The 56,182-nt window shown below is 70.4% G+C and carries 55 protein-coding genes (1 of these 55 running past the window's edge); 16 read left to right on the top strand and 39 right to left on the bottom strand.

Annotated elements, in window-relative coordinates; all coding sequences use genetic code 11:
• The 20 genes from SSMG_RS12100 to SSMG_RS12005 form a co-directional block, all read right to left on the bottom strand.
• A protein-coding gene (locus tag SSMG_RS12100; RefSeq protein ID WP_009076062.1) for a transglycosylase SLT domain-containing protein crosses the window boundary here: on the bottom strand, positions 1-29 show its start. 754 nt of this gene lie to the left of the window's left edge; only the first 29 of its 783 coding nucleotides appear in the window; its start codon is at positions 27-29; its stop codon lies beyond the left edge, outside the window.
• A 36-nt stretch (positions 30-65) separates the two neighbouring features.
• Positions 66-887 (bottom strand): ESX secretion-associated protein EspG, encoded by an 822-nt coding sequence (locus SSMG_RS12095; protein WP_037717003.1) that lies wholly within the window; start codon positions 885-887, stop codon positions 66-68.
• Between the two features lie 2 nt (positions 888-889).
• On the bottom strand, positions 890-2,092 hold the full coding sequence (locus tag SSMG_RS12090; RefSeq protein ID WP_009076058.1) for a WXG100 family type VII secretion target: 1,203 nt from the start codon (positions 2,090-2,092) through the stop codon (positions 890-892).
• Complete coding sequence (locus SSMG_RS12085) at positions 2,089-2,583, bottom strand: hypothetical protein (protein WP_009076057.1); 495 nt, start codon at positions 2,581-2,583, stop codon at positions 2,089-2,091. The genes SSMG_RS12090 and SSMG_RS12085 overlap by 4 nt, the downstream gene beginning before the upstream one ends.
• 195 nt (positions 2,584-2,778) lie before the next feature.
• On the bottom strand, positions 2,779-3,354 hold the full coding sequence (locus SSMG_RS12080) for a dihydrofolate reductase family protein (RefSeq protein WP_009076055.1): 576 nt from the start codon (positions 3,352-3,354) through the stop codon (positions 2,779-2,781).
• A 98-nt stretch (positions 3,355-3,452) separates the two neighbouring features.
• On the bottom strand, positions 3,453-4,571 hold the full coding sequence (locus SSMG_RS12075) for an FAD-dependent monooxygenase (protein ID WP_009076054.1): 1,119 nt from the start codon (positions 4,569-4,571) through the stop codon (positions 3,453-3,455).
• Positions 4,572-4,585: 14 nt separating this feature from the next.
• Positions 4,586-5,479, bottom strand: a complete 894-nt coding sequence (locus SSMG_RS12070) for an MBL fold metallo-hydrolase (protein WP_199785883.1) — start codon at positions 5,477-5,479, stop codon at positions 4,586-4,588.
• Positions 5,476-6,858, bottom strand: a complete 1,383-nt coding sequence (locus SSMG_RS12065) for an MFS transporter (protein WP_009076050.1) — start codon at positions 6,856-6,858, stop codon at positions 5,476-5,478. The genes SSMG_RS12070 and SSMG_RS12065 overlap by 4 nt, the downstream gene beginning before the upstream one ends.
• 137 nt (positions 6,859-6,995) lie before the next feature.
• On the bottom strand, positions 6,996-7,568 hold the full coding sequence (locus tag SSMG_RS12060; protein WP_009076048.1) for a dienelactone hydrolase family protein: 573 nt from the start codon (positions 7,566-7,568) through the stop codon (positions 6,996-6,998).
• 12 nt (positions 7,569-7,580) lie between these two features.
• The gene (locus SSMG_RS12055; RefSeq protein WP_037713431.1) at positions 7,581-9,206 is read right to left on the bottom strand and encodes a thiamine pyrophosphate-binding protein; all 1,626 of its coding nucleotides are present in this window, start codon (positions 9,204-9,206) and stop codon (positions 7,581-7,583) included.
• Between the two features lie 13 nt (positions 9,207-9,219).
• A complete protein-coding gene (locus SSMG_RS12050) occupies positions 9,220-10,008 on the bottom strand; it encodes an SDR family oxidoreductase (protein WP_009076046.1) in 789 nt (262 codons plus the stop codon).
• An 11-nt stretch (positions 10,009-10,019) separates the two neighbouring features.
• Positions 10,020-10,760, bottom strand: a complete 741-nt coding sequence (locus SSMG_RS12045) for a 3-oxoacyl-ACP reductase family protein (protein ID WP_009076045.1) — start codon at positions 10,758-10,760, stop codon at positions 10,020-10,022.
• On the bottom strand, positions 10,757-11,542 hold the full coding sequence (locus SSMG_RS12040; protein ID WP_037717000.1) for an alpha/beta fold hydrolase: 786 nt from the start codon (positions 11,540-11,542) through the stop codon (positions 10,757-10,759). Before SSMG_RS12040 ends, SSMG_RS12045 begins: the two co-directional genes overlap by 4 nt.
• Positions 11,542-12,321 carry an aspartate dehydrogenase domain-containing protein gene (locus SSMG_RS12035; RefSeq protein WP_234392816.1) on the bottom strand — a complete coding sequence of 260 codons (780 nt, stop codon included), beginning with the start codon at positions 12,319-12,321 and terminating at the stop codon, positions 11,542-11,544. The genes SSMG_RS12040 and SSMG_RS12035 overlap by 1 nt, the downstream gene beginning before the upstream one ends.
• Positions 12,318-13,244: a VOC family protein gene (locus tag SSMG_RS12030; protein ID WP_009076042.1), complete on the bottom strand. Its 927-nt coding sequence runs from the start codon at positions 13,242-13,244 to the stop codon at positions 12,318-12,320. Before SSMG_RS12030 ends, SSMG_RS12035 begins: the two co-directional genes overlap by 4 nt.
• 16 nt (positions 13,245-13,260) lie before the next feature.
• Positions 13,261-14,319 carry a Rieske 2Fe-2S domain-containing protein gene (locus tag SSMG_RS12025; protein ID WP_037713426.1) on the bottom strand — a complete coding sequence of 353 codons (1,059 nt, stop codon included), beginning with the start codon at positions 14,317-14,319 and terminating at the stop codon, positions 13,261-13,263.
• Positions 14,319-14,540, bottom strand: a complete 222-nt coding sequence (locus SSMG_RS12020) for a recombinase-like helix-turn-helix domain-containing protein (RefSeq protein ID WP_009076039.1) — start codon at positions 14,538-14,540, stop codon at positions 14,319-14,321. The genes SSMG_RS12025 and SSMG_RS12020 overlap by 1 nt, the downstream gene beginning before the upstream one ends.
• A 23-nt stretch (positions 14,541-14,563) precedes the next feature.
• The gene (locus SSMG_RS12015) at positions 14,564-14,818 is read right to left on the bottom strand and encodes a hypothetical protein (RefSeq protein WP_037713424.1); all 255 of its coding nucleotides are present in this window, start codon (positions 14,816-14,818) and stop codon (positions 14,564-14,566) included.
• A gap of 26 nt (positions 14,819-14,844) precedes the next feature.
• Positions 14,845-15,783: a PDR/VanB family oxidoreductase gene (locus SSMG_RS12010; protein ID WP_009076035.1), complete on the bottom strand. Its 939-nt coding sequence runs from the start codon at positions 15,781-15,783 to the stop codon at positions 14,845-14,847.
• A gap of 11 nt (positions 15,784-15,794) precedes the next feature.
• Positions 15,795-16,313 carry a cupin domain-containing protein gene (locus tag SSMG_RS12005; protein ID WP_009076033.1) on the bottom strand — a complete coding sequence of 173 codons (519 nt, stop codon included), beginning with the start codon at positions 16,311-16,313 and terminating at the stop codon, positions 15,795-15,797.
• 291 nt (positions 16,314-16,604) lie between these two features.
• On the opposite strand from SSMG_RS12005, the gene SSMG_RS12000 reads away from it, so the two are divergent.
• Positions 16,605-18,089 carry an aldehyde dehydrogenase family protein gene (locus SSMG_RS12000; RefSeq protein ID WP_009076032.1) on the top strand — a complete coding sequence of 495 codons (1,485 nt, stop codon included), beginning with the start codon at positions 16,605-16,607 and terminating at the stop codon, positions 18,087-18,089.
• 180 nt (positions 18,090-18,269) lie between these two features.
• On the opposite strand, the gene SSMG_RS11995 is transcribed toward SSMG_RS12000, so the two are convergent.
• Positions 18,270-18,788, bottom strand: a complete 519-nt coding sequence (locus SSMG_RS11995) for a MarR family winged helix-turn-helix transcriptional regulator (protein ID WP_009076030.1) — start codon at positions 18,786-18,788, stop codon at positions 18,270-18,272.
• Positions 18,789-18,862: 74 nt separating this feature from the next.
• Between SSMG_RS11995 and SSMG_RS11990 the strand changes: the two genes are divergently transcribed.
• On the top strand, positions 18,863-19,303 hold the full coding sequence (locus tag SSMG_RS11990; protein WP_009076028.1) for a VOC family protein: 441 nt from the start codon (positions 18,863-18,865) through the stop codon (positions 19,301-19,303).
• A gap of 8 nt (positions 19,304-19,311) precedes the next feature.
• On the opposite strand, the gene SSMG_RS11985 is transcribed toward SSMG_RS11990, so the two are convergent.
• The 5 genes from SSMG_RS11985 to SSMG_RS11965 are packed head-to-tail and all read right to left on the bottom strand — an operon-like array spanning position 19,312 to position 23,074.
• Positions 19,312-19,947, bottom strand: a complete 636-nt coding sequence (locus SSMG_RS11985; protein WP_009076027.1) for a cupredoxin family copper-binding protein — start codon at positions 19,945-19,947, stop codon at positions 19,312-19,314.
• Positions 19,944-20,447 (bottom strand): hypothetical protein, encoded by a 504-nt coding sequence (locus tag SSMG_RS46810; RefSeq protein WP_009076026.1) that lies wholly within the window; start codon positions 20,445-20,447, stop codon positions 19,944-19,946. The genes SSMG_RS11985 and SSMG_RS46810 overlap by 4 nt, the downstream gene beginning before the upstream one ends.
• A 60-nt stretch (positions 20,448-20,507) precedes the next feature.
• Entirely contained in the window at positions 20,508-21,512 is a 1,005-nt protein-coding gene (locus SSMG_RS11975) for a plastocyanin/azurin family copper-binding protein (protein WP_009076025.1), read from the bottom strand.
• Positions 21,513-21,537: 25 nt separating this feature from the next.
• Positions 21,538-22,452, bottom strand: coding sequence for a copper resistance D family protein (locus tag SSMG_RS11970; RefSeq protein WP_009076022.1), 915 nt, complete (start codon positions 22,450-22,452; stop codon positions 21,538-21,540).
• A 4-nt stretch (positions 22,453-22,456) separates the two neighbouring features.
• Entirely contained in the window at positions 22,457-23,074 is a 618-nt protein-coding gene (locus SSMG_RS11965) for a hypothetical protein (protein WP_199785880.1), read from the bottom strand.
• Positions 23,075-23,329: 255 nt separating this feature from the next.
• Between SSMG_RS11965 and SSMG_RS11960 the strand changes: the two genes are divergently transcribed.
• Positions 23,330-23,926, top strand: a complete 597-nt coding sequence (locus SSMG_RS11960) for a copper resistance CopC family protein (protein WP_009076018.1) — start codon at positions 23,330-23,332, stop codon at positions 23,924-23,926.
• A gap of 160 nt (positions 23,927-24,086) precedes the next feature.
• A complete protein-coding gene (locus SSMG_RS11955) occupies positions 24,087-24,935 on the top strand; it encodes a formate/nitrite transporter family protein (protein ID WP_009076016.1) in 849 nt (282 codons plus the stop codon).
• 48 nt (positions 24,936-24,983) lie between these two features.
• Here the strand turns inward: SSMG_RS11955 and SSMG_RS11950 are convergent, their stop codons facing one another.
• Both SSMG_RS11950 and SSMG_RS11945 read right to left on the bottom strand, forming a co-directional pair.
• The gene (locus SSMG_RS11950) at positions 24,984-26,105 is read right to left on the bottom strand and encodes a S1 family peptidase (protein ID WP_009076014.1); all 1,122 of its coding nucleotides are present in this window, start codon (positions 26,103-26,105) and stop codon (positions 24,984-24,986) included.
• Positions 26,106-26,342: 237 nt separating this feature from the next.
• The gene (locus tag SSMG_RS11945) at positions 26,343-27,008 is read right to left on the bottom strand and encodes an HAD family hydrolase (RefSeq protein ID WP_009076012.1); all 666 of its coding nucleotides are present in this window, start codon (positions 27,006-27,008) and stop codon (positions 26,343-26,345) included.
• Between the two features lie 238 nt (positions 27,009-27,246).
• On the opposite strand from SSMG_RS11945, the gene SSMG_RS11940 reads away from it, so the two are divergent.
• A complete protein-coding gene (locus tag SSMG_RS11940; RefSeq protein WP_158688008.1) occupies positions 27,247-27,756 on the top strand; it encodes a hypothetical protein in 510 nt (169 codons plus the stop codon).
• A 537-nt stretch (positions 27,757-28,293) separates the two neighbouring features.
• Positions 28,294-29,778 (top strand): hypothetical protein, encoded by a 1,485-nt coding sequence (locus SSMG_RS11935; RefSeq protein WP_037713422.1) that lies wholly within the window; start codon positions 28,294-28,296, stop codon positions 29,776-29,778.
• A gap of 150 nt (positions 29,779-29,928) precedes the next feature.
• Here the strand turns inward: SSMG_RS11935 and SSMG_RS42310 are convergent, their stop codons facing one another.
• Positions 29,929-30,891 carry a BTAD domain-containing putative transcriptional regulator gene (locus tag SSMG_RS42310; RefSeq protein ID WP_050788155.1) on the bottom strand — a complete coding sequence of 321 codons (963 nt, stop codon included), beginning with the start codon at positions 30,889-30,891 and terminating at the stop codon, positions 29,929-29,931.
• Positions 30,892-31,481: 590 nt separating this feature from the next.
• Between SSMG_RS42310 and lanKC the strand changes: the two genes are divergently transcribed.
• From lanKC to SSMG_RS11895, 8 genes are all read left to right on the top strand, one after another.
• Positions 31,482-33,272 (top strand): class III lanthionine synthetase LanKC, encoded by a 1,791-nt coding sequence (gene lanKC, locus SSMG_RS11920; protein WP_009076005.1) that lies wholly within the window; start codon positions 31,482-31,484, stop codon positions 33,270-33,272.
• Entirely contained in the window at positions 33,166-34,065 is a 900-nt protein-coding gene (locus SSMG_RS46805; protein WP_286156949.1) for a hypothetical protein, read from the top strand. Before lanKC ends, SSMG_RS46805 begins: the two co-directional genes overlap by 107 nt.
• A gap of 4 nt (positions 34,066-34,069) precedes the next feature.
• Positions 34,070-34,198 (top strand): SapB/AmfS family lanthipeptide, encoded by a 129-nt coding sequence (locus tag SSMG_RS44295; RefSeq protein WP_086024887.1) that lies wholly within the window; start codon positions 34,070-34,072, stop codon positions 34,196-34,198.
• A gap of 66 nt (positions 34,199-34,264) precedes the next feature.
• Positions 34,265-36,199 (top strand): prolyl oligopeptidase family protein, encoded by a 1,935-nt coding sequence (locus SSMG_RS11915; protein WP_009076002.1) that lies wholly within the window; start codon positions 34,265-34,267, stop codon positions 36,197-36,199.
• Positions 36,196-37,842 (top strand): ABC transporter ATP-binding protein, encoded by a 1,647-nt coding sequence (locus SSMG_RS11910; RefSeq protein ID WP_009076000.1) that lies wholly within the window; start codon positions 36,196-36,198, stop codon positions 37,840-37,842. The genes SSMG_RS11915 and SSMG_RS11910 overlap by 4 nt, the downstream gene beginning before the upstream one ends.
• Positions 37,839-39,533, top strand: coding sequence for an ABC transporter ATP-binding protein (locus SSMG_RS11905; protein ID WP_009075999.1), 1,695 nt, complete (start codon positions 37,839-37,841; stop codon positions 39,531-39,533). The genes SSMG_RS11910 and SSMG_RS11905 overlap by 4 nt, the downstream gene beginning before the upstream one ends.
• The gene (locus SSMG_RS11900; RefSeq protein ID WP_009075996.1) at positions 39,530-41,440 is read left to right on the top strand and encodes a primary-amine oxidase; all 1,911 of its coding nucleotides are present in this window, start codon (positions 39,530-39,532) and stop codon (positions 41,438-41,440) included. Before SSMG_RS11905 ends, SSMG_RS11900 begins: the two co-directional genes overlap by 4 nt.
• A gap of 234 nt (positions 41,441-41,674) precedes the next feature.
• The gene (locus tag SSMG_RS11895) at positions 41,675-42,280 is read left to right on the top strand and encodes a TetR/AcrR family transcriptional regulator (protein ID WP_009075994.1); all 606 of its coding nucleotides are present in this window, start codon (positions 41,675-41,677) and stop codon (positions 42,278-42,280) included.
• A gap of 198 nt (positions 42,281-42,478) precedes the next feature.
• Here the strand turns inward: SSMG_RS11895 and SSMG_RS11890 are convergent, their stop codons facing one another.
• The gene (locus SSMG_RS11890; RefSeq protein WP_009075990.1) at positions 42,479-43,501 is read right to left on the bottom strand and encodes a YafY family protein; all 1,023 of its coding nucleotides are present in this window, start codon (positions 43,499-43,501) and stop codon (positions 42,479-42,481) included.
• Between the two features lie 79 nt (positions 43,502-43,580).
• Here SSMG_RS11890 and SSMG_RS11885 point away from each other — a divergent pair, with 79 nt between their 5' ends.
• Positions 43,581-44,024 carry a nucleoside deaminase gene (locus SSMG_RS11885; protein ID WP_009075989.1) on the top strand — a complete coding sequence of 148 codons (444 nt, stop codon included), beginning with the start codon at positions 43,581-43,583 and terminating at the stop codon, positions 44,022-44,024.
• A 1-nt stretch (position 44,025) separates the two neighbouring features.
• On the opposite strand, the gene SSMG_RS11880 is transcribed toward SSMG_RS11885, so the two are convergent.
• A complete protein-coding gene (locus tag SSMG_RS11880; protein ID WP_009075986.1) occupies positions 44,026-44,679 on the bottom strand; it encodes an NIPSNAP family protein in 654 nt (217 codons plus the stop codon).
• 314 nt (positions 44,680-44,993) lie between these two features.
• Between SSMG_RS11880 and SSMG_RS11875 the strand changes: the two genes are divergently transcribed.
• Positions 44,994-45,965, top strand: coding sequence for a chitinase (locus tag SSMG_RS11875; protein ID WP_050788154.1), 972 nt, complete (start codon positions 44,994-44,996; stop codon positions 45,963-45,965).
• 524 nt (positions 45,966-46,489) lie between these two features.
• Here SSMG_RS11875 and SSMG_RS11870 read toward each other — a convergent pair.
• The 8 genes from SSMG_RS11870 to SSMG_RS11835 form a co-directional block, all read right to left on the bottom strand.
• Positions 46,490-46,759: a hypothetical protein gene (locus tag SSMG_RS11870; RefSeq protein ID WP_009075983.1), complete on the bottom strand. Its 270-nt coding sequence runs from the start codon at positions 46,757-46,759 to the stop codon at positions 46,490-46,492.
• A gap of 102 nt (positions 46,760-46,861) precedes the next feature.
• Positions 46,862-47,467 carry a TetR/AcrR family transcriptional regulator gene (locus SSMG_RS11865; RefSeq protein ID WP_037713415.1) on the bottom strand — a complete coding sequence of 202 codons (606 nt, stop codon included), beginning with the start codon at positions 47,465-47,467 and terminating at the stop codon, positions 46,862-46,864.
• Between the two features lie 139 nt (positions 47,468-47,606).
• On the bottom strand, positions 47,607-48,773 hold the full coding sequence (locus SSMG_RS11860; RefSeq protein WP_009075978.1) for an acyl-CoA dehydrogenase family protein: 1,167 nt from the start codon (positions 48,771-48,773) through the stop codon (positions 47,607-47,609).
• Positions 48,770-50,722, bottom strand: a complete 1,953-nt coding sequence (locus tag SSMG_RS11855) for a biotin carboxylase N-terminal domain-containing protein (RefSeq protein WP_009075976.1) — start codon at positions 50,720-50,722, stop codon at positions 48,770-48,772. Before SSMG_RS11855 ends, SSMG_RS11860 begins: the two co-directional genes overlap by 4 nt.
• Positions 50,723-50,727: 5 nt before the next feature.
• Positions 50,728-52,329, bottom strand: a complete 1,602-nt coding sequence (locus tag SSMG_RS11850; protein WP_009075974.1) for an acyl-CoA carboxylase subunit beta — start codon at positions 52,327-52,329, stop codon at positions 50,728-50,730.
• Complete coding sequence (locus tag SSMG_RS11845) at positions 52,326-53,477, bottom strand: acyl-CoA dehydrogenase family protein (protein ID WP_009075972.1); 1,152 nt, start codon at positions 53,475-53,477, stop codon at positions 52,326-52,328. Before SSMG_RS11845 ends, SSMG_RS11850 begins: the two co-directional genes overlap by 4 nt.
• Positions 53,474-55,168 (bottom strand): acyclic terpene utilization AtuA family protein, encoded by a 1,695-nt coding sequence (locus tag SSMG_RS11840; RefSeq protein ID WP_009075970.1) that lies wholly within the window; start codon positions 55,166-55,168, stop codon positions 53,474-53,476. The genes SSMG_RS11845 and SSMG_RS11840 overlap by 4 nt, the downstream gene beginning before the upstream one ends.
• On the bottom strand, positions 55,165-55,956 hold the full coding sequence (locus tag SSMG_RS11835) for a TIGR03084 family metal-binding protein (protein ID WP_037713410.1): 792 nt from the start codon (positions 55,954-55,956) through the stop codon (positions 55,165-55,167). The genes SSMG_RS11840 and SSMG_RS11835 overlap by 4 nt, the downstream gene beginning before the upstream one ends.
• Positions 55,957-56,182: the final 226 nt, after the last annotated feature.

Genomic DNA, 56,182 nt, shown 5'->3' with positions numbered 1-56,182 from the left:
GCGATCTCCTCGGCCGACAACTTGCTCATTTCCTGCCCCCTTCAGCAGGGCGCTTCGCCGCTGCCCTAAGTGAGACGGAACCCTTCGGCTTCAGGTTCCCGAGTCCCCCGAACGGACGACACCCCGCGTCCGAGTTCCTGCATCCGGTCCGCGAGCCAAGCGTGGTCCGCGGGCGCGACCGTCACCCATTTCGTGCCCGCGGACTCCCGCACGACCGCGCCGTACCGCCCGGCTTCCGTGTCGTACCAAGCGACCACCGGCGAACGGCCGCCCGGACCGTTCACCGCGAACTGTCCATACGCGACCCGCGGCGTGGCGACGAGCGTCGAGAGCGCGCGCAGGTCGCGACCGGAGAGACCGGCCCGGCCGAGCACCCGCTCGAACGCGCCGTGCCCGTGGTCCGCAAACGCTTGCATCGCCTCGGAAAACGCCTCGCGCGGCAACCGCACCGCGTTGCCCGGCCCGGGTTCCGCGGGACCGACGACGCCAGCGGCCAGCTGCGGAACGTCGTCCGGCAGGCACGGCCGCAGCGCGAGTTCGCCCGCGTCGAGAACGGCCAGCACGCCCAGTTTGCGCCCCGCCGCGGCCAGCGCGCGCAGCGGCGGATCGCGGAACACCAGCAGGTCGACCGAAAACACCGGCTGCGCCAGCACCGCGAAGACCTGGCCGAGCCGCGGGTGCAGTTCGTCCTCGTCGTCGAGCAGCCCGGCCGCGGCGAGGCTTTCCGCGACCTGCGCTCCGAGCCGGTCGCGTTCGTCCATCGTGGCCCCGTGCGAGGGCACGTCCAGCGGATACGGCGGGGCACCGAGGTCGAACTCCGACCACAGCAGATCGAATTCCAGGTGCGAGAGCGCGATCCCGTCGACTCCGGGAAGGTGTCTGGCCACCGTCACTCGCCCAGCACGGGCGGGTACGCGTCCGGCAGGTCCTCGAGGAAGTCGAAGGAACTGCCCTTGGTGTAACGATTCTGGTGGTCCTCGGAGCCTTCGCCGTGCTGCCCCGCCATCGGCGGGAAGAAACCGCCGGACATCGGACTCCCGCCGCGCGCGCCCGCCGCGGCACCGGCCGCTCCGGCCGCCGCGCCGCCCGGCCCGGTCGCCCCGCCGAGCATCCCGCCGGACAGCGAACCCGGCAACGAGCCAGGAAGCGCACCGCCGCTGCCAGCTCCGTTGCCGCCGAGCGCACCGACCGAACCGCTCCCGAACGCACCGGCGGAACCCGGCGTCCCGCCGAACGGCCCGCCCGCGAACGCCCCGGCGCCGCCCGGAACGACCGACGACGCGGTGGTCGCGTCGCCGCTGCCCGCCATCTCCGAACCGCCCGAACGCCGTCGCCCGCCGTCAACGCCGCCGCGGCCGCCGCTTCCGTCGCCGCCCGCGGAATCGATGTTCGTCGTCTTCGGCGCGCCGGTGAAGTGCGGCAGTTTGTCGTGCACGCCCTTGCTCGACGTCTCGTAGCTTTCCATCACGCGAACGGCCTCGGCCTTGGCCTGCGACGCGGCACGTTTGGCCGGCAGATGGTCGTCAAGCAGCTGATCGACCATCACCGCGCCGCTGGGGCCGCTGGCCGCGTTGAGGTCGTAACCGTCGCGGAACTGGTTCTCCGCCGCGTAGAAGACCGGTTCCGGCATCTTGTGCTTCGCCGTCTCGACCGCGCTCGTGTAGTGGTCGAGCTTGTCGCCGACCGCGCGCATCGTCTCGCTCGCGCCCGCGCCCCAGGACGTCAGCTTCGAAGCCGACTGCGCCGCGTTCCCGGCCGCGCCGCCGCGCCAGGACAGCAGCAGCTTCTGCACCGTCTTGTGCACCGCGGAGGTCGCCGAATCGACGTCGTACGCGAGCTTGCCCCACTGGTGCGCGGTCGCGCCCATCGCGACCGGGTCCGCGGTCATGATCATGTCGTAGAGCGTGGTGTGCGCCCAGGCGTTCCAGTTGATCTTGCCGAAGGACTCGTCCTTCAGGTTGGCCCGCTGGGCGAGCTTGGTGCGCCGCAGGATCCGGCGCTGCGCGGCGGTGGGCGGATGGTCCTCGCTCCACAGCCGGTGCTTGCGGTGCTTCTCGTACGGCAGCCGTTCGTAGCCCGGTGTCCGGCTCATGCCGGCGTCCCTCCCCCGTCGTCCGCCCGGCGGCCGACCGCGTCGAGCGAATCCTTGGCGTCGCTTTCCTGCTGGACGTGCCCCGCGCCGGCCCGGCGGATCGCCTCGCGCAAGGACGACAGCTCGTCGAGGTACTGCTGCAGGATCGCTTGCGCGCCGCCGTCAGCGGAACCGCGGACGCCGAACGCCTTCCGCAGGTGCGCGGCGACCGGGCTGGTGCCGTCCTTGAGCGGATGCGTGAGCTGCTTGGCCTGCTCGAGGCAGGCGGTCAGCTCCTGCTGGCGCTGCTCCAGTTCGGCGTCGGCTGCCGCGATCTCGGCCGCGTCCAGCTCCATGACGCCGGTGTCGGCGACGATCTCGGCGGTGCCCGCCCCGGACGGGCCCCGCACGGAATCCGCCGTTTCCGGCCGCCCGGACCGGTGCGTCTCCTTGGCCTGTTCCTTGTGCAGCGCACGGACGTCTGCCCAGTCCGAAACCCGGTGCGAACTCACCCCAGTCCACCTCCCAGCGGGCGTCCTCGACGGACGCGCGCACCAGTATGTCAGCCGGCCGGACCGCGGGCACCCGGTCCGGGAAAGTCGGCGATGAGACGGTGCTGGCGAGGTCGCGGTTCCGCGGGGTCGCCCGGACGGCGGAGGCTGACCGGATGCGCCGACGCACCTCGGCCAGCACCGCCCCCGCGACGATCAGCGGACGAACTCGAAGATCTGCTTCTGGATCCCGTTCGAGTAGCTTTCGCTCTCGATCAGCTTCAGCGGCTGCTTGTCCTTGTCGGTCTCGCTGAACAGCCGCTTCCCGGCGCCCAGCAGAACCGGGAAGACCAGCAGGTGCAGCCGGTCGACCAGGCCGGCGTCGGCGAGGTTCCGGACCAGCGTCGCGCTGCCGTTGACGATGATCGGGCCGCCCTCGGTCTCCTTCAGGGCGGCGACGTCGTCGAGCGAGCGGAGAATGGTCGTCTCGCCCCAGTTCGGCACGAGGTCCTCGTCGCGCAGGGTGGTCGACACGACGTACTTCGGCATCGCGTTGTAGCGCGGGAACTCCTCGGTCATGCCCGGCCACACCGGCGAGAACGCCTCGTAGCTGACGCGGCCGAGCAGCAGCGCGGTCGCCTCCTCCTGCTCGGCGCCCTTGAGCGCGTACGCGGCGGGGTCGAACTCGATGTCCTGGAACGTCCAGCCGGCGTTGCGGTAACCGGGCTCGCCGCCGGGGGCTTCGACGACGCCGTCGAGGGACACGAACTCGGTGACGATGAGGGTGCGCATGGTTCAGCTCCTGATTCGGGATGGTGCCTGTTCACCTACGCGTCGAACGGCACCGTCCCGATCAGACACGCCACCCGGAATCTTGAGTGTGACCTGAGTCATACCGGAGTGTGCCAGGCGTCGTACCCGTAGATCGCGTCCGCGGCGGCCGAACTCGTCCCGCTCTGCTTGAGCCAGCTGTTGCCCCGCGAGGCCAGCTGCACCTCGCGCGTGCGGTCCAGCCGGGCCGCCTGGTACGCCTTCAGCGCGACCTCGACGTTCGGGTACTCCGCCAGCGCCCGCGCCAGCACCACGCTGTCCTCAATGGCCATTCCCGCGCCTTGCGCCATGAACGGCATCATCGGATGGCACGCGTCGCCCAGTAGCGTCACCGGGCCGGACGACCAGGTCGGCAGCGGATCGCGGACGTACAGCGCCGATTGCAGCACCGAATCGCACGCGTCCAGCAAGGCGCGCGCCTCGGGGTGGAAGCCGCGGTACGCCTCGCGGAGTTCGTCGACGTCCCCGGGGGTGGTCCAGGATTCGTGCCGCCACTGGCTTTGCCGCGTCGTGGCGAAGACGAACACGTCCGCACCCCGGTTGAGCGGGAAAGTCACCAACTGCGTGTCCGGATCGGGACCCCACCACTTGGTGAAGCAGTCCAGGTTCGGCACGTCCACCGAACCCGCGGGCAGCACCGCGCGGTACGCGACCACGCCGGTGAACTCCGGGTGTTCCGCGCCGAACAACGCGGTGCGGACAGCGGAGTGGATGCCGTCGGCGCCGATCACGACGTCCGCGGAAACATTGGTCCCGCTGAAGTCCAGCGAGACTGAGTCCGTTGTGGACAGTCCGGTCAGCTTGTGTCCCAAGTGGACGACGTCGTCGGGCAGTGCGCGTTCCAGGGCGGCCAGCAGATCCGCGCGGTGCATCGTGAGCTGCGGCGAACCGTAGCGGCGCTCGGCCTCGTCGCCCATCGGCAGGCGCGAGGTTTCCTCGCCGGTGTCCCAGGTGCGGCTGATCCGGTACTTCGGCCGCGCCGCGGTTTCGCGCAGTTCGTCGCCGACGCCGAGGCCGTCGAGGGCGCGGACGGCGTTGGGCGTCAGGTTGATGTCCGCGCCGACGCGGCCGAATCCGGCCGCCTGTTCGTGCACGACCGGCGAGAACCCGGCCTTCCGCAGGGCGGCCGCGGCGGCGAGGCCGCCGATCCCGCCGCCGACGATGGCGATTTCCGGCACAGCGAAAGCTCCTTCTAGACAGTGAGGTCGAGCAGATCGTGGCCCACGACGACCGGGCCGGAGTAGTGCGGACGGACCCGCCGGAGCCAGCCCTCGTCGTCGAGGCGCGCGGGGTCGGCCGGGCCGAGATGCGACAGCGCGACCCGCTTAGCCCCGGCCGCCGCGGCGACCCGGCCGACGTCCGCGGGCGAGGTGTGCGAGGCCGACAGGAAATCGAGCAGTTTCGGCGGATAGCCGATGCTGCGGTAGAAATCGGGCTCCATCGCTTCGTGCACCAGCAAATCGGCACCCGCGGCCAGCTCGCCGACCGCGTCGCTGCGGGCGGTGTCGCCGGAGAAGGCGACCACGCCGTGTTCGGTCTCGAACCGGTAGCCCAGCGCCAGATGCAGCGGCGGATGCGGGACGGCCCGAGCGGTCACCCGCACCCGATCGTCCTCGTGCACCACGGTTTCCCCGGCCACCGAGACGTCGGCAGCGTGGATCAGGCCGGCCAGCCGCGGCCGGTCGCTGGTCCGCTGCCGCACCGCGACGTCCTGGCCGAACGCGGCGAGGTTCCCCGCGATCAGCCCCGCCGTGCCCGCGGCGGGCGGCCCGGGATCGGTCGGGTCCGGGCCGGGGCCGTAGACCCGCACCGGATCGACGACGCCCTGGTTGGCCGGGCCCCAGCCGAGCAGGAAGAGCGTGAACAGCTCGGCGACGTGGTCGGAATGCAGATGCGTCACGAACACCGCGGCCAGATCGCGCAGGGAGAGCCCGGCGGAGACGTACTTGCCGAGCGTCCCGTAGCCCGCGTCGACCAGGTAGACGCGGCCGCCGACCACCACCGCGTTCGCGCAGCCCTGCCGGCCCGGCGCCGGGTACGGCCCGGCCGCCGTGCCGAGCAGGATCACGCGCAGCGCGTCCGTCACGGCGAAACCTCTTCGAGCGTGCGGCCCTTCGTCTCCTCGGCGAAGAACCCGGCGACCAGCGCGCCGACGAAGCAGATCCCGCCGAGCACCAGGAACACCGACGCGAGCCCGCTGCCGCCCGCGTACAGCGCGCCGACCAGGATCGGGCCGAGGATCAGGCCGAACCGGTTCAGCACCCCGCCGAGGCTGACGCCCAGCGCGCGGCTGCGGGTCGGGTACAGCTCCGGCGTGTACAGGTACAGGCAGACGTTCACCGCGAAGTTGAACATCGCCGCGAGCGACGACCACACCAGCAGCTGCAACGGGGTCCCGGCGCCGAGCGCGCCCAGCACGACCAGCATCGCGGTCGTCCCGCCCAAGCCCGCGGCCAGCACGAACCGGCGGCCGAGCTTGTCCACGACCAGCGCGGCGATCAGGCAGCCGACGAGACCGGCGACCGACGTGGCGGTGCTGTACCAGAGCGCTTGGCCGATCGAGAGGTGGAACGAGCCCTTGTACAGCGTCGGCAGCCACGAGGTGATGCCGTAGTTCGCGAGGTAGCCGACGAACCAGATCGTCCACACCATCAGCGTGCGCCGCCGGTAGCGGCCGGCGAACAGGTCGCGCAGCGAACCGCGCTTGGCGGGTGCCGTCGCCGGCGCCGCAGCGGCCACCGCGGGCGGCGGAAGCGGACGGCCCAGGGATTCCTCGACCCGGCGCTCGATCAGCGCCATCGTCGCTTCGGCCTTCTCCGTGTGCCCGTGCGCCGCGAGCCAGCGCGGCGATTCCGGGATCCGCAGCTGCAGCAGCACCGCGGCGAGACCCGGGATCGCGGCCAGCGCGAACAGCGGACGCCAGCCCCAGTGCGGGATGACCCAGGCCGCGACCAGCGCACCGACCGCGAGACCGGCCGGGAAGACGATCTCGTACATCAACACGAAACGGCCGCGACGGCGAGCCCGGCTGATCTCCGCGATGTACGCGGCCGCAGTCGGCACTTCACCGCCGATCGCGAGGCCCTGCACGAAGCGCAAAATCAGGAACGGCAGCAGCGCGGTGCACAACGTCATCGCCAAGCTGCACAAGGCCGTGACCGCGACGCACAGCGTGATCACCTTGACGCGGCCGATCCGGTCGGCGGCCCAGCCGGACGCCAGCGCGCCGAGCAGCATGCCGATCGAGCCGATGGTCAGCGTCGCGGTGCTGGACGCGGTCGTCATGTGCCATTCGCGGCCGATGACCGGCAGGGTGTAGGCGATCAGCAGCTGGTCGAACGCCTCGAAGAACGTGACGATGCCGATGATCAGGCGGATCGAGACCTGCCAGCGCGACATCGGGAGCCGTTCCAGCCGGGCGGCGATGTCCCGCTGGGTCACCTCGGGGGTGGCGGCGATACTCATGGGCCCTCCTCGGAGCCGGAGCGTGCAATCGATCGTAGGGGGTTTCGGGCGCGATGCCAGGAACTCGAGGCGGCGCTGTGGGCGGCTGTTGTCCGTGAGGGGAACCCTGAGGGACTCTGAGTCCGTCAGGGTTCCCCTCACGGACTCGAGGCGGCGTCCAGGAACCGGACCAGGTCGTCCGAGGCGGACGGTCCGGCGGGCAGCACGAGCCGATCGGGCGCATGCGGGTCGAATTCGGGCGCGCCGGGCCACGGTGGCGGCTCGGGTCCGAGAGCGGCGGCGAGGTCCACCGCCGCCAGTTCGGCGAGGTGGGCGGCGGCGCCGAAACCGGCGGCGGCCACGCGGTGGCGCGGCATTCCCAGCCGGGCGCCGAGGTAGTCGAGCGCGCCGGCGAGGTCGGCTTCGAGGTCGGAAAGCGCGAGCGCGGCGAAGGCGGCGTCCGCTTTGTCCGGACCGAAGGTGTGGCCGCCGGTCTCGTAGTAGAACAGCGGCGCGACCGTGACGTATCCGCAGCTCGCGAGCGTGCGGCAGCAGTTTTCGACGGGTTCGTCGAGCCCGGCGGCGCCGTGCAGCACGAGCACCGCGCCGCGCACGCGGCCGGCAGGATGCCGCACCAGCAGCGGCGCGGACGTCCGCACCACCCGGCGGCGGCGGTTCGCGGGCCCGTGCCCGTGATGGTGGACTTCGGCAGCTTCGATGGTGCCTCCCACGTCTGGTCTCCCTCAGCTCTCCGGAACCGGCACCGGCGGCACGAACGGCCGCGGCGTGGCGGGCAAAGCGGTCACGTCCACCTCGATCACGAACGGCCCCTGCTGGGCCACCGCTTTAGCCAGCGCGTCGGCGAACTGGCCCGGCTTCGACACCAGCGCGTGCGGCAGGTCCAGCGACTGCGCCATGCGCGCGAAATCCGGCGTGTACAGGTCGACGCCGGCCCGCTGTCCGCGGTGGTGGTCCTGCATGTTGCGCAGCACGCCGTACCCGCCGTCGTTGAACACGACCAGCGCGAGCCACGGCCGTTCCTGCGCCAGGGTGCACAACTCGCCGAGGTGCACCGCGAGACCGCCGTCGCCGACCATCACCACGGTCGGCGCGTCCGGCGTCGCGAGCGCGGCCCCGATGCCGGTCGCCAGGCCCTGTCCGATGCCGCCGCCGACCGGGAACACGTTGGTGCGCGGGTCGTGGATGTCCAGCAGCCGGTTGCCCCACTGGCTGGACGGGATGGTCACGTCGCGGGCGATCACGGACTCGGCCGGGAGACCGTCGCGCAATGCGGCGCAGATCTCCGCGTACGGGCCGATCGCCTCGTTCAGCTTGTCCCGCACGGCTTTCCGGGTCTCGACGACGCGTTCGCGCCAGCCAGGTTCGGTACCGGATTCCACAGTGGACAATCCGCTCAGTACCGCTGCGGCGTCGCCTTGCACCCCGACCGTGGCCGGGTAGACCCGGCCCAGCGCTTCGGCGTCCACGTCGATCTGCAAGTGCCGTTCGGGCAGTTTCAGGTGGTAGTGCTTGGTTTCGTTCGAGCGGAAGTGCGTGCCGACCGAGACGAGCAGGTCGGCGTCGGCGAGGAGCTGGGCGGCCGACTCGTGCGCGGCGAAGTTCCCGACGACCAGTTCGTGGTTCTCCGGCACCGTGCCGCGGCCGGAGTTGCTGGTGAACACCGCCGCACCGAGCCGTTCCGCGAGCGCGCGCACCTCGTCGCGCGCCCCGGTCGCTCCCCCGCCGAGCCAGAACACCGGACGGCGTGCGGTCGCGAGCAATTCGGCGGCTTCCGCGAGCGCAGCCGCGTCGGGCGGCGGGATCGGAGTCGGCTCCAGCGAGCCGGGACGGAACTCGTGCCGGGAGTACTGCAGATCGATCGGCCATTCGACACTCGCCGGACCGCTCGGCACCGAAAGCGCGTGCCGGACCGCCGCGCGCAGCGTCTCCTCGGCGGTCTCGACCGACGTGACCGTGGCCGCGTGCTTGGAAATCGCGGTCAGCATGCCGAGCTGGTCACGGGTCTCGTGGATGACGCCGCGACCGCTGCCGAGGAATTCGGAGTCGATCTGGCCGGTCACGTGCAGCACGCGACTGCCCGCCGTCAGGGCCTCCACCAGCGCGCCCGCCGCGTTGCCCGCACCGGTGCCAGTGCTGGTGATCGCGACGCCGAGGCCGCCGCTGGCCCGCGAGAACCCGTCGGCGGCGTTCACCGCGGCCGCCTCGTGCCGCACCGGCACGAACCGCAGATGCTGCGAAACCGCTTCCACCAGCGGCAGATTGTGCACACTCACCACGCCGAAGGCGGTGTCCACTCCGGCTTCGGACAGCAGGCGAACCAGCAGCTCGCCTCCGTGACCGTGATTCATGGGTCCGTCCCTTCTAGACGTAACGGGCAATGCCGCCGCCGACGTCGATCGTCGCGCCGGTCACGTAGGAGGCACGCGGCGAAAGCAGCGTGACGATGGGGAAAGCGACCTCTTCGGCAGTGCCGAGCCTGCCCAGCGGGATCCCGCGATCGGCGGCCAGCTCCGCCGACCAGTCCACAAAGGACAAATCACTGCCGGAAGCCTCGTACCGGCGCCGCCACTGTCCGGTGTCCACCAGGCCGAGGCAGACCGAGTTGACCCGCACGCCGTCCTCGGCCAGTTCGGCCGCCAAAGTCGTGGAGAGATTGAGCAGCGCCGCCCGGGCCGCCGAAGTGGCCGCCAACCGGGGTTCGGGCTGCCGCGCGAGGATCGCGTTCACGTTCACCACGGCCGGATTCGAAGCCGCCCGCAGCCAAGGCAACGCGGCCCGGACGACGTGCAGCACCGAGAAGATCTTGAGGTGCAGCTCGTCCCGCCACTGGTCGTCGGTGGTCTCGGCGAGCCGCGCCATCAGCGAGCGGCCCGCGTTGTTCACGACCCCAGTCAGTCCGCCCAGTTCGCGGGCAGCGTCGGCGACGAACGTTTCCACCTGCTGCTCGTCGAGCACGTCGCAGGAAGCCGTATATAGCCGGGCCCCATCGGCGCGGGGCAGATCGGCGAGAGCCTTCTCCAGCCGGACGCCGTCGCGGGCGCAGGCGGCGACGTGCGCGCCCTCCGCCAGCAGCGCGGCCGCGGTCGCGAGCCCGACGCCGGAGCTGGCCCCGGTCACGAGCACCGCCGCGCCCTTCAATCCCAAATCCACGGGTTTTCCCTTCAGCTGCAGACGAATCCGCCGTCGACCACGAGGGTCTGGCCGGTGATGTAGGAGGCCGCGTCGGACAGCAGGAACGCGACCGAACCGACGACGTCCTCCGGCTGTTGCGGCCGGGTCAGCGCGCGGTTCAGCGCGTACAGGTCGTGCCGTTCCTGCGGAATGCCCGCGGTGGCTTCGACCTCGGTCAACCCGGGCGCGACCGCGTTGACGGTCACGCCGTCCGGGCCGCCGTCCCGCGCCATCGCCCGGGTCATCGCGATCACCGCGCCCTTCGAGGCCACGTACTGGACCAGCCTGGGCGAGCCGTACAGCGCGGCGTCGGAGGCGAGATTCACGATGCGTCCGCCAGTCTGCGCAAGCTGCGGATACAGCGCGCGAGAGACGAGCCACGGGCCGCGAGCGTTGACGGTCATCAACGTGTCCCACGCTTCGACGTCCAGCTCCGCGAAGTGCTTGCCGCCCACGCCGTCCGCCATTGCCGCGTTGTTCACCAAACCGTGCAGTGGCCCGAGTTTCGCGACCTCTTCCGCCAAGGCCGCAACAGACGCCGGATCCGCTACATCGGTGTCGATCCGATGTGCCGCAACGCCTTCCGCCCGCAACCGGGCTACGCCGTCCGCGGCCCGGTCCGGAGACCGTTCGGCGACTACGACGCGACCGCCCTGCCTGCCGATCTCGCGGGCGATCGCCCAGCCTAGACCGCGGCCCGCGCCGGTGACCACATACAGCCGATCCTTCATCGCGCCACCACCGAGTCCACTTCGGACAGGAAGTCCAGCACCTCGGCGGAAAACCGGCGCGGCGACTCCTGATTCGCCGCGTGCCCGCCGGGAACGACCTCCAGCCGCGCCCCCGGGATGGACGCCGCGAGCCGCCGCGACTCGGACACGCCGGTCACCTGGTCGTGCTCGCCGACGAGCACCAGCGTCGGCACCGCGATCCGCGACAACCGCGGACCGTGATCCGTCTCGGCCATCGATTCCGCGGCGGACGTGTAGCCGGGCAGCCGGATGCCCGCCATGATGTCCTCGACCCGATGCGCCACCGCGGGATCCGCGCCGGGCGCGAGCAACCGAGGGGCCCGGCGACGCGCGAACTCCGCCGCGCCCACCCGGTTCAGCTCGCTCGGCCGGGCCCGCATCACCGCGGCCCGCTCGGAGTCGATGCCGGAACCGCGGGTCGAATCGGCCAGCACCAGCGACCGCACGACCTCCGGGTGATCGAGCGCGACCCGCGTCGCGATCACGCCGCCCCACGACACGCCCACGAGGTGTGCGGGCGCCGCGTCCAGCGAGGCCAGCAAACGGCCGACGAGCGCCGCGTATCCGGCCATGCCCAACGGCTTCTCCGGATCCGCCGAGCCGCCGTAGCCCGGCGCGTCCCAAGCCAGCACGCGGTGTTTCGGCGCCAGGCCAGCGAGCTGTGCGTCGAACGACGCGCTCGAACCGCCGATGCCGTGCAGCAACAGCACCGGACTGCCGTCCCCGGCGATCCGGACCTGCACACCGTCCACTGTGGAAATCACCGGAACACCGCCCTCGGCGTCGCCAATGCTTCCAGCGCGGACAGCACTGCGTAGGGCACGACCTGGCTCGACGTCGGAGTCTGGGGCGACGGCCGGTTGCGGATCTCGAACCGGTACTCCCCCGCCGGACCGACCGCGGTGATCACGTGCGAGGTCAACGGCGCGGCCGGATCGGCGATCACCGCGGCCTCCACGACGTCCCAATCCCGCACCGCCAACGCCACCGACGCAGCCACGTTCGCCGACTTCGGGAACGCCGCGGTGATCTCCCGCGCAGGCCCCCGCCGCAACTCGACCGCCGCGGTCGCCTGCCGCAATTCCTCTGCTTCGGCAGGAGACATCCACGGCTGGACCAGCGAAGACGCCTTCTTCGTCGTCTCGATGACCACTCGCTCGAACTGCCCGAGCAGCGCCGCCGAACGCAGCAGGTCGAGCCCGCCGATCGCGCCAGTCGACAAATGGACCGCGCCCGGTCCGGCCGCGAGCAGCTTCTCCAGCAATCCGTCCGCCGCCAGCGCGCCGACCGAAACCACCAGCAGATCGCACCCCGCCGACAGCACCTGCGGACCGGCGTCCGCCAGCGCGCGCTGCCCCGCGGCCTCGACCACCAAGTCCGAAGCGGACAGCAGCTCCGGCAGCGCGCACATCGGCAGTCCGGCGGGGGAAAGCGCCGGATCGACGACCCCGGCCAGCTCCGCGCCCGGCACCCGGCCGTCGCGCAGCGCTTCCGCGACGACGGAACCGATCGACCCCGCGCCCAGCACTCCTACCTTCACGACTGCCACCACGCCGAGTAGCCGGGATCCGGCACGCCGCGCATGTGCGCGCGGACGTCCTTCGACGGCGGGCCCGCGGTGCCCCACAGGTCGGACAGCTCCGGCGTGCGCCGCCACACCCGGCACAGCCACGCGTCCTCCTCGACCTGCGCGACCTCGGAGGTGTACTCGCAGACGAGCCCGGCCGGGTCGGCGAAGTAGCCGAACGTGTTGCTGCCCGGACCGTGCCGGCCGGGGCCCCACAGCGGCGTGACGCCGTGGTGCTTGAGCCGCCCGATGCCGCGCATGAAGTGGTCGATCGAGTTCATCTCGTACGCGATGTGGTTCACCGACGCGAAATCGGCCTGGTTGAACGCGATCACGTGGTGGTCGGCGTTGCAGCGCAGGAACGCCATCTGGTGCTCGGACCAGTCGGAGATCCGCATGCCCAGCACCCGCGTGTAGAACTCGCAGGCCGCGTCGATGTCGACCGTGTTGAGCACGACGTGCGCCAGCTTCCGCGGCACCGCGGCGCGTCCGTACGGATCGCCCGGCACGACCGCCTCGACCTCGGCGGACAGCTCCACCAAGCGGCCCTCCGGGTCGGCGAAGCGCAGGCCGTACCCGCCGCCGACCTGGTCGAGCTTGCCGGGTTCGGTGACCAGCGGTACGCCGTGCGCGGCCAGCCGGGCGGCGGCCGCGTCGACCTCGCGCGGGGTGGCGAGCGCGAACGCGATCTTGCCGAGCGCGTTCTGGTCGGCCTGTTCGAGCTGGAGCACGTGGTGCTCGTCGCCGGAACCGCGCAGCCACACGGCGCCGCGGTCGGCTTCGACCTGTTGCAGCCCCCAGACTTCGCGGTAGAACTCGCCGGAATCGGCGCACTGCGTCGAACGCAGCGTCACCGCGCGCAGGGCGCGGAGCCGCGCGATGGGTTCGGCGGACATGGGGCCTCCTGAGACTTCAGCGGGTCGGGGCGGGCACGGGCTCGGCCGGAGCCGGTGCGGCGGCGGGTGCGGCGAGCGCGGCGGCCTGGCGGCGGGCTTCCGAACGCAGCAGCCGGCGCATCCGGACGAGCGCGATGTCGTGCTGGTACAGGTTTTCCCGGTCCCACGCGTCGAGCGGCATCGCCTCGGCCATCTCGCGGTCCTGCTCCAGCACCGCCCAGTGCCGGGCCTCGAGCCGGTTGCGGTAGAGGACGCGCCAGCTGTCGCGTTCCCAGCCGGAAACCTGGCGGCAGCGCCAGAAAAACGCCGCGTGCTGGGTTTCGTTGATCGCGCACAGCGCGGCGACGATGGTGAACGCGCCGCCCGGACCGGCGGTGTCCGGATACGGGATGTCGAGCGTGACCCACTGCGCGCCGGCGTCGGTGAGCTGCACCCAGTCGAAGTTCACGCCGCGCTGGTCGGTCTTCTCGAAGACGAACCCGTCGTCGATCGCGCGGATCTGGAAGACGGCCTCGCGCTTGCCGCCGAACATGGTGTGGCTGTTGCGGTGCAGGAACGCGCCGTGCATCGGGTCGAGCAGGTTGTCCAGGGAGTAGCCGTAGGGCGCCTCCCATTCGACGTAGCAGAGGAAGTTGTCCCATTCGCCGCCCGCGATCGGGTCCGGCAGCCGCAGCGGCGCCGGCTCGGCGGTCTCGTCCAGGCCGAACCAGGCGAACACCGCGCCGGCGTGCTCTTCGGCGGGGAACGTCCGCAGCGCGCGACGGCCTTCCAGCGCACACCCCGGGCTGCCGGGCACCGACACCACGACACCGTCGCCGTCCACCTGCACACCGTGGTAGTTGCAGGCGACCCGGTCGCCCATGTGCACTCCCAGCGAAAGCCGCGCGCCGCGGTGCGGGCAGCGGTCTTCCTGGACGTGCACGACCCCGGCGGAGTCGCGCCAGAGCAGCAGTTGCTCCCCAGCGCGTTCGATGCGGGTCAGCTCGCCGCGGTTGACCGTGCTGGACGGGCACAGCGGGTACCAGCGGTCGCGCAGGCCCAGCGCCAGCAGTTCTTCGGCGGTTTTGGTCGCCATCACGCCTCCCCTGCCAGCCGGGCGAGTTCGGCGGCGAACGTCTCTTCGGTCCAGTCGGAGCCGTCCGCCGGGCGCAGGCCGCCCGCGTTGAGCGCGGAGACCACGCCGGGCAGGTCGTGCACGCCCCGGCCGTAGACGGCTTCCAGCTCGTCGGCCAGCGCGTTCTCGTAGCTCGTGGGCGGGGCGGTGCGGCTCTGCACCGGCCGCAGCTGCAGCGGCATCGGGCGTTCCCTTCGGTTCGTGGTCAGGCGGCGGACGGGGCGGGCCGGGCCAGCGCGGCCTGCCCGGCGGCGGTGAGCACCGCGGGCACCCGGAGCCCCGGTCCGCGCGGGGCGGCCGGTTCGGGGGCGAGCAGCCCGGACAGCTGATGCCCGAGCGTCGGGTCGCAGCAGGCCAGGCCGTCGACGTAGAGGTGCGGTTCGCGGCTGCACGTCATCTCGACGTGCCCCGCGGCGGCGGCGCGCAGCACGGCGAGCTGCCGGTGGGTGTGTCCGGCCATGGCCGGCTCCTCAAGATCGGTTCTTCTTACAGATCGAGCACGAGTTCGGCGGACCGGCACCGCGACACGCAGAGCATCATGGTCCCGGAGGTCGCCTTCTCGTCGTCGTCGAGCACGAAATCGCGGTGGTCCGGCTCGCCGGAGAGCACCTTCGTTTCACAGGTTCCGCACACGCCCTCGCGGCACGAGGTCGGCACGGAGATCCCGGTGCGGCCGAGAGCGTCCACAATGGACTCGTCGGCGGCCACCGAAACCCGGGTCCCGGAACCGGCGCACACAACGTCGAATCCCGTTCCCGGTGCGGCGGCCGGAGCCTCAGGGGCCCGGAAGCGTTCGACCCGCAGGATGGCCGTCTCCGGCAGAGCCGCCTCGACCGCGCGGAGCAGCGGTTCGGGGCCGCAGCAGTGCACGACCGTGCCCGGGGCGAGCCCGGCCAGCCTCGCGGCCAGATCGGGCGGACCGCCGTGCTCGTCGTCGGCGTGCACTTCCAGCCGGTCCCCGGCGAGGCCGGAAAGCTCGTCCAGAAAGGCCATCCCGCCGCGCGACCGTCCACAGTAGAGCATGGACCACGGCGCGGAGCCGCCGGCGAGTTTCCGGGCCATCGCGAGGATCGGGGTCACGCCGATGCCGCCGGCGACGAGCAGGTGCTCCGGAGCGTCGTGCAGTTCGAAGGTGTTGCGCGGGCCCTCGACGGGAATCAAGCTTCCCGCCGTAAGCCGCTCGTGCACCCACGCGCTGCCGCCGCGCGAGGACTCCTCCCGCAGCACCGCGACCGTCCAGCTGTACCGGTCGGCCGGGTCGCCGCAGAGGGAGTACTCGCGCACCAGCCCGTTCGGCAGGTGCAGGGAAAGGTGCGCTCCCGGCTCCCAGCCGGGCAGCGGCTTTCCTTCCGGGTCGCGCAGTTCCACCTGCGTGACCCGGTCGGCCAGCCACGTCGTCCGGTGCACCCGCAGCATCGTCGGCATCGCGGTCGTCCTCAGCGAGTGACGCCGTGCATCGGCGAGGTGGGCGGGTAGGTCGGCAGCTGCGGCTTCTGCGCGCCGATGATGACGCAGAACAGCGCGTCGGTGTCGCCGGCGTTGCGCAGGCTGCGCGGCACCCCGGCGGGCACGCGGATCAGGTCGCGGTAGCCGAGCACGCGGGTGGCGGTCTTGGTGCCGTCCTCGACGTCGTGCACGGTCACCTCCAGGGTGCCTTCGAGGACGAAGAACGCCTCTTCCACGTCGTGGTGGGTGTGCTCCGGGCCGATCGCGCCGACCGGCAGCCGCATGTTGGAGAAGGTGAAGTGCTCCGAGGGCAGCTGGCGGGCGTCGCCCTCGTGGTTGCCGGTCGCGCCGGAGCCGATGTAGCGGATCTGCGCGCGGCGGAACTCGTCGCCCTTCGCGGCGGCCTGGAAACCGAGGGTGTCCCAGTCCTCGTACCGCGTCTCGCGAGCGGCGATGCACGAGTCGATGAGCTCCTCGAGGTGCTGGTGCTTGCTTTCGGTGGTGGTCATCGCGGGGCAACTCCTCCGGGGTCCTCGGCGGGCTCGCCGCCGAATGCCTTAGGTCTAAGAGACTTACTGATAAGGGTTGTACCCCGCGGCCTGTGATCCGCACAACCCCTTAGGCCTAAAATTCTTCGCGGCGTCTTCGCGGCGGCCCGCGCGCCGTGAAGGACTCCTTGAGGGAATCTGATTCCTTCAAGGAGTCCTTCACGGACCTTGGCCGGGCCGGGTCTTGACGAAATCTTAGGTCTAAGGTTTCCTCGGTCGCATCCCCGTCCTCCGCGCCGAAAGGACTTCGCCATGCAGCCCTTCCCCGTCCCGCCCGACGAAATCCCGGTCGGCGGCGACTGGCAGCGCGGCGGCGGTCCCGCGTCCGCGTGCGTGGATCCCGCCGACGGCTCGACGGTCGCCTCGATCCACGCCGCCGACTCCGCCCAGGTCGACGCCGCCGCCCGGGCCGGCGCCGCGGCGGCCGCGGACCCGGCGTGGCGAGACCTGCTGCCGCACCAGCGCGCCCGGCTGCTCGTGCGCGTCGCCGACGCGATCGAGGACCACGCCGAGCAACTCGCCCTCCTGCAGACCCGCAACACCGGCAAGGCGCTCGGCGAAACCCGCGCGCTGGTCGCGAGCGCGGCCGGGACTTTCCGGTACTACGCGGCCGCGCTCGAAACGCTCGAAGGCGAACTCCCGCCGAGCCGCGGCGCGCACCTGACGATGAGCGTGCACGAACCGATCGGCGTCGTCGGCGCGATCACGCCGTGGAACTCGCCGATCGCCAGCGACGCCCAGAAAATCGCCCCTGCGCTGGCCGCCGGAAACGCCGTCCTGCTCAAACCGGCCGAAGCCACTCCCCTGGTCTCGCTGGCGCTGGCCCGCCTCGTCCACGACGCCGGGATCCCGCCCGCCCTGCTGTCCGTCCTGCCCGGCCCCGGCTCGGTCGTCGGCGACGCGCTCTCCCGCCACCCGCTGGTCGGCAAGCTCGCCTTCACCGGCGGCACCGCCACCGGACGCGTCCTCGGCCGGATCGCCGCGGACCGGATCATCCCGGTCACCATGGAACTGGGCGGCAAGTCCCCGACGATCGTCTGCGAGGACGCCGACGTCGAGGAGACCGTCGCCGGAATCCTGTATGGAATCTTCTCGTCGACCGGGCAGAGCTGCATCGCCGGATCCCGGATTTTCCTGCCGCGCAGCCAGTACGACGCATGGGCTTCCCGCCTGATCGCCGCCGCTTCCGCCCTGCGTCTCGGCCCCGGCACCGATCCGGCCACCCAGGTCGGTCCGCTGGCGACGTTCGCGCACCGCGACAAGGTGGCCGCGATGGTCGACCGCGCCCGCGAAGAAGGCGCAGTGGTGCGCTGCGGCGGGCAAATCCCTTCCGACGAGCGCTTGGCGCGCGGCGCGTACTACCTGCCGACCCTGCTCGACGGTCTCCCGCCGGACGCGAAAACCTGCCAGGAGGAAATCTTCGGCCCGGTCGGCGTCCTCCTGCCGTACGACGACGAGGAAGACCTGGTCGCCCAGGCCAACTCGACCGTCTACGGCCTGGCGTGCGGCATCTGGACCGCCGACTACCGCCGCGCGCTCCGCCTGGCGCGCCGCGTCGAGGCCGGGACGGTGTGGATCAACACGTACAAGCAGTTCAGCATCTCGACGCCGTTCAGCGGCACCAAGGAAAGCGGCCTCGGCACGGACAAGGGCCGCACCGCGATCCGGAGCTATCAGCGGCAGAAGAGCCTGTATCTGAGCCTGGCGGAGGAGCCGATCCCGTGGGCACGGGCGTGAGCAGCCCGGAGAAGGACGCGTAGCTTCGGGTTTTCAGCGCGAGGCAATGCCCGGTCGACGGGCCAGTGGCCTTCGCCGCGCCCGACGGCCGAGCGCCGTTGCCGGTTCAGTCCGAGCAGCGGCGCTCGGCCGGGCTCTGTTCCTCGGCTCCCGCGATTGACGCTGAGCCGACGCGGGTGTTCAGTCGCCGAACTCGGCCTCGTCCAAAGACCGCTCCAACCGCGCCAGCAATTTCGCCAGCTGCGCGCGTTCCGCCGCGGTCAGCCCGGCCAGCATGCGGTTTTCGTTGGGAAAGTGCTCGTGCATGACCTTGTCCGTCGCCGCGAGCCCCTCTTCGGTGAGGCCGATGAACACGACCCGCCGGTCGTCCTCGTCGCGTTCGCGGCGGACGAGGCCGGCCTGCACCAGCTTGTCGACCCGCTGGGTGATACCGCCGGTGGTGAGCAGGTTGGTGTCGGCGAGGTCGCCCGCCGTGCGCCGGTACGGCGCGCCGCCCCGCCGGAGCGCGGCGAGGATCCCGAAGTCCGCCACCGTGATCCCGTGCCGGGCGAACACGCGCGTCAGCTGCCGCTGATACCGGTCGAACGAACGATGCAAGCGCCCGAACACCGCGAGCGGCGACGTGTCGACCTCCGGCACCTCGGCGCGCCACTGCGCGAGCATCTCGTCGACCTCGTCCGGCTCGGTACGCTTCGGCATCCGGCACCCCCGTGAATAGCTTTCCGCTAAGAATAGCACCACTAAGATTTCCCGGAGGGGACTACGGTGACCGCATGACGGTCAAGCGGATGGACAACGTCCTCATCGTCGTCGAGGATCTCGACGCGGTCATCGACTTCTTCGTCGAACTGGGGCTGGAACTGGAAAACAAGGGCCCCCTCGACTGGCGCGGCGCGGAACGGGTGGTCGGGCTGCGGGACGTCCGGCAGGACGTCGCCATGCTGCGCGTCCCCGACGGTCCCGGCCGGGTCGAACTGGCGAAATTCCACGAGCCGAAGGCGGTCGCGCCGGAGCCGTGGAAGGCTCCGGCGAACACGCTCGGCATCCGCCGGATGATGTTCGCGGTCGACGACCTCGAGGACACGCTCGCCCGGCTGAAGGCACGCGGAGCCGAATTGGTCGACGAAGTGGTGCAGTTCGAGAACATCTTTCTGCTGTGTTATGTCCGGGGGCCGGAGAATATCGTCGTGGGGCTCGCTCAAGAATTGAGCTGACCCGGACGTCAAGCTTTCCGGGAGGTCAGCAGCAACAGGCACCCGATGGCGACCGCCGTCACCAGACCGGCGACCAGCAGTTTCGGGTCGAGGCTGGTGGTCGCCGCCGCCTGCGCGACCGGCTGCGCCGAGGCAGGCGCGGCCGCGGACTCGCTCGGCGCGACCGAACTGGCCACTGTGGACGGTGCCGGCGGTGCGGCGGCCACCGGCGGCGCCACCGCGGCAGTACGGCTCGGAGCGGCCGCGGGCCGGGAAGCAGGGGCGGCAGCGGACGACCGCGTCACCGGCGGTGACGGCGGCGCGGCGGGCGCAGGTTGGACGATGACCTGCGCCCGCATGTCCGGATGCACGGAACAGTAATAGGAATAGGTTCCCGGGGTCTGGAACGTGTAATTCCAGCTCTGCCCTTGCGACAGCTGCGGGCTGCGGAACGCGACGGGCGCGCTCGTGGTGACCACGTCGTGCGGCGCGGTGTCGTGCTGGACCCAGGTGACGGTGTCGCCGACGCGCACGGTCAGCGACGCGGGCGAGTAGGCGTAGTCCTGCATCATCACCGTCTGGTTGGCGGCCTCGGCTGGGGCTGGCAAGGGTGCGGCGAGCGTGCCCAGGACAGCGACGGCCAAGAGGGCGAAAAATCGTTTCACCGCACGAACTCCCCGGCGAACTCGACGTGGACCGGCCGTCGGGCGAGGAGCCGCGCGATCCGTCCGGCTGTCCGAAGAGGACGGCGAGGCGGCGGCAAAGTACCGCGCAGCCAAAGGATGACGCACCCGTCCCCTGCCTCGCGAAGTTCGCCGCCGAGAACGAGATCGCGGGTCGAATCGCCGAAGTCCAGCCGCCCGGCGAACTCCGTCGACGGCTGTTCGGCGATTTCCTCTCCGGTGAACCGCACCTCGCCCAGTTCCCGAGTGACCATCGCGGACAGCAACGGGACGCGCGACCGGAATGAGCTGCCGTCGATTTCGGCGGTGAGGGAATCGTGGCTGAATTCGGCGCTGCGCACGGTCAACCGTCCGCGCAGCAAGGGAATTCCGAGCAGCCGCAGCGTCAGCTCCAGCACGCGGCGATCAGGCCGGAGCCGGTGGACTCCGGGTTCCGCGTCGAGGCTGCCCGCTGCGGGCAGGAACCGGGTGTCAGTGGGCACGAAAGCCTCCGGGGTCGAGGGCGGTCCGGGGCGGGCACGGCGCCCGCCCCGGGCCGGCGGTCAGCAGGACGCCTGGTTCAGCAGCGGCGTCAGGACGTTCTCCAGCCAGACGGTGTGCGTCTTGATGTACTGGTCCAGGTTCAGCAGATCAGTCACCTGCTGTCCCGGGGACTCCTCGAGATGTGCGGACTTGATGTGCGCGATGATCGGCGCGAGCGTGTCGGTGACGACCTTGTCGGCCGAACCGTCGAACGCCGGCTTCAGCACGCTTTCCAGCCACACGGTGTGCGTTTTGATGTACTGGTCGAGATTCAGCAGATCAGCTGCCTGCTGTCCCGGCGACTCCTCCAGGTGCGCGGCCTTGATGTGGTCCAGGATCGGCTGCAACACCGCCTTGGGCACGCAGGTTCCCGGCGGAGCGTCGGTGGGCATCGGCATCGTGTGCGTCGGGCTGGAGGGCGCGGTCGGGGTCGAGGACGACGACGGCGGCGCGGTCGGCGAAGACGGCGGGGCCGCGCCCTGCACGGTCACGGTCGCCTTCATGTCGGGGTGGATCGAACAGTAGTAGGAATAGGTGCCCGCCTTGGTGAAGGTGTGGGAGAAGGTGCCGCCGGTCTGCAGGGTCGGCGACGTGAACTTCTCCGGGCCGTCGGTGACGACGACGTTGTGCGGCGCGGTGTCGTGGTTGGTCCACGTCACCGTGTCGCCCGCGGTGATCGTCAGGCTGGCGGGAGAGAACTTGTACCCGCTCATCTCGACCGATTTGGCCGAGCCCGCCGAGGCCTGCGCGGCGGCCGGCGCCGCGGCACCGCCTTGCTGCTGCGAGAGACCTTGGTACAACGGGACAGCGAGCGGGCTCTGTTTCGCGAGCGCGGCGAGATCGACCTGGGCCGTGCTCGGAGCGGCGACCGGAGCCGTCTGCTGCCCCGTGCGCAGCGTGGTGAGGCTGACCAAGGCCAGCGCCAGCGCGCCGACCGCGACCGCGATCGGCCAGCGGCGCCGGCTGCCCGCCGCGGGCGGGGCGTCCGGCCGCGTTTCGGCGGAGGTGGGTTCCGGGTTGTCCATCAAGGAGATTCCTTTCCAGGGGTGTTCACCGGCCGGGACTGGCGGTGACGAGGAGGCTCGCCGCGAACAGCACCACGACGACGAGCGTGGCTTCCGCGGCGACGGAATAAACGAAGGGACGGAGCGCGCCGGCGTCGCCGCGCAGCACCACCGCGAAGTCGAGCCGCCGCGCGACCCAGCTCTTGCTCGCCTGGGCGAAGAGCAGGACCACCGCGAGCGCCGCGAGTTTCGTCAGCAGGATCCGGCCGTAGCCGGAGGTGAACAGCCGCCCCGGGTCGCCCAGCGTCCCGGCCGCGAGCACGACGCCCGCGCCGAGCACGACCAGGACCGAGACCAAGGCGAGTTTCGAATAGCGCGGTACGACACTGGCGAGTTCGCCGGGATCGCGCCGGGACAGCACCCCGAACAGCAGCATCGCGAGCCCGCCGACCCACGCGCACCCGCCCGCCAGGTGCCCGAAATCCGCCAGCTGGCTCAGCAGCGGACGCGCGCTCTCCGCGGAATGCCCGGTCAAGCCGGTCGTGCGCAGCAGCCCCGCGGCGACCACGCCCGCGCCGACCCGCCATCCCGCCGACCGCGCGGCCCGTTCGCCGCGCTGCAGCACGTCGGCGAGCACCACCCCGCCGAGCATCCACAGCAGCGCCTTGGCGAACCAGATCCGGCCGAACTGGCTGTCGAGCACCTGGCCGAGCAGGTCCGGGTCGAACAGGTCGGCCGGCGACCGCTGCGCCACCCACGCGCCCTGCAGCCCGAGACCGGCCACCGTCCCGGCGAAGCCGAGAAGCCAGCCGGTCCCGAGCACGCCGCGGGCCTGGCGGGAGTCCGCTCCCGCGGGCCACAGCAGCGCGAGGAAGACCATGCCGCCGACGAACAGGGCGAGCCCGGCGTAATCCGCGCAGCGCGCGGCGACGTACCAGAATTTCGCGGAGCCGAGATCCACCGGTTCAGCCCCCGCTCGCCGGAGCCGGGATCGCCGCGGGCGCCGGACTCGCGGGCGCCGGACAGGAACCGAGAAGGGTGGCGAGAATCCCGCCCGGACCGGTCAGCCCGGCCCCGGACGCGAGACCGCCGACGAGCGGCAGTCCGCTCACCGTGTCCAGCACCGGTTGCACCGCGCCGGGCTGGCACGTCGGAGCCCCGGGCGGCGGCGGACTCGGCGGCGTCTCGGTCGGTCCGGTCGGTCCGGTCGGTCCGGTCGAGCCGGGAGGCGCCGGATCGCCGGACGGCTGCGGGATTTCCCCGGTCGGCACTGGCGGTTGTCCCGTCGGAGCGTCCGGCATCGGCATCTGGGTGGCGGGCGGCGGTTCAGCGGGCGGGGGTCCGCCGTCCGGCACGGGCGGCATCGGCTGCACCGCACCCGCCGGGGGCAGTTCTCCGTTGGGCAAAGGTTGTTGCGGCGCGGGCGCGGCCTGAGCCGGAGCCGGCGCGGAAGACGCCGGGGCGCCCGCCGTGGTCGTTTTCAATCCGATTCCCGACGCGTACCCGACGACGATCACCACCGCGCCCGCCAGACTCGCCGCGACCACGTGATCCCGGCGCAGTCCACGCCCGGCTGAAGCCACCACAATCATTTCCTCCCGACGCGCGGATCGAACTCGACGAGTGAGCACCACACCAGACCGCGCGTTTCGCCAGCCGACGCGACCATGACGGGAAAGTAAAATTGATCTCCGAACAACTTCGGGCAATCGGTGAACTCGCCCCCGCGTCCGGCGGTGAGAACTATTTAACGCAGCCGTTGCGCGTCCGACGCACTGCCGACAACGAGGTGCCGAGACCATCCCGTTCCGATACATTCCCTTCCGGAAGCAGGGTTCATGCGATCGCTCTCCAGCACTTCCCCGTCCCGCCGAAACGGACTCGGCATCCGCCTTCTTGCCGCAATTCTTCTGGCGCTGGCCGCTGTCCTTTTGCCGCATACCGCGGCCGAGGCGCACAGCTTTCTGGAATCGAGCACTCCGGCGAAGGATTCCGCGATCGCGACCGGGCCGGCGAAAATAGTGCTCACCTTCAACGAGCCGCTGGACAGCGGATTCACCGAATTGGCGCTGCTCGGTCCGGACGGAAAGACGCATTGGGAATCCGGCGCGCCGACGGTTTCCGGAGCCGTTCTCACCGCGCCGGCGAAACCGCTCGGCCCGGCCGGAAAGTACACTGTGGACTATCGGATCGTCTCCGCCGACGGGCATCCGGTGTCCGGCTCCTACTCCTTCACGCTGACCCAGCCCGGCCCCGGCGTCGCAGCGGCACCCGCGTCGCCGTCCCCCGCTGCTCCCGCGCCGTCCACCGCCGCGGCCTCGACCGCCAGCGAGAGCGACGTGCCTCCGTGGGTCTGGGTGGCCGCCGCCGCGGTGCTGCTGATCGCGGGCGGAATCGTCGCGGCCCGCATTTCGCGCGGTCCGTCACGAGAATGACCGAATGCCCGTTGTGCGCCGGATGAGGCAATTCACCACCGGCGGCGCGGGCTGTGCGCACTCGGACACCGGATGCTGATCACCGCGCTACCGGGACGCAGAGTCCGCGCGATCGAATGCCCCGGTACCTGCCCCCCTCTCGCCCGGAAAGGCTCGCCCCATGCCGATTCCCGTACCCGAAGCCCTCGACCTGCAGGCAGACGTCGCCGACGGCAAGATCGCGGAACTGCGCCGTCCCGGCCGCTACCTGGTGAGCTCGATGCTCGCCGGTGCGTTCATCGGCGTGGCGGTCGTGCTGCTGCTGTCCGCGACCGGACCCCTCAACGCGGCGAGTTCGCCGTGGACGAAAACCGTGCAAGGACTGGTGTTCGGGATCGCGCTGACCGCCGTGGTGTTCGCCGGCGCGGAACTGTCCACCGGAAACATGATGACCATGGTGCAGGGCGCCCTCGTCCGGCGCCGCGGAGCCGGCACGGCCGCGGCGGTGATCGTGGTGTCGTTCGCGGGCAACCTGCTCGGCTCGATCGTGTTCGCCTGGCTGGTGCACGAAGGAGGAGTGCTGTCCATCGGCGCCGCCGGCGGCCACCCCGGCCCCGGCGCGGCTCTGCTCGCGAGCCTGGTCAAGGCGAAAACGGCGGAATCCGCGAGTGCGCTGTTCTTCCGCGGAGTGCTGTGCAACTTCCTGGTCTGCCTCGCCGTGTGGATGGCCGCGCGCACGAAGTCGGACGGCGCGAAGCTGGCGCTGATCTTCTGGTGCCTGCTCGCGTTCGTCAGCTCCGGATTCGAGCACGTGGTCGCCAACATGACGACCTTCTCCCTCGGCCTGATGGACGGAGTGCCCGGCGCGACGATCGGCGCGTTCGGCCGCAACCTGCTGTTCGTAGGCCTGGGAAACCTGGTGGGCGGCGGGCTTCTCGTGGGTGCCGCGTACGCCTTGCTGGGCAGCCGTTCCCGCGCGACCGCTCCCCCGGTCCCGGCGGCGGAGGAACTCGCGACCACCGGCAGCTGACCTGGACGCGGACTGCGGTGCCGAGGCCGGCACCGCAGTCCGGACGGGTCAGCCGGTGACGAGCGACAGACCGTAGGTCTGCAGGATTTCGTTCACCGGCTGGAACCAGGTCTCGCCGCCGGAGCCGCAGTTGCCGAACCCGCCCGACGTGACGCCTTGGGCTTGGTCGCCGGTGATGAAGGAGCCGCCCGAGTCGCCGGGTTCCGCGCACGCGTTGGTGTGCGTCGCCTGGTAAACCGCGCCTTGGGCGTAATTGATCGTCTCGTTCAGGCCGAGCACGGTGCCGCAGTGCCAATGCGAGGTCGAGCCGGAGCGGCAGATCGACGAGCCGACCGGCGCGACCGCCGAACCGCGGACGATCACGTCGCTGACCGTGCCCCAGCCGAGCACGACCGGCGCGGTCCACCACCCGTTGCCGATGGTGATGTAGGAATAGTCGTTGCCGGGGAACGAAGATCCGGCGAACGTGCCCATCGCGGAGTTGTCCCAGCCGACGACGGAGCTGCCCTTGCTGCCGCAGTGCCCGGCGCTGACAAACCCGCCGTGCACCGAGAATCCGATCGAGCAGCGCGTGTTTCCGTTGATGTAGTACGGATCTCCGCCGACGGTACCGGCCGAGAGCGTCCGCGGCCGGGCACCCGTCGACACGGTCACCGGGCCTGCTTCGCGGGCTCGGGCGAGGAAGTCGTCGACGTCCGGGCCGTGTGCGCCAGGCTGAAGGGTGACGACCACGCTGCCGGTGCGGGGGTCCGCGTGCCAGCCGCTGACCTCAGCCGGGGTTTGCTTCGCCTTGGCGGCTCTGTCGAGGGAGGTCTTCGCCGCGTCGAGCGCCGCGGCCGTTACCTGCGCTGGAACGGTTTCCGCGCCGGTACGGTGAACCGCGTCCGCCACGGCCGGATCGGTCACGCCGACGACCAGCTTGCCGAGAGCCGGGTCGAACCAGGCCCCGCCGAACGCCGCGCCAGCCGCCTGCTGAGCGGCGGGCAGTTGCCGCGACGCGGTCAGTTCCTGCCCGAGCCGGGTCCGCGCCTGTCCGGCACTGAGGCCCAGATCCCGTTGCATAGCCGCGACCAGGCCGGGCGACGCCTGAGCGGCGGGCGGGACGACGGCGGCAAGACTCGCCGCGAGAACGGCCGCACCGGTGAGGCTGAGGGTGATTCTTCGACGCATCGGAACTCCTCGAAGGCCGGGGGAAAGAAACCCACTGTCGGCCGAGTGCGCGAAGCCGGTCCAGCCGCGGCCCGCGTTTTGTCCGAAACCTGTCGCCGCGACTGCTCCGTTCGTTCACGCCGGAACGGACTTCCGGGCAACAGCCGCGTCGCCGCCGCTCAAATGGGCGGTGTCGGATCAGGCACCTTGACGTGAACTGGTTCGATCCGATCTTCCGTGCCCCAGGCAAAGCCCGGCTCAGGCGAGCGGAGTGTCGTCCAGCGCCTTCGCGAGATCCCCCGGAGTGTCGTACAGGGCGACCGCACCCGCCTCCCGGAGTTCGTCGTCTCCGAAGCCGCCGGAACGGACGACGATCGCGGGCATTCCGGCTCGTTTCGCCGCCTCGACGTCCCACACCGAGTCCCCGACCATCACCGCCGGCGCGTCAGGCGGGGCACCCAGCTTCTTGAGCGCCGCATGCAGCAGGTCCGGAGCCGGTTTGGACGCGTCGACGTCGGCGCTGGTGGTCCAGTCGTCGGCGAGGTCGCGGGCGTCGAGCTTGTCCAGGAAGACCTCCGCGTGGCGCTGCTGAGCCGAACTGGCCAGCACGAGCCGGTGGCCGCGCTCCTTGATCGCCACGAGCAGATCGCGGGCGCCCGGCAACGGCGCCATCTCCTCGAGCAGCGCGTCGACCTCCTTGCCCTGCCGCTCGCGGGCCCTCTCGCCCACCCGGCGCTCCAGCTCCTCCCCGCCGACCGCGGCGACGAGCTGGTCCCCGCCCATCCCGATCAGCCGGTGCAGCCGCCACACCGGAAACACCTCGCCCACCGACCGCAGGGCCCGGTACCAGGCGAGAGCGTGGTGGTAGTTGGAATCGATGAGCGTCCCGTCGATGTCAAGGACGGCGATGGGGGAATCTGGCACACCTGCTGGTTACCCACTGTCGCGGACAGCTAACCGCTCTCGCCGGTGGACGCATCGTCTACCCACAGCCCGAGCACCGCGGTGCCGCAGGCCCTTCGTCGAGCGACCCGTTGCTGGGGGCCGAGCGGGGAACGGTCCCCACGACAAGTGCGACCCTCGCGGCAGCCCCGCTTTTCGGGGTCGGTTATCGATCCGCACGGCCGGGTTCCCCGGAACTGATTACGTGGAGATGATCTTCATGAAACACGCTATCCGCAAGACTCTGACGTCAGCGGCAGCAGTTGCGCTGCTCCCGCTCGCGCTGCCCCCAGGAACGGCGAATGCCGCCGAACGCTCCGGAGATACCGCCCGGGCCACGCGAGCGGCGGTCGACGGACTCGTCGCGGCGAATCCAGGAGCACACATAACCGGCGTCAACACGGTCCAGCTCGCGAACGGCGTGATCGCGACCTTCGCCCCGAACGGCGGACCGTGCCCGTGGGAAAACCTCTGCATTTACGACCAGCCGGGAACCCAGGGCATCCAATGGAATTTCTACCGCTGCGGGTTCGTCAACATCGGATTGTCCGGCTGGAGCGACCGGATCAGGTCGTTCATCAACAACCAGACCTCCGGCACCGTCGCGGAATTCTCGAATTGGAACGGCAGGTCTTGGGACGTCGTGGGGCAATCCACCGCCTTCGAGATCCAAGATCCCGCCGATCCGGGGATCCAGACGACGGACGGCCTCAACCCGTGCTTGCACTGAACCGACCTCATCGCGAAGGGCCAACCGGACACCGCTCTGCTCGTCGCCCGCGGTCGGCCGGATCGATCAGCACCACCTTCGCGTTCCAACCGTCCATTGTAGACTAAGAACCTCCGGGCCAGCCTCACTGGCGCAATGCCAACATCCAGGTGGCAGGTCATCGGATAGTAGGCCGCTCAACTCCTTGTGAGGGAAGGGTTTCTCCCCAGCGGCAAGCACGCGCCGACGGTGCTCACCCCTAGTCGAACTCCATGCCCCGAAGGGGTTCACCGTCGGCAGCTTGCTCGTTCGGGTGCCCGCCGTGTCAGTGATCGGCGGCTCGGCGGTTTGCGGCCGCGAGACGGGGACCGCAGGTGGGGCAACGGTTCGCCGTGGCCGGTGCGGTTACCCGCGGTGCGGGGACGCCTTGTCGGCGACGCTCGTCCGGTGGAGGCAGCGGGTGAAACCCTTGCCCGGCGGTTGTTTCCGGCTTCGGCGTGCGGTCACGCTGGAGTGCGCGGCATTCGGCCGCGACCCGCATCGTCGATGGGACATGGCATGACTTCCGAATCCGATGATCTCAAGCGCGTCGTCTACGCGATCTACTCCGGTCTGTTCGCCGGGCTCACCGGCCAAGGCGACAACAGCGCCGTCGCACCGCCGTTCGACGAGAAAGAAACCATGCTGACGATGTGCATGCCGGGACAGGCGGTCCTGGCGTCGGACTTCGCCAACGCCTGGACGCCGGGCGACCCGAAAGGCAGCACCGAGAACGCCAAGCGGATGGCGTTGTTCTTCAACGACATCCCCCGCCGGTCCCACCGGTTCGCCCCGAACGGACGCCAACTCGACGACGTCTACGGTTCAGTGGTCGAAGGGGTCCAAGTCCACGCGCCCGAGCCGGACCCCAAGCAGAAGGAGGCGTACCAGAAGGCTTACAGCTTCCTTCACCAGGAGGTGGACATCACCGACCCGTTCAGCGGCAAGGTCACGAAGAAGACCGTCCCCAGCGCGGCCTACTCGACCTACCTGCAAAACAGCACCGCCTACGACCAGGCCAAGGTCTCCTACAACCACGCCTACCTGGCGGCGAAAAAGTCCGGAAACCTCGACAACTGGCCGGTCGAAGGCGCGGCGCTCTACCAGCAGGTGCAGCGGGCTTACGACCAGATGATGGCCGACGGCGCACAAGAGGTCATCGACGCGATCGCCAGGATGAGCACCACGGTCAACGACGCTGTCACCGTCACGTTCGCCGATGCCCAGCGACGCTACCGCAACGCGGGCTACGCACTCGACGGCGCAGCGGCGGAGAAGCTCTACCGGCTGGTCTACGCGCTGCCCGGAACGTGGTTGAGCACCACCGACCCCACCGGATGGGCGAAGGTGACCTACGACCGGAAGCACTTCGACCAGGTCGACCAGTCCGAGGCGGACGACTGGTCGGCTCAGGCCGGCGTCGAGCAGGGCATCTGGGCATGGTTCAGCGGCGCGAACGGCGGCGCCAGCGCGGAGCACGACCGGAAGACCTCCAGCACCAAGACCTCGAGCATGGAGATCAGCTTCGAGTTCATGTCGGTCAGCCTTTACCGGACGTGGATGCAATTCCTCGTCCTGGGCCTTCCCTCCTGGTCGAACAACGAGTACCCGCCCGGCGGGATCTCCGGCGGGCCCGGCGGGGCCACGAAGGACGAGCATTGGCCGCTGCTGACCAAGAACTTCATCGCCGTCCGCAACGTGACCATCAAGGCGGACTGGAGCGAAGACGACAAGTCGATCATCCGCGAGGCCGATTCGCAGGACCTCAACGTCGGCTGGGGCCCGTTCACCGTTTCCGGCAAACACGCGCACTCCACCGAGGAAACCAAGATCTCCCACGATTTCGACGGCCAGTCGCTCACCATCCCCGGCATTCAGATCCTGGGCTACGTGTGCCCGATCGTGCCGTACAGCCCGCCGAACCTGCGGGCTCCGCAAGGGGCGATCCCGGGCCAGGAGCGGGAAGAGGCCGTCCCGTTCGCCTTCGCGGCGCTGAATCCCTGACACCCGGTCCGATCCGGCGGCGCGGCGCGGCCGGATCGGGCCGGTGGACCCGCCGCCGCGGAGGATTACCGCAGTTCCCCGCTCGAACAAACGCGCCGGGTAGATTACCGCCACCGCCCAGACACGAACAGAATCTCGACCGCAAAAAAATCACAACGCCTTAGGCGGCCAATTCGGCAGCGCAGCGGCCTGCGGCCGGAGTGCGGGCATCGCGCGGGGTTCGACGCCGATCTCGTCCATGGCACGCCGGTAGATCTCGTGGCGGCGGCGGGCTTCTCCGACCCGGCGCGCCGTGAGCAGGACCTGGATCAGATTCACGTGCGCCTGCTCGTCGTAGGGGTCGTCCTCGAGGAGTCGCAGGGTGTGGCGGACGACCTCGTCCACGTCGCCGTTGGTCTGGCAGCGGTGGATCAGGGCGCGCAGTACCGCCTGGTGCAAGGCGCGCAGTTCTTCGACCGTGTGTTGTGCCCAGTCCGCGTACGGATCGTCCTCGAGAAAGTCCCCCGTGTACAAGGCGGCGCCCCGGTACAGGAGCGCGATGGCTTCGGACCTGCCCGCGCGATGCGCTTCCACCGCGGAGACGGCGGTCGTGCGAAATTCCGCGACGTCGATGCTCACCAGGTTCGCGTCCAGCCAGACCGTGGTGCCGTCGGTGCGCAACGGCTGCGGGTCGTCCTTGACCGGCTGCAGAACCTGGCGCACGGTGCTGAGCAGCACCGACAGCCGGTTGCTGGACTTGCCGGGATCGACGCCGGGCCACAGGACCTCCATCAGCTGGTCCCGGGGCACGGGCCGGCTGCGCGAAACGAGGACCTTCAACAGGTCTCGCGCCTTGCGGGACTGCCACGCCGTCCTCGGCACGGCGACGCCGTTTCGGGTGACCCGGAAAGTGCCCAGCGCGTAGATCGCCACCTTGCGCGGCACTTCGGTCGCCGAGTGCCGCCCGATCGCTCCGCACTCGGCATCCGGCCCGAAGCCGTGCTCAGGCACCGCGGCCAGAAAGCCGCTGGCAGCGAGGCCGGGCATGGAGACGGGCACCGCGTCCCAACCGAGGCGGCCGCCTTGCGGACCGCGGCCGGTCCCTCCGTGCGTCTCGGCGTCTTCGCGCAGCACGTCCGCACCGGCTGCTGCTTTCGGACCAGCCGTCGAGGCGGTGCTAGGCAAGCTTAGTCGCATTGATCTCACCTGGAACGCCTTTGCCTTGTTGGTCTTTTACTTTCCCACGCCAGGACTTGCCGACAACGAGTGATCGGAAAACCGACCGCACACCTCTTTCGCCGAAGCGGCCGCAGGTGGCGCGGACCATTCCCGGGCCTCGGCGGCCGCCTCCCGGCTTTCCCGGCACCCTGCCGAACCCGCACCCGCTATCCGGCATCCGCCGCGTTCATACCACCGGAATCCGCCGCCGCAGCGGACACCGGGCGCCGATTCCGCCGCTTCGGCGAAGTCCAGGGTATTCCGGATGCTCATACGCGCCCTTCGTCGGGAGAGTACTCGGCCTGCCCACATCCAGTCGTTGGAAATCGCGCTCCGTTACCCTCGGAAACAAAATTGCTCCATTCGTGCGATTAGCCCCCAAATGGAGCAGCGTACCGCCGATTAACCCGCCTCCAAATGCCCGTAAGAGAACGCTAAGCCGGCCGGAAACCCCATTTCTTAACCTTCCGTCCGGCCATGAATCGCAGCTGAAGAGGTGGGCTCGGATGACGGTGCGGGACGAGGCGAACTACGAGGTCTACTGCCTCGCCGACCGGCTGTTCTACGACCAGCCGACCCGGCACGCCGGCGACAGCACGGACTTCGCGGCCACCGCGCGCGCGGTTCCGCCCGGATGGGCGCACGAGTCCAGCGACACCTGGATGTACTACGCGCCCGAGGACGTCCCGCTCCCGGCGCAAGGCTGGAAGATCCATGTGTCGGCACGGCTGGAGGACGCCGAACGGGTGCTGGACGCGGTCTGGGAATACTGCGAAAGCAACCGGATCGCGTTCAAATTCTTGCGCAGCAGAAATGTCGTGGTGCTGTTCAACGCCAAATCGGCATTCCGGGGATCGAGCGGAAAACTGGCCACTATTTACCCGGATTCGGACACCCGGTTCGAGACCGTGCTCGCCGAACTGGACGGCCTGCTTCGCGGGGTAGCAGGCCCCTACATCCTCAGCGATCTCCGCTACGGCGACGGGCCGCTGTATGTGCGGTACGGCGGCTTCACCGAGCGTTTCTGCGTATCGGACAACGGGGAGCGCGTGCTCGCCATCGAAAATGCCGACGGCGCACTGGTTCCCGACGTGCGCGGCCCGACGTTCGCGCTCCCGCCGTGGATCCCGCTGCCGTCGTTCCTGGAACCGCACCTAGCCGCCCGGGCGGCCGTCACCACGGCGGATCTGCCGTACGCGATCGAAAGCGCGATGCAGTTCTCGAACGGCGGCGGCGTGTACCTCGGCCGGGACACCCGCACCGGCGACCGCGTCGTGCTCAAGGAGGGCCGGCCGTACGCGGGCCTCGACGTGGCCGGCCGCGACGCGGTGACCCGGATCGGGCACGAGCGCGACATGCTGGGCCGCCTCGCCGGACTCGACGTGGTGCCCGCGATGCTCGACTCCTTCGAACTGGGCGAACACCACTTCCTCGTCGAGGAGTTCGTCGACGGCAACCCGTTGCAGCGCCTGCTGGTGCACCGCTATCCGCTGACCCATCCCGATCCGGGGCCGGAGAAGCTGGCCGAATACGTCGAGTGGGCACTGGGCATGCTCGCCAAGGTCTCCGCCGCGGTGGACGCGCTGCACGGACGCGGCGTCGTGTTCGGCGATTTGCACCCGGAGAACATCCTGGTCACGGCCGAGGGCCGGCTGGTGCTGATCGACTTCGAGGTCGCCACCCTGGCGGAAGACGCGGCCCGCTCGTCGCTCGCGCACCCGGCGTTCTCCGCGCCCGCCGACCGGCTCGGCACCGAGGTGGACCGGTACGCGCTCGCCTGCATGTACCTGGGCATGTTCGCCCCGCAGGCCACCATCACCACGCGGTTCGACCCCGGCAAGGCACGGCAGATCGCGGAGTACGCGGCCAAGGTCTTCCCGTTGCCGCCGGGCGCGTTGGACGAATCCGTGCGCGTCATCGAGGGCGCGGAGCCGGAGCCGTCCCGGATGCCCGGCCTCCCGCTGCCCGTATTGTTTTTCTTGGGACGAATTGCGGGCCGCGCTGCGCACCTCGATCCTCGCGTCCGCCACCCCGGACCGCGACGACCGCCTTTTCCCCGGCGACATCGCGCAGTTCCTGCCCGGAGGCGGCATCAACATCGCGTACGGCGCGGCAGGCGTGCTGTACGCCCTCTCCGCCACCGGTGCGGGACGCTTCCCCGAACACGAGGACTGGCTGCGCAAACACGCGTTGACCCCGGCCGACGGCGCTGCCCTCGGCTTCTACAACGGCCTGCACGGCGTCGCGTATGTCCTGGCCGAACTGGGGCACCGGCAAGACGCGCTGAGAATCCTTGAACGCTGTCTCGCGATGCCGCCGGACGCGACCGAACTCGGCTTGCACGGCGGACTGGCCGGTATCGGGCTCAATTTGCTGCACTTCCGGGCCGACCTCGGCCTCGAGGCCGCGCTGTCGGTGGTCGACCAGGTCGCCGACCGGCTGGGCGGCGTGACCGACGTCCCCGAAATCAGCGGAGGCGACCATCCCCGGGCCGGGCTGATGTTCGGGTCGGCCGGACCGGCGTTGCTGTTCCTGCACGCCTACGAGCAAACGGGCGACCTTGGCTTGCTCGATCGCGCGGAAATCGCGCTGCGCCAGGACCTTCGCCGGTGCATCCGCGCCGAGGACGGCACCGTGCAGATCGACCAAGGCTGGCGGACGCTGCCCTACCTCGACGAGGGTTCGGTCGGGATCGCGTTGGTGCTGGAGCGCTATCTGCGCCACCGCCCGGACGAAGAACTCGGCGAAATACTGGCCAGGCTGCGCGCGGTCACCCGGAGCGCCTACTTCGTGCAGTCCGGCCTTTACACCGGCCGGGCCGGAATGCTCCTGGCCGCGCAACCGTCCGCAGTGGACACCTTGGTCCGGGGGCTGGGCTGGCACGCGGTGCCCTATGCCGACGGGCTCGCGTTCCCCGGCGACCAGCTGTTGCGCCTGTCGATGGATTTCGCGACCGGGACGGCGGGCGTGCTGTTCGCGCTCGGCTCGGTGCTGCACGACGCACCCGTGCGGCTCCCGTTCCTGGCCGGTCCCGAGAACCCGGATGCCACTGGGCATTCGTCACCCGACGACCGATCGAAGGAGGTGTAATCACATGGCACTTCTCGACCTGCAGGGTCTGGAGGCTCCCGGCGGCAAGGGCGGCGGCGGCGGTTCCACGCTGACCGTTCTGGGCTGCGCGTCGCACACGCCGAGCAACGTCAGCCTGTTGCTCTGCCACTGACGCTCGACGGGTCCTGGGCGGAACTTGTCCTCCGCCCGGGACCCACCCTTCGCGAAAGGAGCGGCCGTGCTTGCCGAACGCCTGCCGATCGTCGACGACCTGCACGGTTACCTCGTGCCCGATCCCTACCGGTGGCTCGAAGACGCCGCCAGCGCGCAGACCCGGAGCTGGCAGGCCGCCGAGGACGACCGCTGGCGCGCGCACGCCGCCGCCCTGCCCGGACGCGCGCGGCTGCACCAGGACGTGCGGCGGCTGAGCGCGATTGGGGTCGTGACAGCTCCCCTCTGGCGCGGCGATCGGCAGTTTTTCCTTCGCCAGCAACCCGGACAGGAGCACCCGGTGCTCTATGTGTCCGAATCGGACGGTGCGGAACGGGCGCTCGTCGACCCGAGCGCGCTGGACCGCGACGGCCTGGTGACGCTCGACGCATGGCACCCCAGCCACGACGGCACGCGCCTGGCGTACCAGCTCTCCCGCGGTGGTACGGAAAACTCAGTTCTGCACGTGCTCGACGTCGGCTCCGGCGAGCAACTCGGCGGGCCGATCCACGGATGCCGGTACACCCCGGTCGCGTGGTTGTCCGGCACCGAGGAATTCTGCTACGTGCGCGAGCGGCGCGTTTGGCGGCACCGGGTCGGCACCCCGGTCGAACAGGACTTCGCGGTCTCCGAGCGAACCGGGTCGCTCGGGCTGGAAATCGATCGCGACGGCCGATGCCTGGTGCTCGCCGAAGGCACCGGCCTGTGGCTCGTCGACCCCGTCACCGGCGCGGAGCGAACCATCCACAAAGGACCGAACGGTCGCGCGGCCGCCCTGCCCCACAAGGATTTCCTGTACCTCCTCACCGACCAGGACGCGCCGCGCGGCCGCGTGTGCGTGGCCGATCTCTCCGAGCCCTCGCGGTGGCGCGAGTTGATCCCGGAGGATCCGGCAGCGGTGATCAGCGATCTGGCGCTGCTGGACGGGTTCCTGGTGGTGAGCCGGATCAGGCACGCGATCGGCGAGATGAGCCTGCACGACCTCCGGACCGGCGACCGGGTCGCCGACGTGCCGTTGCCCGGTGCCGGATCGCTGGGTTCGGTGTCCACGCGCGGCAACGAGGTGTGGTTCAGCTACACCGACAGCGTGACGCCGGGCGCGGTCTACCGCTACGACGCCGAGACGCACCAGACAAAACTGTGGGCGGGAACGCCCGGCGTGACCGTGCCCGACGTGCTCAGCCGGCAATTGACCGCGACTTCCGCGGACGGCACCCCGATCCGGGTCGTAGTCCTCGCGAAGCCCGGCACCGGGCCGCGTCCGACGATTCTCTACGGCTACGGCGGTTTCGGCGTACCGCTCACGCCGTCCTACTCCAGTTACATCCTCGCGTGGGTCGAGGCGGGCGGCGTTTTCGCGTCCGCACAGGTGCGGGGCGGCGGCGAGGAAGGGGAAGAATGGCACCGCGACGGAATGCTCGACCGCAAGCAGAATGCCTTCGACGACTTCGTCTGCGCGGCCGAGCACTTGATCGCCGAGGGCTGGACGACACCGGCGCACCTGGGCATCTGCGGCGAGTCCAACGGCGGCTTGCTGGTCGCGGGCGCGCTGACCCAGCGTCCGGAACTGTTCGCCGCCGCGGTGTGCTCGGCGCCGGTGCTCGACATGGTGCGGTACGAGCGGTTCGGCCTCGGTCCGCAGTGGCGCGAGGAGTACGGCTCCGCCGCTGATCCCGAGCAATTGGCTTGGCTGCTCGGCTATTCGCCGTACCACCGGGTGAAGGAAGGCGTCGAGTACCCCGCGGTGCTCTTCACGACGTTCGGCGGAGACACCCGGGTCGACCCGATGCACGCCCGCAAGATGTGCGCGGCGCTGCAGTGGGCGACCGCGAGCGGGCGGCCGGTGTTGCTGCGCCATGAGCCGGACGCCGGCCACGGCGCGAGTTCGGCGACCCGGGCGATGCGGCTCGCGGGCGACCTGCTCGCGTTCCTCGCCAAGCACACCGGGCTGGACGTCGCATGATCACTTTCGGCGACGTCGCGCGGCGCGCGGGCGGCTGGCTGCCGCTGATCGGGCTCGCCGGCCTCGTCGGCAGCCTCGGCACCCTCGCGTTGCCCACTGTGCTGGGCAACGCGGTCGACGCGCTGATCACCGGGCACAGCCGCGGGACCTGGGTGGTGGCCGCCGGGATCCTGATCGCTGTCAACGTCGTCTTCGACGTGGTCGACGCCTACGCGGGCACCGCCTGCGTCGCCGGGACCACGGCGTGGCTGCGCGATCGCGTCGTGCGGCATGTGCTCGCGATCGGTCCGGCCCGCGCCGCCCGGTTCGAGACCGGCGACCTGGTCACGCGGGTCTCGGGCAGCGCGGTCGAGGCCGCGCAAGCCGGTCCGGCCGTCGTCACGACGATCTCGGCCGCGCTGCCGCCGATCGGCAGTCTCGTGCTGCTGGCCTGGATCGATCTGTGGCTCGCGCTCGCCTTGCTGGCCGGCCTCGCGCTGGTGGTGGCCGTGCTGCGGACCTTCGCATTGCGCAGTGCGGCGGTGATGGTCGCCTACCAGCAGACGCAGAGCGCGATCGCGGCCCGGCTCGCCGAATCCCTCGGCGGGGCCCGGACAATCGCCGCCGCGGGCACCGTCGACGCGGAGGAACGCCGGGTGCTGGCTGATCTGCCGACGCTGCACGAACACGGTGCCGGCACCTGGAACGTCCTGGCGCGCTCCAGTGCGCAAGCCACCTTGGTCGGCCCCCTCGTGCTGGTCGCCGTGCTCGCCGCCGGCGGCATCGAACTGCTGCGCGGCCGGATCACCCCCGGCGAACTGTTCGCGGCCAGCCAATACGCGGTGATCGGCGGCGGGCTCGGCGCGTTGACCGGGGTCTTCAGCAGGCTCGCCCGGGCCAAGGCGGGCGTGCGCCGCGTCGCCGAAGTGCTCGCGACCGAACCGGTTTCCTACGGCACCGAGGCGTTGCCGGACGGCCCGGGTGCCGTCGAGTTCCGCGGCGTGACGGTGCGCGCGGACGACACGGTGTTGCTGGAAGACGTGCACCTGAGCATCCCCGGCGGGGCGGCGGTAGCGGTCGTCGGCGCGTCCGGAGCGGGTAAGTCGGTGCTCGCGGAGGTAGCCGCGCGCCTGCGCACCCCCGACGAAGGCGAGGTCCTGCTCGACGGAGTCGCGCTGGCGGCGCTGGAGCATCGCGCGCTGCGCACCGCGGTCGGCTGCGCGTTCGAGCGGCCGGTCCTCGTCGGCGCGTCGATCGCGGACGCGGTGGCTGCCGGACGCGACATCGACGTGCGGGCCTCTGCGCGCGCCACGCACGCGGACGAGTTCGTCAACCGGCTCCCGGACGGCTACGCGACCCCGCTGGCCGAGGCGCCTCTGTCCGGCGGCGAGCACCAGCGGCTCGGCCTGGCCCGCGCGTGGCCAGCCCGGCGCCTGCTGGTCCTCGACGACGCGACGTCCAGTGTGGACATGGTCACCGAGATGCAGATCGCCCGCACCCTCACCGACGACCACGGCGAGCGCACCCGGCTGATCGTCACCCACCGCGCGGCGACCGCGGCGCGCGCCGACCTGGTGGTCTGGCTGGCCGAGGGCAAGGTCGTCGCGACCGGCACCCACGACGAACTGTGGGCGCGGCCGGATTACCGGGAGGTCTTCGGATGAGGCGGGAAATCTCCTTTGGCCTCCAGGCGATGCCGCGCAGGCCGGTGGTGGCGTTGCTGCTGTGGTCGGTGCCCGAGGCGCTGCCCGCCGCTCTCTCCGGCTTCGCGGTCGCGCACGCGGTCGACTCGGGTTTCCTGGCCCATCGCCCGGCGGTGGGCCTCGCGTGGCTCGGGCTGCTGCTCGTGGCCGCCGGGCTGGGGGCACTCGGCTCGCGACAGGTGTGCCGGCTGCTCGGCTCGCTGGTCGAGCCGTTCCGCGACACCCTCGTGCGCAAGGTCGTCCGCGGGGCACTGGGACACGCGGTGCGCGGGCGCGCCGACGACGGGGCCATCGCGCGCCTGACCCACCAGGTCGAGATCGTCCGCGACACCTACGCCGGGCTGATCGTCGTGCTGCGCGGGTTCCTCGTGACGGTCGTGGGCGTCGTGGTCGGCATGGGGTCGGTCGACCCGGTCATCGTGGCCCTCCTGCTGCCGCCGTTCCTGCTGGGTCTCGGCCTGTTCCTCGGCACGCTCCACCTGGCCGCCGAACGGTTCCGCCGCTCCGTACACGCCGACGAGCGCCTCGCGGTCACCGCCGGAGCCGTACTGGCCGGCACTCGCGACATCGCCGCGACCGGCGCCGAGGAGCACTCCGCGGACCTGGTCGCCGGGCCGATCCGGGCGCAGGCCGACGCCGAGCGCGCGATCGCCACCGTCACCGCGGCCCGCACGCTCTGCCTGGCAGTCGGCGGCTGGGTGCCGCTGATCGTGCTGCTCGTCGCCGGACCGTGGCTGGTCAGCCGCGGCCTGACCGCCGGGGCCGTGATGGGCGGTCTCACCTACGTCCTCATCGGACTCCAGCCGGTGCTGCGCAACCTGATGACCGCGGTCGGCGGCAGCGGTTTGCGGTACGTCGTCACCGTCGGCCGCATCCTCGACGCCGCCGAACTGCCCGCCGAACCGGCGCGCCTCGCCGAACCCGGCCGCAGCGGCGAACTGACCGTCCGCGACCTCACTTTCGCCTACGGCTCGCATGCCGAACCCGTGCTGCGCGGGCTCGATCTCGTCGTGCCGCCGGGCGACCACCTGGCGATCGTCGGTCCCAGCGGCATCGGCAAGTCGACGCTGGCGGGTCTGCTTTGCGGACTGCTGCGCCCCACCGCCGGCGAGGTCCTGCTCGGCGACGTACCGGTCTCCGACCTGTCCGCACAGCGGCTTGCTCAGGTGCGCACGCTGATCCCGCAGGAGGCCTACGTCTTCGCGGGCACCGTGCGGGACAACCTGACCTACTTCGCGCCGGACGCCGACCCCGAGCGGGTGGCGCAGGCAGTCCACGCGATCGGCGCCGACGAGCTTGTGGCGCGCCTCGGCGACGAGGTCGTGCCGTCGGCGTTGTCAGCGGGCGAACGGCAGCTGATCGCACTGGTGCGGGCCTACCTCTCACCGGCCTCGGTGGTGGTCCTGGACGAAGCGACCTGTCATCTCGACCCCGCCGCCGAACGCCGAGCCGAGGAAGCGTTCGCGCAGCGCGATTGCACGCTGATCGTGATCGCGCACCGGATCAGCTCCGCCTTGCGCGCTCGCCGGGTACTGGTGCTCGACGGCACCGGTGCCGCCGCCGGGGAGCACCGGACGCTCTTGGAAACCTCTCCCCTCTACCGGGACCTGCTCGGTCACTGGAATCCTGAACGCCGCCTGGAGGAAGTGTGACGACCGCTAATCCGCTCGCGCCGCTCACGGCCGACGAGATCGCGGCCGCGTCCGCGATTCTCAAGGGCGCCAAGGGACTCGGGGCCATGGTGCGGTTCCTCAGCATCGAACTGCACGAGCCGGCCAAACGCTCCGTGCTCGACGGGGTCCCGGTCGAGCGCGAGGCGTTCGCGGTGCTGCGCGACCGGGACAGCCGGACCACGATCGAGGCCGTCGTCTCGATCACCCGCGGGGAACTGGTGTCCTGGCGGGAGATTCCCGACGCGCAGCCGGGCTTCTCCCGCGACGAGTTCGCCGAATGCGACGCGGTCCTGCGCGCCGACCCCGGCTTCCAGGAGGCCTTGCGCCGCAGGGGAATCACCGACCTGGACTCGGTCGTGATCGACCTGTGGGCGGCGGGCAACACCGGGCCCGCCGAGGACCCGGCACGGCGGCTGATGCGCCCGCAGGTCTATGTGCGGCAAGGGATTTACGACAATCGCTACGCCCACCCGGTCGAAGGGCTGACCGCACTGGTCGACATCGACCGGATGGAGGTCGCGGAACTCGCCGACCACGGCGTCGTGCCGATCCCGCCGCGGCACGGCAACTACATCCCGGAGCTGGTCACCGGCGAGATCGAGGGCTACCCGGACAACGTGCCGTCGTTCGCCGCGACCCGGGCCGATCTTCGGCCGCTGGAAATCACGCAACCGGATGGTCCGAGTTTCACGCTGGACGGCTACGAGCTGAGCTGGCAGCGCTGGCGCCTGCGCGTCGGCTACACCATGCGGGAAGGCTTGGTGCTGCACCAAATCGGGTACGACGACGGCGGACGAGAGCGGCCGATCGTGTACCGGGCTTCGATGTCGGAGCTGTACGTGCCTTACGGCGATCCGAACCCGTCGCAGCGGGTGAAGAACGCCTTCGACATCGGCGAGGGCGGCATCGGGCCGTGGCTGAACTCGCTCGCGCTGGGCTGCGATTGCCTCGGCGAGATCCGCTACCTGGACGTCGTGATGTGCGACGACGACGGCGCTCCGGTGACGCTGCCCAACGCCGTCTGCATCCACGAGGAGGACGACAACCTGGCCTGGAAGCACACCGACGGCAACCTCGGGCACGCCGAAACCCGTCGGCAGCGCCGGCTCGTGGTCTCCTGCTGGGCCACCGCGAACAACTACGACTACGGATTCTTCTGGTACTTCTACCTCGACGGCACCATCGAGTTCGAGGTGAAGCTGACCGGCATCGTCTCCACCGGCGCGTACGAGGGCGATGCTCCGCGCTACGGCACCCCGGTCGCTCCCGGCCTGTACGCCCCGAACCACCAGCATTTCTTCAACATGCGGCTGGACATGTCCGTCGACGGTGAGCACAACAGCGTGTACGAAGTGGACACCGTCGCCGTGCCGGGTTCCGAGCACCACAACGCGTTCGCCGCGCAGCCCACGCTGCTCGCCCGGGAAAGCGAGGCACAGCGGCTGGTCGACCCGCTCGCCGGTCGCGTGTGGACAGTCGTCAACCCGTCGGTCCGCCACCACACCGGCCGCCCGGTCGGCTACCAGCTGATGCCGGGGACGAACATCCTGCCGCTGGCCCAAAGCGGGTCGCAGACGAGCCGGCGCGCGGGCTTCGCGTACCGGCACTTGTGGGTCACCGCCTACGATCCGGACCAGCGCTACGCGTCGGGCGATTACCCCAACCAACGCCCCGGCGACGACGGACTCGCCGAGTACGTCCGCGCCGACCGGCCGCTCGTCGACACCGATGTCGTGGTCTGGTACACGTTCGGCGCGAACCACGTGCCGCGCCCGGAGGACTGGCCGGTGATGCCGGTGTCCAAAGCGGGCTTCCACCTCAGGCCGGTGGCGTTCTTCGCCGCGAACCCGGCGCTGGACCTGCCTCGGCCCGGACATCACTGCTGAGCCGTCCGGCGTCGGCCGCGGTTCCGGAGGCAGGCTCCGATTCCTGCGCAGCGTGCCTGCGGCACCGCCGAAAGTACTGTTTTCCTCGGCCGCGGCCGGGCAGCTCCGATACGCTCATCGGCAGGTCGCGCCGGTCGCGGACGCACGACCGGACTCGGCACTGAGCGAGCGCTTACACTCTAGGAACGACGGGCGGACTCACCGGCCGGCGCGGGACTAGAGGAGGATCGCCGGATGACCACGCTCTCGGCCGACCTGTGGCCCGACGTGCAGCCCGAGACCGCGCGCCGGCTGATGCTCGCCGGGGTGGAGTCGTTCGCCGAGCGCGGCTACCACGCGACCACCACGCGGGACATCGCCGGCGCGGCGGGGATGAGCCCGGCCGCGCTGTACGTGCACTTCCCCTCGAAAGCCGCGCTGCTTTTCGCGATCAGCCGCAACGGGCACGAGCAGACGCTCGCCCTCGTCGAGGACGTCCTCGGGCGCGTCACCGGCCCGGTGGAGCGGATGCGGCTGCTAGTGGAGGATTTCGTCGCCTGGCACGCGCGGCGGCACACGGTCGCGCGGGTCGTGCAGTACGAGCTGAACGCGTTGCCGGAGAAGGAATACCAGGTCGTCGCGCAGCTTCGGCGGAAGATCGAGCAGCGCGTGCGCGAGGTGATCGCCGACGGGGTCGAGTCCGGCGCGTTCACCGTCAGCGACGTCGGGATCGCGGCACGGGCGGTGCTGTCGCTGGGCGTCGACGTCGCGCGCTGGTACAGCGAACGGACCCGGCAGACGCCCGCCGAACTCGGCAGGGAGTACGGCGAACTGGTCCTCCGCATGCTCGGCGCGAGTTAGCGCGCGGCGCGCCACTCGCCCAGCGGGAAGATCCGGGACACCGGAATCGAGAATTTGCCCTCCGCCGCGAGCGACGCGAACTCGCCGAGGACGTCGCAGCGGACCGGTGGAACGGCCCCGGACCGAAAACCGGGTCGCCGACCCCGATGCCGGTCACCTCTTCGCCGAACGCGTCGACCGTGCGTCACGATTTCCGACTCACTCACCGGTGCGGAGCCAGACCGAGGCATCGCCCCCGCGGATCTGCTCGCCGTCGCCACCTCGGCCTGAAGTCGCCCGCGCGAACCGTTCCGCGATGTGCGCCAATCGGTCCAGCAATTCCGGCGGTGCGTCCTCCACCACGAAATCGAATTCCCACTGCGCGAGGTAAAACGGGATGTAGTCGAAGGTTTTCGCGCCGGTGCGCATCCGGCAGGTCTCGTCGTCGATCGGCTCGATCACGGCCGTCGTCGGAGAAACCCGCGCCGCCAGCACTTCCGCCGGAGCCGACACCCGCAGCGTCACGATGTGCGGATACGGCGCGGTCGCGATGCGGCTCGACACGTACGCGGCGAGGTCCTCGGCCGGCGGTTTCCTTGGCGTGAAACGGAAACTGGGCGTCGGCAGACCTTCGATGCGGTCCAGCCGGAAGGTGCGCCAGGCGTCGCGGCCGAGGTCCCACGCGACGAGGTACCAGCGCCAGCCGGTGTGCACGAGCCGCAGCGGTTCCACGTCGCGTTCGGCCACCGCGCCCGCGTGCGTGCCGTAGGTGAACCGCAGCCGCTCGTGGTCCCGGCACGCGGCCGCGACCACGGTGAGCAGCTCCGCGTCGATCGTCGGCGCGCCGCCCGGCATCCGGACCATCGCCGAATCCATCGCCCGCACCCGGTGCCGCAGCCGCGCGGGCAGCACCTGCTCGAGCTTCGCCAACGCGCGCACAGACGTCTCCTCGATGCCGGACACGGTGCCGTTGGCCGCCGTGCGGAGGCCGACCGCCACCGCGACCGCCTCGTCGTCGTCCAGCAGCAACGGCGGCAGCGCCGCACCGGAGCCCAGCCGGTACCCGCCCGCGACCCCCGGTGTCGCGTGCACCGGGTAACCGAGCTGCCGCAGCCGTTCGACGTCGCGGCGGATCGTCCGGACGTCGACGCCCAACCGGCCCGCGAGGTCCGGACCAGGCCAGTCGCGGCGCGCCTGCAGCAGCGAGAGCAGGCGCAACAGGCGCTCGGAGGTTCCGTACATGCCGAGCACTCTGCCACGCTTCGCGGACAGCTTCAGTCCTCGATCGGCCGGACCTCGCCGCGCCGTGCGAAAGTGACGCATGCTCGACGACCTGCTCGCTGTCGCCCGCGAAGAGGCGGAAGCCGGAAAAGCCGAGGGCGGCGTGCCGATCGGCGCGGCCCTGTTCGACCGGGACGGGAAGCTGCTCGGCCGCGGCCACAACCGGCGCGTCCAGGACGGCGACCCGTCCCTGCACGCCGAAACCGCCGCGTTCCGCGCCGCCGGCCGCCGCCCGCACTACCGCGACACGATCATGGTCACCACGCTGTCGCCGTGCTGGTATTGCAGCGGCCTGGTCCGGCAGTTCGGCATCCCGCACGTGGTGATCGGCGAATCGCGGACGTTCACCGGCGGCCACGGCTGGCTGGCCGACCACGGCGTCCGGATCGACCTCCTCGACGACCCGGCGTGCGTCGCACTGATGACCGAGTTCATCGAGCGGGAGCCCGCGCTGTGGTTCGAGGACATCGGCGAACCGACGTGACTCAGGCCAGCGGCGAAAACTCCGTCGGCAGGGCGATGATCGAGTCCGCGTCGAGGATCTCCTCCGGCGCGCCCGGCGGCGGCCACATGCCCTTCGCGTAGAGGTCGCGGCGGATCGCGAGCCGTTCGTCCAGGCTGGCGAACGGCCAGATCTGGATGATCCGGTCCGGGCCGTCGAGCGCGTACATCACCACGGTCAGCGGATCGACCAGGTGCCGCGCGGGCAGCGCTTCGCGCCAGCCGTCGATCGTCGCGGTCAGGCCGCCGGGCCGGAGGCGGTAGTCGCGGATTTCGTAGACCGAGCCGTACTTCCCCGGCCGCACCGGCGGGACGAACGGGAACGGCGCGAAACTCTGCAGCGACAGGTCGGTCAGGCAGCCGCCGCCGAACGGTTCGCGGCTGTGCCGGGCGCGCAACCGCTCCTCGTCCAGAGCTTGCTGGTTCTCGAATCCGCGCAGCACGAGCAGCCTGCCGAGCGGGCCGTTCTCCGTCTGCCAGCAGCCGAGCAGCTCGCCGTGCCCCTCGACCCACGGCAGCACGCCCTCGGCGGCTTTCGGCCCGTCGAGCAGCCGGAACGACAGGATCGCCAGCTCGTACCGGACGGCCTGCTGCTCCAGGGCGACGTCGGCACCGCTGATCCGGACCGGTTCGGTCATGACGCTCCCAGTTCGCTCTCGCTTCTCCTCCCAGCGTCGCACAGCGGGGCGACCGCGCTCGCCGAGCGGCTTCGGTTGCCCTTCCGTCCCCGCCCGGCTTCCCGATCGTCCCGCTCACCGGCACCCGGACCTCCTGCCAGCAGTGAGGTTTTTTCCCACCCTCGCCCGCGTCTTGACACTTCTCAATGGTCTAGTCCATTGTGACTGCGCACACACTCCCCCGAGTGCCTGCCGGGGCGCCGCCGCCACGTCCGGCTTCGCCAGGTGCTCCGATGACGCGTGCCGCCGGGCGCGCTTCCCCCGTTGGAGGACCCATGAAATCCTTGCGCCGCAGCAATTCCCGCCGGGCACTCGCCGGACGGCTCGGCGTACTGGCACTCGCCGCCGGTGCCGCGCTGTCCGCCGCGACCGGCACCGCCTCAGCCGCGGGAGACCCGGTCCTCGCGGCGCCGTACCTGTACCAGTGGGGCGGCCAGAGCGATCCGTCCGCCGCGATGGACGCGACCGGCGTCAGCGCGTTCACCCTCGCGTTCATGCTTTCCGGCGGCGGCTGCACCCCGGCGTGGGACGGCAATCGCCCGCTCGACGGCACCGATGCCGCGATGATCCAGAAGATCCGCTCCGCGGGCGGCGACGTGATCCCGTCCTTCGGCGGCTGGTCGGGCAACAAACTGGGCCCGAACTGCGGGTCGCCGGACGAATTGGCGGGCGCGTACCAGCAGGTGATCGACGCCTACAGCTTGCAAGCGATCGACCTCGACATCGAAAACACCGACGAGTTCGAGAACGCGGCCGTGCAGGACCGGATCCTCGGCGCGGTCAAGATCGTCAAGGACAGGAACCCGAACCTGCGGGTCGTGATCACGATGGGCACCACGCCGCAGGGCCCGAACGACTGGGGCAAGCGGCTGATCTCGCAGGCGAAGGCACTGGGCGCGGACGTCGACGTGTGGTCGCTGATGCCGTTCGACTTCTCCGACGGCGGCGACATGGTCGCGATGACGAAATCCGCGGTCGACGGGCTGGTCGGGGAACTGAAGTCGACCTTCGGCTGGGACGACGCCACGGCTTATCACCGAGCGGGCCTGTCGTCGATGAACGGCAAGACCGACCGAGCGGGCGAAGTCGTGTCGGTAGCGGACTTCACCGCGATCCGGGACTGGGCCGCCGAGCATCACCTGGGCCGGGTGACGTTCTGGGCGACGAACCGGGACTGCAGCGGGTGCAGCGGGATCGACCAGGAGAACTACGCGTTCACGAAGGTGGTGGCCGGGTACAACGGCTGACCACGGTCCGGGGCGGCGGTTCGGCTGCTTCAGGCCGGGTGCCGATCCGCACGAGGCTGACCGCGGTGCTCCGGAGTGGACTGGCAGCGCTCCCCTGACCCGGCCGCAACGGTCGCAGCGAGCCGAGCCGACAGCGGTACAGCTCGCCTATGCCGAGCTGACGGCGGTTCGGCTGCTCCGACCACAACGGTCACGGCGGGCCGAATCGACGGCAGTTCGGCTGGTCAGAGCAAGACGGGCCGCAGTTCGGCCGAGGTGAGCGGATCGATCGGGCTGAACCCGCCTGGGCACGCTCACCTGGTCCAAACCAGGTGGCACCCGTTCGGTCGGCCCGGACCGCGTTGGGGGCGGTCCGGCTGGGCGACCGGCCGCCGTGCCGTCAGCCACCGGTGGACTGAACCACCGCCTCGCCCTGGTGGCAGTCCAGCCGGGCGAAGCGGGGCGACGGGGACCTTCCCGCCCGGGAGGTCCCCGTTCGACCGTCCGTCACACAGCGTGCGCGGATACGGCCAAACGAGTGAAGATCAGGCAGCGGCGGTAACCGACAGCGCCGCTTCGCCGGCCTCGGTCAGCTCGGCGGGGACGCGGCCCGCGGCGGTGACACCCTTGCCCGGACGAAGGTAGCCGCCCTTGGCGAGCGCGTGCGCGGTCATCTGGTCGCAGCACGCGAAACCGTCGACGAAAAGGTCGGGCTCGCAGCTGGTGGACATCTCCGCGCGCTGTTGCGCGACCGCCTTGAGCATGGCCATCGCGCGATGGGTCAGCTCGACGGTCACCCCTTCTGCACCGGACACCGGGATCGCCTTCTTCCTCGTGGGCTACTTACTCAACGTTATCGCCGATTGAGCCAACTGTGTTAACAGCCACACTGTAGCTGTTCGGGAATGTGACGATGCCTAGACCTGTTCGGTTCCCGCCAGGCGAGACTCGAGCGTCCGAGCCCACTCGCGCACGATCTGTTCGCGGCGGCGGGTGTCGTCGGTGAGCAGGTTGGCGAGGCCGAGCCCGCGCCCGAGGTCGAGCGTGGCCTGGACCAGTTCGCGCACGCCCGGCCGAGTCTCGTCGACGCCGAGCAGCTCGACCGCGACCCGATGCGCCTCCCGCCCGACCCGCGCCTCCAGCGGCACGAGGACGTCGCGCAACTGCTCGTCCGTCGACGCGACCGCCCACAACTGCAGCGCGGCGCGGAACATCGGCCCGGTGTAGAGGGTCAGCAACATCTCGACGACCCACTCGATCCGCGACGCCCCGCCCGGCGACCCGGCCGCCCGGGTGCGCAGTTCGTCCAGCTGAGCCTCGCCGAGCAACTCGACGGCCGCGGCGACCAGCGATTCCCTGGTCGGGAAGTGGTGCTGCGCCGCGCCCCGGGAAACTCCGGCCCGCTCCGCGATGACCGCGACGGTGACCCCGTGCCAGCCCCGCTCCCCAATGCAGTCCATGGCGGCCTCGATCAACCGCCGCCGAGTAGTGCGGCTGCGTTCTTGCTGCGGTTCGCGGAGCATCAGGCACCACCTCGCCCGGCCGGTCCGCTCCCGCACAAGTCCGTGAGGGGAACCCTCAGGGACTCTGATTCCCTCAGGGTTCCCCTCACGGACCTCAGGCCCGGCCCGCGTCGGACGCTCCTCATGACGTCACCACTGCTCAGTACGACTTCGGCAGCCCAAGGCTGTGCTGCCCCACGAAATTCAGCACCATCTCGCGGCTCACCGGCGCGATCCGGCCCAACCGCACGGTCGTCACCAGGCTTCCCAGGCCGTATTCGGTCGCCAGGCCGTTCCCGCCGTGGGTTTGCACCGCCTGGTCCACCGCGCGGATCGCGACTTCCGCCGCCGCGTATTTCGCCATGTTCGCGGATTCCCCGGAGGCGAAATCGTCGCCCGCGTCGTAGAGCGTGGCGGCCTTCTGCGTCATCAGTTTCGCCAGCTCGAACTCGATTTTCACCTGCGCGAGCGGATGCGCGAGCCCCTGGTGCGAACCGATCGGCGCACCCCACACCTGGCGTTCGTTGGCGTACCCCACGGCCTTGTCCAGCGCGTACCGGGCGGTGCCCAGCGAAAGCGACGCGCCCATGATCCGCTCCGGGTTCAGGCCCGCGAACAGCTGCGCGATCGCCGCGTCCTCCTCGCCGACCAGGGCTTCCGCGGGCAGCCGCACGTCGTCCAGGAACAGGGAGAACTGGTTTTCCGGCGCGACGATGTCCATGTCGATCTTCGAATACTCGAACCCGGGCGCGTCCGTCGGCACCACGAACAGCACCGGCTTCAAGCGGCCGGTCTTCGCGTCCTCGGTGCGGCCGACGACGAGCACCGCGTCCGCCTCGTCGACGCCCGAGATGAACACCTTGCGCCCGGACAGCACCCAGTCGCCGCCGTCCCGGCGCGCGGTCGTCGTGATGCGGTGCGAGTTGGACCCGGCGTCCGGCTCGGTGATCGCGAAGACGATTTTCTTGCTGCCGTCGGACATTCCGGGCAGCCACTGCTTCTTCTGGTCCGGCGTGCCGAAGCGCGACAGCACCGTGCCGACGATCGCCGGCGACACCACCATCAGCAGCAGCGGCGAGCCCGCGGCCGCGAATTCCTCCAGCACCGCGGCGAGATCCGCGATCCCGGCTCCCCCGCCGCCGTACTCCTCCGGCAGGTTCACGCCCAGGTAGCCGAGCCGTCCGGCTTCGTTCCACAGCTCGTCGGTCTTCTCGCCCGCGCGAGCCTTCTTCGCGTGATACTCGTGCCCGTACTTGCCCGCCAAGTCGGCCGCGGCCTTGCGCAGCGCCACCCGCTCCTCGGGCTCGACGAAGTTCATCGCGTTCATTCGGTCTCTCCCACCACAGCCAGCACCGCGCCTACCTCGACCTGTTGCCCGACCTCGACCGGCAGTTCGGCGACCACGCCGTCCGCCGGGGCCGAGATCCGGTGTTCCATCTTCATCGCTTCCAGCCACAGCAACGGATCGCCCGCCCGCACACTGTCCCCCGCGGACACCGCGAGCCGCACGACCGTGCCCGGCATCGGCGCGAGCAGCGAACCCGCGGCCAGCGCCGAATCGGGGTCCGCGAATCGCGGTTCGGCGGCCAGCGCCACCGCACCCAGCGGCGAGTCCACATAGGACACCGAACCGTGCCGGGCGACCGCGAAGGTCCGGCGGACCCCGGCGATGTCGAGGACCACCTTGTCCGGTGCCGCGGCGACCAAGGCGACATCGTCGTAGCCTTCGGCACGCAGACCGTCCCGGGTCAGCGAGTAGACGACCTCGTAACGGTTGTCTCCCTTGGCAAACACCTTGCGCTGACCGGCGGAGCGGACGTTGCGCCAGCCGCTGGGCAGTCGTCCCAGAGTGGTCGCGGAAGCCCGGTTCCCGGCGGCATCGGCGAGCGCGGCCGCCAAGGCGGACCAGCGTTCGGTGTCCACAGTGGCCAGCGGAGCGGCCAAAGTGTCGAGTCCGTGCCGGTCGAAAAACGCGGTATCCGTTTCCCCGGCGAGGAAAGCTTCGTGGCGCAGGATCCGGACCAGCAGGTCGCGGTTCGTCACCACGCCGTGGATCTTCGCGCCGGCCAACGCACCGGCGAGTCGACGCGCGGCTTCCGCCCGCGTGGGCGCCCACGTGATGACTTTCGCCAGCATCGGGTCGTAATGAACACCGATCACCGAACCGGATTCCACACCGGAATCCAGCCTTAGCCCGGCGCCGTGGGTGAATTCGCGGTCCACTCCGGACACTTCGAAGGTGTGCAACGTACCGCTCTGCGGCTGCCATCCCGCCGACGGGTCTTCGGCGTACAGGCGTACTTCGATCGAATGCCCCTGGGCCGCAGGCGGTTCGGCAGGCAACCGAGCGCCCTCTGCCACCGAAAGCTGCAGCGCGACCAGATCCAGCCCAGTGACATTCTCGGTCACCGGATGCTCGACCTGCAGCCGCGTGTTCATCTCCAGGAAGTAGAACCGGCCGTCCGGACCGGCCAGGAATTCGACGGTTCCCGCGCCGACGTAGTCGATCGCCTGCGCGGCTTTGCGCGCGGCATCGAACAATTCGGCCCGCATGGCATCGTCCACGAAGGGCGATGGCGCTTCCTCGACCACCTTCTGGTGCCGGCGCTGGATGGAGCACTCCCGCTCCCCGACCGCCCAGACCGTGCCGTGCGAATCGGCGAGCACCTGGACCTCGATGTGCCGTCCGGTTTCGAGGTACCGCTCGCAGAACACCGTCGGGTCGCCGAACGCCGATCCCGCTTCCGCGCGGGCGCTCTCCACGGCTTCGGCGAGCTCGTCGAGCGAACGGACCACGCGCATTCCGCGCCCGCCACCGCCAGCGGAAGCCTTGACCAGCAACGGAAGGTCATCCGAGGTCACCGACGCCGGGTCCAATTCGGACAGCACCGGAACCCCGGCGGCGGCCATCAGCCGTTTCGACTCCACTTTGGAGCCCATGGTCTCGATCGCCGCGGCTGGCGGGCCGATCCAGGTCAGTCCGGCGTCGAGCACCGCACGGGCGAAACCGGCGTTCTCGGACAGGAAGCCGTACCCGGGATGGATCGCGTCGGCTCCGGCGTCGGCCGCGGCTTTGACGATCAGCTCGCCGCGCAGATACGTCTCGCCCGGCGCGTTGCCCGGCAGCCGGACGGCGACGTCGGCTTCGCGCGCGTGCGGCGCGTCGGCGTCCGCGTCGGAAAACACCGCGACCGTGCCGATTCCGGCGTCCCGGCAGCTGCGGAACACGCGGCGGGCGATTTCGCCCCGGTTGGCGACCAGCAGATTCTGGATCATGGCCCTCACATCCGGAAGACGCCGAAGCCGCCTTCGACGCCCTTCACTGGTCCGTTGTGGATCGCCGACAGGCTCATCCCGAGCACCGTGCGGGTGTCGCGCGGGTCGATGATGCCGTCGTCGTAAAGCATGCCGGAGAGGAACATCGGCATCGATTCCGCCTCGATCTGGTTTTCCACCATGGCGCGCATCGCGGCGTCGTTTTCCTCGCTGTACTCCTGGCCTCGGCTCGCCGCCGCTGCACGGGCCACGATGGACAGCACGCCGGCCAGCTGCGCCGGTCCCATCACCGCCGATTTCGCGCTCGGCCAGGCGAACAGGAACCGCGGATCGTAGGCCCGGCCGCACATCCCGTAATGCCCGGCCCCGTAGGACGCTCCCATGAGGACGGACAGGTGCGGCACCTTCGAGTTCGACACCGCGTTGATCATCAACGCACCGTGCTTGATGATGCCGCTCTGCTCGTATTCCTTGCCGACCATGTAGCCGGTCGTGTTGTGCAGGAACACCAGCGGCGTGTCGATCTGGTTGGCCAGCTGGATGAACTGCGCGGCCTTCTGCGATTCCTCGCCGAACAGCACGCCCTGCGCGTTGGCCAGGATCCCCACCGGGTAGCCGTGGATGCTCGCCCATCCGGTGACCAGGCTCGGCCCGTACAGCGGCTTGAACTCGTCGAAGTCCGAACCGTCCACCACGCGCGCGATCACCTCGCGCGGGTCGAACGGGATCTTGAGGTCGGTCGGCACGATGCCGAGCAGGTCCTCGGCGTCGAACAACGGCTCGGCGTAGTCCGGCTTGGGCGACGGGCCTTGTTTGGTCCAGTTGAGCCGCTTGATGATGCCGCGGCCGAGCCGGATCGCGTCCTCCTCGTCGACCGCGAGGTAATCGGCTAGCCCGGACGTCCGGGCGTGCATTTCCGCGCCGCCGAGCGATTCGTCGTCGGACTCCTCGCCGGTCGCCATTTTGACCAGCGGCGGTCCGCCGAGGAACACCTTCGCGCGTTCCTTCACCATCACCACGTAATCGGACATGCCGGGCAGATACGCGCCGCCCGCCGTGGAGTTGCCGAACACCAGCGCGACGGTCGGGATCTTCGCCGCCGACGACCGCGTCAGGTCGCGGAAAATCCGGCCGCCGGGAATGAAGATTTCCTTCTGCGTCGGAAGGTCCGCGCCGCCGGACTCCACCAGGTTGATCACCGGAAGCCGGTTCTGCGCCGCGATGTCCGCCGCCCGGAACGATTTCTTCGTCGTCCACGGGTTGCTCGCGCCGCCCTTGACCGTCGGGTCGCTGGCCGAGATCAGGCATTCGACGCCTTCCACGACGCCGATCCCGGTGATCACGCTCGCGCCGACCCGGTAGTCCGAACCCCACGCGGCCAGCGGTGACAGCTCGAGGAACGGCGAATCCTCGTCCAGGAGCAATTCGATCCGCTCGCGCGCCAGCAGTTTTCCGCGCTTGCGGTGGCGTTCGACGTACTTCTCGCCGCCGCCGGCGACCGCTTTGGCCTGTTCGGCGTCGATCTCCGCGAGCTTCTCCAGCATCGCCTCGCGGTTCGCGGCGAACTCGTCGGCCCGGGTGTCCACTGTGGACCTGAGAGTGGTCATGCGGTGTATCCCAATCGCTTCGCGGCCAGTCCGGTGAGGATTTCGGTGGTGCCGCCGCCGATGCCGAGAATGCGGACGTCGCGGTAGTGCCGTTCCACTTCGGACTCGCGCATGTAGCCGAGCCCGCCGTGCAGCTGCACCGCCTCGTTCACGACCCATTCGGCGGTCTGCACCGCGGTGTTCTTTGCGAAGCACGCCTCGGCGATCACTTCTTCGCCGGACACGTGCCGGAGCGCGACCTGCCGGGCATACGTCCGCGCGACGTCGACCTTGCCGGCCATCTCGGTGAGCTTGTGCTGCACCAGCTGCCGCGAGATCAGCGGACGTCCGAACGTCTCGCGCATCCGGCACCAGTCCAGCGTCAAATCCAATGCCCGCTGCGCGTGCGCATACGCCTGCACCGCCAGCGAAAGCCGCTCGGTGACGAACTGCGTCGCCACTTGCGCGAACCCGCTGTTCTCCGCGCCGACCAAGTTCTCCGCCGGCACTCGAACGTCTACATAAGACAGTTCCGCGGTGTCCGAAGCCGCCCAGCCCATCTTCTCCAGCTTGCGCGACACGGTGAACCCGGGCGTTCCGCGCTCGACCACGATCAGCGAAAGACCGTGCGCACCAGCTTCGCCAGTTCGGACCACAGTGGTCACGAAGTCCGCGCGGCAGCCGGAGGTGATGAACGTCTTGGCCCCGTTGAGCACATACTCGTCGCCCTCGCGCACCGCCGTTGTGCGAATCCCGGCGACGTCGGAGCCGCCGTCTGGTTCCGTGACCGCGAGCGAGCCGATCTTCTCGCCTTCCAGCGTCGGCCGCACCCAGCGTTCGATCTGCACCGGATCGCCGGCCTCGACGATGTGCGGCACCGCGATCCCGCAGGTGAACAGCGACGCGAACAGCCCGCCGGACCCGCCCGCGTAGTGCATTTCCTCGGCGACCACGAGCGCGTCGAGGTAATTGCCGTCGCCGCCGCCCGCGGATTCGGGGAACGCGACCCCGAGCAGGCCCAGCTGTCCGGCCTTGCGATGCAGGTCGCGCGGCAGCTCCCCGGCCCGCTCCCAGTCGTCCAGGTGCGGCAGCACGTCCTTCTCCACGAACCGGCGCACCGTCGCGCGCAGTTCGGTGCGTTCCGGCGTGCGGAACGGATCCACGGTCACAGCAGCGCCTCCGGGACGTCGAGTTCGCGCGCCCGCAGCCATTCGCCGAGCGCCTTCGCTTGCGGATCGAATCGGGCCTGCGAAGCGACGCCGTCACCGAGAATGCCCTCGACCACGAAGTTCATCGCCCACAGGTTCGGCAGCAGGTGCCGGGTGACCGGCAGTCCTTCGGTTTCCGGCAGCAGACGGCGGAATTCCCCGACAGTCAGCCGGTGCACGAGCCAGCGCCAGGCTTCCTCGGACCGCACCCACACGCCGAGGTTCGCGTTGCCGCCCTTGTCCCCGCTGCGGGCCCCGGCCACGAGACCGAGCGGCACGCGCCGCACCTTGTCCGCCCGCAACGGTTCCGGCAACTCTGGTTCGTCCACTTCGGACAGATCGAGCGTCGCGGAGGCGGGCGCGATGTCCACCTTGGACCCATCCGGCAGGACCGCGACGTGCGGCACCGCGGCAGCGTCCACAAAGGCCGCCGAATAGACCCCGAACGGCGAAGCGTCCGAAGGCGGTGCGGTGACGTGGAATCCCGGGTAGCTCGCGAGCGCCAGCTCGATCGCCGCTCCGCTGAACGCGCGTCCGGCGATCTTCGGATCGTTGTCCTTCACCGCGACGTGCAGCAGCGCACTGGCGCGTTCCTCGGTGTCGGCGTCCGCGTGATCGGTGCGTGCGAGCGTCCACCGGACCTCGGCCGGCGGGCGCTTGGCCAGCGCTCCTTCCAGCTGTTCCCTTACCAGCGCGGCTTTTTCCTCGATGTCCAGTCCGGTAAGGACGAACGTCGTCTCGTTCCGGAAACCGCCGAGCCGGTTGAGGCACACCTTCAACGTCGGCGGCGGCGCTTCCCCGCGCACCCCGCTGATCCGCACCCGGTCCGGCCCGTCGTCCGAAAGCGACAGAGTGTCGAACCGTGCCGTCACATCGGGATTCGCATACCGCGCACCGGTAATCTCGTACAGCACCTGCGCCGTCACGGTGCCTACGTTCACCACGCCACCGGTGCCGGGATGCTTCGTGATGACGCTGGAGCCATCGGCGTGGATCTCCGCGAGAGGGAATCCCGGCACGCCGATCGGCTGTTCCCGGAAGAACGAGTAGTTGCCGCCGGTCGCCTGTGCGCCGCATTCGATGACGTGCCCCGCCGCGACCGCCCCGGCGAGCGCGTCGTAGTCGTCGCGAGCCCAGCCGAAGTGCGCCGCCGCCGGTCCGACGATCACCGACGCGTCCGTGACCCGTCCGGTCACCACCACGTCCGCACCGGCCTTCAGACATTCCGCGATGCCCCACGCACCGAGATAAGCGTTGGCAGTCAACGGTTTCTCGAAGCCGAACTCGTCCGCGCGCGCGATCAGGTCGTCGCCTTCGACGTGCGCGACGCGGACCTCGATACCAAGTTTCGCGGCCAGTTCCCGCAACGCGTCGGCGAGCCCGGCCGGGTTGAGCCCGCCCGCGTTCGCGACGATCCGGACGCCCTTGTCCTTCGCCAGTCCGAGGTTCTCCTCCATCTGCCGGAGGAACGTCTTGGCGTAGCCGCGGGCCGGGTCCTTCATCCGGTCGCGGCCGAGGATGAGCATGGTCAGCTCGGCGAGATAGTCGCCGGTCAGGACGTCGAGCGGGCCGCCGGTCAGCATTTCCCGCACGGCGGAGAACCGGTCGCCGTAAAACCCGGACGCGTTCCCCACGCGCAGCGGCGCGCTCACGCGAACTGCCCCGGCTCGCGCCCCGCCCCGGGCGGTCCGGCGAACGCCTGCGCGATGCCCAGCCATTCCTCGACGTCCGCGCCCGTCGCGACGAGATCAGTGTCCGCCGGATGCCGCCGCTGCGTCACGACCAGGCAGAAGTCGAGCGCGCTGCCGGTCAGCCGCTGCTCCGCGTCCTGCGGTCCGAACGCCCACGTGCTGCCGTCCGGCGCGGTCAGCTCGACGCGGAATTCCTCCGTCGGCGGCGCGAGCGAGTGAAGTTTGTACGCGAAATCGCGCGTGCGCGTGCCGAACCGGGCGATGTGCCGCAGCCGTTCGGTGGGCTCGCGTTTCACGCCGAGCGCGTCGGCGATGTCCTGCCCGTGCGCCCAGGTCTCCATCATCCGCGCGGTCGCCATCGAAGCCGCACTCATCGGCGGGCCGTACCACGGCAGCTTCTGCCCGTCCGGCACCGCGGCGAGCGCCTCGGCCAGCGCGGCCCGACCGGCGCGCCACTGCGCCAGCAACTCGTCCGGCGGCAGCTTAGCCCCGTCTTCGGCACCCTGGTCGACGTAGTTTTCGCCGATGCTCAACAGGTTCTCGACCTCGGACTGCCAGTCCTCCGGCCGGCTCGCGGAGATCAGCGATTTGCCGTCGGTCCACGCCAGATGCGCGATCTGATGCGCGATGCTCCAGCCGGGCGCCGGCGTCGGCCGCGCCCACCCCTCGGCGGGCAACCCGGCGACCAGGTCGTCGACCGCCTGCGATTCGGCCGCGAGATCCCGGAGGATCCCCGCGAGATCAGCCATTCCTGCGCCTCCCTGCGTCCGCCGCACCACCTCGTGCGGACCCAGCGTGGACCCTGGCCCCGGAAAAATCAAGCGCGCCTGATTGTTTTGCACCCGGCACCTTGTCCGAGCAAGTCCGTGAGGGGAACCCTGACGGACTTTGAGTCCCGCAGGGTTCCCCTCACGGACAGCAGGTCACCGCCTCCGGCGCGCCCGAATGTGGCGTTCGGTGCGCCAGACGCACCGA

The organism is Streptomyces sp. AA4 (assembly GCF_000158875.1).
Taxonomy (GTDB): domain Bacteria; phylum Actinomycetota; class Actinomycetes; order Mycobacteriales; family Pseudonocardiaceae; genus Amycolatopsis.
This window is presented reverse-complemented; position numbering and strand designations above follow the sequence as displayed.

Bases quoted from the DNA above. Each gene is read 5' to 3' on its own strand.
- SSMG_RS12090 (WP_009076058.1), bottom strand. From the start codon at position 2,092: ATGAGCCGGACACCGGGCTACGAACGGCTGCCGTACGAGAAGCACCGC.
- SSMG_RS12080 (WP_009076055.1), bottom strand. From the start codon at position 3,354: ATGCGCACCCTCATCGTCACCGAGTTCGTGTCCCTCGACGGCGTCGTC.
- SSMG_RS12065 (WP_009076050.1), bottom strand. From the start codon at position 6,858: ATGAGTATCGCCGCCACCCCCGAGGTGACCCAGCGGGACATCGCCGCC.
- SSMG_RS12055 (WP_037713431.1), bottom strand. From the start codon at position 9,206: ATGAATCACGGTCACGGAGGCGAGCTGCTGGTTCGCCTGCTGTCCGAA.
- SSMG_RS12045 (WP_009076045.1), bottom strand. From the start codon at position 10,760: ATGAAGGATCGGCTGTATGTGGTCACCGGCGCGGGCCGCGGTCTAGGC.
- SSMG_RS12030 (WP_009076042.1), bottom strand. From the start codon at position 13,244: ATGTCCGCCGAACCCATCGCGCGGCTCCGCGCCCTGCGCGCGGTGACG.
- SSMG_RS12025 (WP_037713426.1), bottom strand. From the start codon at position 14,319: ATGGCGACCAAAACCGCCGAAGAACTGCTGGCGCTGGGCCTGCGCGAC.
- SSMG_RS12020 (WP_009076039.1), bottom strand. From the start codon at position 14,540: ATGCCGCTGCAGCTGCGGCCGGTGCAGAGCCGCACCGCCCCGCCCACG.
- SSMG_RS12015 (WP_037713424.1), bottom strand. From the start codon at position 14,818: ATGGCCGGACACACCCACCGGCAGCTCGCCGTGCTGCGCGCCGCCGCC.
- SSMG_RS12010 (WP_009076035.1), bottom strand. From the start codon at position 15,783: ATGCCGACGATGCTGCGGGTGCACCGGACGACGTGGCTGGCCGACCGG.
- SSMG_RS12005 (WP_009076033.1), bottom strand. From the start codon at position 16,313: ATGACCACCACCGAAAGCAAGCACCAGCACCTCGAGGAGCTCATCGAC.
- SSMG_RS12000 (WP_009076032.1), top strand. From the start codon at position 16,605: ATGCAGCCCTTCCCCGTCCCGCCCGACGAAATCCCGGTCGGCGGCGAC.
- SSMG_RS11995 (WP_009076030.1), bottom strand. From the start codon at position 18,788: ATGCCGAAGCGTACCGAGCCGGACGAGGTCGACGAGATGCTCGCGCAG.
- SSMG_RS11990 (WP_009076028.1), top strand. From the start codon at position 18,863: ATGACGGTCAAGCGGATGGACAACGTCCTCATCGTCGTCGAGGATCTC.
- SSMG_RS11975 (WP_009076025.1), bottom strand. From the start codon at position 21,512: ATGGACAACCCGGAACCCACCTCCGCCGAAACGCGGCCGGACGCCCCG.
- SSMG_RS11960 (WP_009076018.1), top strand. From the start codon at position 23,330: ATGCGATCGCTCTCCAGCACTTCCCCGTCCCGCCGAAACGGACTCGGC.
- SSMG_RS11955 (WP_009076016.1), top strand. From the start codon at position 24,087: ATGCCGATTCCCGTACCCGAAGCCCTCGACCTGCAGGCAGACGTCGCC.
- SSMG_RS11950 (WP_009076014.1), bottom strand. From the start codon at position 26,105: ATGCGTCGAAGAATCACCCTCAGCCTCACCGGTGCGGCCGTTCTCGCG.
- SSMG_RS11940 (WP_158688008.1), top strand. From the start codon at position 27,247: ATGAAACACGCTATCCGCAAGACTCTGACGTCAGCGGCAGCAGTTGCG.
- SSMG_RS11935 (WP_037713422.1), top strand. From the start codon at position 28,294: ATGACTTCCGAATCCGATGATCTCAAGCGCGTCGTCTACGCGATCTAC.
- lanKC (WP_009076005.1), top strand. From the start codon at position 31,482: ATGACGGTGCGGGACGAGGCGAACTACGAGGTCTACTGCCTCGCCGAC.
- SSMG_RS44295 (WP_086024887.1), top strand. From the start codon at position 34,070: ATGGCACTTCTCGACCTGCAGGGTCTGGAGGCTCCCGGCGGCAAGGGC.
- SSMG_RS11910 (WP_009076000.1), top strand. From the start codon at position 36,196: ATGATCACTTTCGGCGACGTCGCGCGGCGCGCGGGCGGCTGGCTGCCG.
- SSMG_RS11905 (WP_009075999.1), top strand. From the start codon at position 37,839: ATGAGGCGGGAAATCTCCTTTGGCCTCCAGGCGATGCCGCGCAGGCCG.
- SSMG_RS11895 (WP_009075994.1), top strand. From the start codon at position 41,675: ATGACCACGCTCTCGGCCGACCTGTGGCCCGACGTGCAGCCCGAGACC.
- SSMG_RS11890 (WP_009075990.1), bottom strand. From the start codon at position 43,501: ATGTACGGAACCTCCGAGCGCCTGTTGCGCCTGCTCTCGCTGCTGCAG.
- SSMG_RS11885 (WP_009075989.1), top strand. From the start codon at position 43,581: ATGCTCGACGACCTGCTCGCTGTCGCCCGCGAAGAGGCGGAAGCCGGA.
- SSMG_RS11880 (WP_009075986.1), bottom strand. From the start codon at position 44,679: ATGACCGAACCGGTCCGGATCAGCGGTGCCGACGTCGCCCTGGAGCAG.
- SSMG_RS11875 (WP_050788154.1), top strand. From the start codon at position 44,994: ATGAAATCCTTGCGCCGCAGCAATTCCCGCCGGGCACTCGCCGGACGG.
- SSMG_RS11865 (WP_037713415.1), bottom strand. From the start codon at position 47,467: ATGCTCCGCGAACCGCAGCAAGAACGCAGCCGCACTACTCGGCGGCGG.
- SSMG_RS11860 (WP_009075978.1), bottom strand. From the start codon at position 48,773: ATGAACGCGATGAACTTCGTCGAGCCCGAGGAGCGGGTGGCGCTGCGC.
- SSMG_RS11855 (WP_009075976.1), bottom strand. From the start codon at position 50,722: ATGATCCAGAATCTGCTGGTCGCCAACCGGGGCGAAATCGCCCGCCGC.
- SSMG_RS11850 (WP_009075974.1), bottom strand. From the start codon at position 52,329: ATGACCACTCTCAGGTCCACAGTGGACACCCGGGCCGACGAGTTCGCC.
- SSMG_RS11835 (WP_037713410.1), bottom strand. From the start codon at position 55,956: ATGGCTGATCTCGCGGGGATCCTCCGGGATCTCGCGGCCGAATCGCAG.